This is a genomic window from Pseudomonas sp. BF-RE-25 (genome assembly GCF_019956105.1).
In the GTDB taxonomy this organism is placed as follows: Bacteria; Pseudomonadota; Gammaproteobacteria; order Pseudomonadales; family Pseudomonadaceae; genus Aquipseudomonas; species Aquipseudomonas migulae.
This window is the reverse complement of the sequence record NZ_JAHBDB010000003.1, coordinates 54,879-111,821: the sequence shown is the minus strand read 5'-3', so window position 1 is coordinate 111,821 and position 56,943 is coordinate 54,879. Positions and strand designations below refer to the sequence as shown.

At 59.8% G+C, this 56,943-nt stretch carries 52 protein-coding genes and 1 pseudogene (2 of these 53 running past the window's edge); 24 read left to right on the top strand and 29 right to left on the bottom strand.

What is annotated here, in order from left to right:
• From KGB24_RS01810 to KGB24_RS01770, 9 genes and pseudogenes are all read right to left on the bottom strand, one after another.
• On the bottom strand, positions 1–309 hold the start of the coding sequence (locus KGB24_RS01810; protein ID WP_008024406.1) for an ABC transporter ATP-binding protein. The gene continues 660 nt to the left of window position 1, outside the view; the window shows 309 of its 969 coding nt (coding positions 1–309); it begins with the start codon at positions 307–309; its stop codon lies beyond the left edge, outside the window.
• 10 nt (positions 310–319) lie between these two features.
• Positions 320–1,243, bottom strand: coding sequence for an ABC transporter permease subunit (locus KGB24_RS01805; RefSeq protein WP_008024403.1), 924 nt, complete (start codon positions 1,241–1,243; stop codon positions 320–322).
• A 10-nt stretch (positions 1,244–1,253) separates the two neighbouring features.
• Positions 1,254–2,264 (bottom strand): ABC transporter permease subunit, encoded by a 1,011-nt coding sequence (locus KGB24_RS01800; RefSeq protein WP_008024401.1) that lies wholly within the window; start codon positions 2,262–2,264, stop codon positions 1,254–1,256.
• 74 nt (positions 2,265–2,338) lie between these two features.
• Positions 2,339–3,934: an ABC transporter substrate-binding protein gene (locus tag KGB24_RS01795; RefSeq protein ID WP_223415144.1), complete on the bottom strand. Its 1,596-nt coding sequence runs from the start codon at positions 3,932–3,934 to the stop codon at positions 2,339–2,341.
• Between the two features lie 77 nt (positions 3,935–4,011).
• Complete coding sequence (locus tag KGB24_RS01790; RefSeq protein ID WP_223415143.1) at positions 4,012–5,445, bottom strand: OprD family porin; 1,434 nt, start codon at positions 5,443–5,445, stop codon at positions 4,012–4,014.
• A gap of 173 nt (positions 5,446–5,618) precedes the next feature.
• A complete protein-coding gene (locus tag KGB24_RS01785) occupies positions 5,619–7,220 on the bottom strand; it encodes an ABC transporter substrate-binding protein (RefSeq protein ID WP_008024394.1) in 1,602 nt (533 codons plus the stop codon).
• Positions 7,221–7,528: 308 nt separating this feature from the next.
• Positions 7,529–9,154 carry an ABC transporter substrate-binding protein gene (locus KGB24_RS01780; RefSeq protein ID WP_008024393.1) on the bottom strand — a complete coding sequence of 542 codons (1,626 nt, stop codon included), beginning with the start codon at positions 9,152–9,154 and terminating at the stop codon, positions 7,529–7,531.
• A gap of 258 nt (positions 9,155–9,412) precedes the next feature.
• A pseudogene (locus KGB24_RS01775) lies at positions 9,413–11,014 on the bottom strand (ABC transporter substrate-binding protein).
• Between the two features lie 852 nt (positions 11,015–11,866).
• The gene (locus KGB24_RS01770) at positions 11,867–12,589 is read right to left on the bottom strand and encodes an SIMPL domain-containing protein (RefSeq protein WP_223415142.1); all 723 of its coding nucleotides are present in this window, start codon (positions 12,587–12,589) and stop codon (positions 11,867–11,869) included.
• A 340-nt stretch (positions 12,590–12,929) separates the two neighbouring features.
• On the opposite strand from KGB24_RS01770, the gene KGB24_RS01765 reads away from it, so the two are divergent.
• The 4 genes from KGB24_RS01765 (at position 12,930) to KGB24_RS01750 (ending at position 17,504) form a co-directional block, all read left to right on the top strand.
• Entirely contained in the window at positions 12,930–14,192 is a 1,263-nt protein-coding gene (locus tag KGB24_RS01765) for an ATP-binding protein (RefSeq protein ID WP_008026843.1), read from the top strand.
• Positions 14,185–14,745, top strand: coding sequence for a response regulator transcription factor (locus tag KGB24_RS01760; protein ID WP_008026845.1), 561 nt, complete (start codon positions 14,185–14,187; stop codon positions 14,743–14,745). Before KGB24_RS01765 ends, KGB24_RS01760 begins: the two co-directional genes overlap by 8 nt.
• A 97-nt stretch (positions 14,746–14,842) precedes the next feature.
• Positions 14,843–16,570, top strand: coding sequence for an ABC transporter ATP-binding protein/permease (locus tag KGB24_RS01755; RefSeq protein ID WP_223415141.1), 1,728 nt, complete (start codon positions 14,843–14,845; stop codon positions 16,568–16,570).
• A 187-nt stretch (positions 16,571–16,757) separates the two neighbouring features.
• A complete protein-coding gene (locus tag KGB24_RS01750) occupies positions 16,758–17,504 on the top strand; it encodes a FadR/GntR family transcriptional regulator (protein ID WP_010463396.1) in 747 nt (248 codons plus the stop codon).
• Between the two features lie 4 nt (positions 17,505–17,508).
• Here the strand turns inward: KGB24_RS01750 and KGB24_RS01745 are convergent, their stop codons facing one another.
• From KGB24_RS01745 to KGB24_RS01735, 3 genes are all read right to left on the bottom strand, one after another.
• Positions 17,509–17,832, bottom strand: a complete 324-nt coding sequence (locus tag KGB24_RS01745) for a hypothetical protein (RefSeq protein WP_223415140.1) — start codon at positions 17,830–17,832, stop codon at positions 17,509–17,511.
• A gap of 212 nt (positions 17,833–18,044) precedes the next feature.
• The gene (locus KGB24_RS01740) at positions 18,045–18,236 is read right to left on the bottom strand and encodes a hypothetical protein (protein ID WP_223415139.1); all 192 of its coding nucleotides are present in this window, start codon (positions 18,234–18,236) and stop codon (positions 18,045–18,047) included.
• 14 nt (positions 18,237–18,250) lie between these two features.
• Positions 18,251–19,555: a phospholipase gene (locus KGB24_RS01735; protein WP_223415138.1), complete on the bottom strand. Its 1,305-nt coding sequence runs from the start codon at positions 19,553–19,555 to the stop codon at positions 18,251–18,253.
• A 244-nt stretch (positions 19,556–19,799) separates the two neighbouring features.
• On the opposite strand from KGB24_RS01735, the gene kdgD reads away from it, so the two are divergent.
• The 5 genes from kdgD (at position 19,800) to KGB24_RS01710 (ending at position 26,443) form a co-directional block, all read left to right on the top strand.
• Positions 19,800–20,711 carry a 5-dehydro-4-deoxyglucarate dehydratase gene (gene kdgD, locus KGB24_RS01730; RefSeq protein ID WP_008026855.1) on the top strand — a complete coding sequence of 304 codons (912 nt, stop codon included), beginning with the start codon at positions 19,800–19,802 and terminating at the stop codon, positions 20,709–20,711.
• A gap of 59 nt (positions 20,712–20,770) precedes the next feature.
• Positions 20,771–22,216 carry an aldehyde dehydrogenase family protein gene (locus tag KGB24_RS01725; protein WP_223415137.1) on the top strand — a complete coding sequence of 482 codons (1,446 nt, stop codon included), beginning with the start codon at positions 20,771–20,773 and terminating at the stop codon, positions 22,214–22,216.
• A 193-nt stretch (positions 22,217–22,409) separates the two neighbouring features.
• Entirely contained in the window at positions 22,410–23,777 is a 1,368-nt protein-coding gene (locus KGB24_RS01720) for an MFS transporter (protein ID WP_008026859.1), read from the top strand.
• 11 nt (positions 23,778–23,788) lie between these two features.
• Positions 23,789–25,342, top strand: coding sequence for a galactarate dehydratase (gene garD, locus KGB24_RS01715; protein ID WP_223415136.1), 1,554 nt, complete (start codon positions 23,789–23,791; stop codon positions 25,340–25,342).
• Positions 25,343–25,501: 159 nt separating this feature from the next.
• On the top strand, positions 25,502–26,443 hold the full coding sequence (locus KGB24_RS01710; RefSeq protein ID WP_008026863.1) for an AEC family transporter: 942 nt from the start codon (positions 25,502–25,504) through the stop codon (positions 26,441–26,443).
• 108 nt (positions 26,444–26,551) lie between these two features.
• Here KGB24_RS01710 and KGB24_RS01705 read toward each other — a convergent pair whose 3' ends face one another.
• The 6 genes from KGB24_RS01705 to gatC form a co-directional block, all read right to left on the bottom strand.
• A complete protein-coding gene (locus tag KGB24_RS01705) occupies positions 26,552–26,932 on the bottom strand; it encodes a carboxymuconolactone decarboxylase family protein (protein ID WP_223415135.1) in 381 nt (126 codons plus the stop codon).
• Positions 26,929–27,990 carry a calcium/sodium antiporter gene (locus KGB24_RS01700; protein WP_223415134.1) on the bottom strand — a complete coding sequence of 354 codons (1,062 nt, stop codon included), beginning with the start codon at positions 27,988–27,990 and terminating at the stop codon, positions 26,929–26,931. The genes KGB24_RS01705 and KGB24_RS01700 overlap by 4 nt, the downstream gene beginning before the upstream one ends.
• A gap of 50 nt (positions 27,991–28,040) precedes the next feature.
• Positions 28,041–28,412 carry a septal ring lytic transglycosylase RlpA family protein gene (locus KGB24_RS01695; protein WP_008026869.1) on the bottom strand — a complete coding sequence of 124 codons (372 nt, stop codon included), beginning with the start codon at positions 28,410–28,412 and terminating at the stop codon, positions 28,041–28,043.
• A gap of 142 nt (positions 28,413–28,554) precedes the next feature.
• Positions 28,555–30,000 carry an Asp-tRNA(Asn)/Glu-tRNA(Gln) amidotransferase subunit GatB gene (gene gatB, locus KGB24_RS01690; RefSeq protein ID WP_008026871.1) on the bottom strand — a complete coding sequence of 482 codons (1,446 nt, stop codon included), beginning with the start codon at positions 29,998–30,000 and terminating at the stop codon, positions 28,555–28,557.
• Between the two features lie 10 nt (positions 30,001–30,010).
• Positions 30,011–31,462: an Asp-tRNA(Asn)/Glu-tRNA(Gln) amidotransferase subunit GatA gene (gene gatA / locus KGB24_RS01685; protein WP_008026874.1), complete on the bottom strand. Its 1,452-nt coding sequence runs from the start codon at positions 31,460–31,462 to the stop codon at positions 30,011–30,013.
• A 16-nt stretch (positions 31,463–31,478) separates the two neighbouring features.
• Positions 31,479–31,766: an Asp-tRNA(Asn)/Glu-tRNA(Gln) amidotransferase subunit GatC gene (gene gatC / locus KGB24_RS01680; protein ID WP_008026876.1), complete on the bottom strand. Its 288-nt coding sequence runs from the start codon at positions 31,764–31,766 to the stop codon at positions 31,479–31,481.
• Positions 31,767–31,980: 214 nt separating this feature from the next.
• Between gatC and mreB the strand changes: the two genes are divergently transcribed.
• The 8 genes from mreB (at position 31,981) to tldD (ending at position 43,317) form a co-directional block, all read left to right on the top strand.
• Positions 31,981–33,018, top strand: a complete 1,038-nt coding sequence (mreB, locus tag KGB24_RS01675; RefSeq protein ID WP_002555108.1) for a rod shape-determining protein MreB — start codon at positions 31,981–31,983, stop codon at positions 33,016–33,018.
• 138 nt (positions 33,019–33,156) lie between these two features.
• Positions 33,157–34,308, top strand: coding sequence for a rod shape-determining protein MreC (mreC, locus tag KGB24_RS01670; protein WP_081500181.1), 1,152 nt, complete (start codon positions 33,157–33,159; stop codon positions 34,306–34,308).
• On the top strand, positions 34,308–34,799 hold the full coding sequence (gene mreD, locus KGB24_RS01665; protein ID WP_223415133.1) for a rod shape-determining protein MreD: 492 nt from the start codon (positions 34,308–34,310) through the stop codon (positions 34,797–34,799). Before mreC ends, mreD begins: the two co-directional genes overlap by 1 nt.
• 44 nt (positions 34,800–34,843) lie before the next feature.
• Complete coding sequence (locus KGB24_RS01660) at positions 34,844–35,440, top strand: Maf family protein (RefSeq protein WP_223415132.1); 597 nt, start codon at positions 34,844–34,846, stop codon at positions 35,438–35,440.
• 57 nt (positions 35,441–35,497) lie between these two features.
• On the top strand, positions 35,498–36,955 hold the full coding sequence (gene rng / locus KGB24_RS01655; RefSeq protein ID WP_008026884.1) for a ribonuclease G: 1,458 nt from the start codon (positions 35,498–35,500) through the stop codon (positions 36,953–36,955).
• Between the two features lie 75 nt (positions 36,956–37,030).
• A complete protein-coding gene (locus KGB24_RS01650; protein ID WP_223415131.1) occupies positions 37,031–40,834 on the top strand; it encodes a YhdP family protein in 3,804 nt (1,267 codons plus the stop codon).
• 173 nt (positions 40,835–41,007) lie between these two features.
• On the top strand, positions 41,008–41,856 hold the full coding sequence (locus KGB24_RS01645) for a carbon-nitrogen hydrolase family protein (RefSeq protein ID WP_223415130.1): 849 nt from the start codon (positions 41,008–41,010) through the stop codon (positions 41,854–41,856).
• A gap of 18 nt (positions 41,857–41,874) precedes the next feature.
• Entirely contained in the window at positions 41,875–43,317 is a 1,443-nt protein-coding gene (gene tldD, locus KGB24_RS01640; protein ID WP_223415129.1) for a metalloprotease TldD, read from the top strand.
• 48 nt (positions 43,318–43,365) lie between these two features.
• Here the strand turns inward: tldD and yjgA are convergent, their stop codons facing one another.
• Entirely contained in the window at positions 43,366–43,890 is a 525-nt protein-coding gene (gene yjgA / locus KGB24_RS01635; RefSeq protein WP_008026892.1) for a ribosome biogenesis factor YjgA, read from the bottom strand.
• Positions 43,891–43,998: 108 nt separating this feature from the next.
• On the opposite strand from yjgA, the gene pmbA reads away from it, so the two are divergent.
• From pmbA to KGB24_RS01605, 6 genes are all read left to right on the top strand, one after another.
• Positions 43,999–45,345, top strand: coding sequence for a metalloprotease PmbA (gene pmbA / locus KGB24_RS01630; RefSeq protein ID WP_008026894.1), 1,347 nt, complete (start codon positions 43,999–44,001; stop codon positions 45,343–45,345).
• Between the two features lie 224 nt (positions 45,346–45,569).
• Positions 45,570–45,977: a FagA protein gene (locus KGB24_RS01625; protein ID WP_192417381.1), complete on the top strand. Its 408-nt coding sequence runs from the start codon at positions 45,570–45,572 to the stop codon at positions 45,975–45,977.
• Positions 45,958–47,334 carry a class II fumarate hydratase gene (locus tag KGB24_RS01620; protein ID WP_223415019.1) on the top strand — a complete coding sequence of 459 codons (1,377 nt, stop codon included), beginning with the start codon at positions 45,958–45,960 and terminating at the stop codon, positions 47,332–47,334. Before KGB24_RS01625 ends, KGB24_RS01620 begins: the two co-directional genes overlap by 20 nt.
• A 27-nt stretch (positions 47,335–47,361) precedes the next feature.
• Positions 47,362–47,793 (top strand): hypothetical protein, encoded by a 432-nt coding sequence (locus tag KGB24_RS01615; RefSeq protein WP_008026901.1) that lies wholly within the window; start codon positions 47,362–47,364, stop codon positions 47,791–47,793.
• Between the two features lies 1 nt (position 47,794).
• On the top strand, positions 47,795–48,406 hold the full coding sequence (locus KGB24_RS01610; RefSeq protein ID WP_008026904.1) for a superoxide dismutase: 612 nt from the start codon (positions 47,795–47,797) through the stop codon (positions 48,404–48,406).
• A 30-nt stretch (positions 48,407–48,436) separates the two neighbouring features.
• Positions 48,437–49,330, top strand: a complete 894-nt coding sequence (locus tag KGB24_RS01605) for a ZIP family metal transporter (protein ID WP_223415021.1) — start codon at positions 48,437–48,439, stop codon at positions 49,328–49,330.
• Positions 49,331–49,337: 7 nt separating this feature from the next.
• Here the strand turns inward: KGB24_RS01605 and KGB24_RS01600 are convergent, their stop codons facing one another.
• From KGB24_RS01600 to KGB24_RS01555, 10 genes are all read right to left on the bottom strand, one after another.
• Positions 49,338–49,613 carry an HPr family phosphocarrier protein gene (locus tag KGB24_RS01600; RefSeq protein WP_008026909.1) on the bottom strand — a complete coding sequence of 92 codons (276 nt, stop codon included), beginning with the start codon at positions 49,611–49,613 and terminating at the stop codon, positions 49,338–49,340.
• Positions 49,614–49,628: 15 nt separating this feature from the next.
• Positions 49,629–50,486, bottom strand: coding sequence for an RNase adapter RapZ (rapZ, locus tag KGB24_RS01595; protein ID WP_008026911.1), 858 nt, complete (start codon positions 50,484–50,486; stop codon positions 49,629–49,631).
• A gap of 2 nt (positions 50,487–50,488) precedes the next feature.
• Positions 50,489–50,953: a PTS IIA-like nitrogen regulatory protein PtsN gene (gene ptsN / locus KGB24_RS01590; protein ID WP_008026914.1), complete on the bottom strand. Its 465-nt coding sequence runs from the start codon at positions 50,951–50,953 to the stop codon at positions 50,489–50,491.
• 12 nt (positions 50,954–50,965) lie between these two features.
• On the bottom strand, positions 50,966–51,274 hold the full coding sequence (hpf, locus tag KGB24_RS01585; protein WP_008018717.1) for a ribosome hibernation-promoting factor, HPF/YfiA family: 309 nt from the start codon (positions 51,272–51,274) through the stop codon (positions 50,966–50,968).
• 74 nt (positions 51,275–51,348) lie between these two features.
• Complete coding sequence (locus KGB24_RS01580) at positions 51,349–52,842, bottom strand: RNA polymerase factor sigma-54 (protein ID WP_032828652.1); 1,494 nt, start codon at positions 52,840–52,842, stop codon at positions 51,349–51,351.
• Between the two features lie 184 nt (positions 52,843–53,026).
• Complete coding sequence (gene lptB, locus KGB24_RS01575; protein WP_008026918.1) at positions 53,027–53,752, bottom strand: LPS export ABC transporter ATP-binding protein; 726 nt, start codon at positions 53,750–53,752, stop codon at positions 53,027–53,029.
• A complete protein-coding gene (gene lptA / locus KGB24_RS01570; protein ID WP_008026920.1) occupies positions 53,752–54,300 on the bottom strand; it encodes a lipopolysaccharide transport periplasmic protein LptA in 549 nt (182 codons plus the stop codon). The genes lptB and lptA overlap by 1 nt, the downstream gene beginning before the upstream one ends.
• On the bottom strand, positions 54,287–54,859 hold the full coding sequence (lptC, locus tag KGB24_RS01565; RefSeq protein ID WP_008026921.1) for an LPS export ABC transporter periplasmic protein LptC: 573 nt from the start codon (positions 54,857–54,859) through the stop codon (positions 54,287–54,289). The genes lptA and lptC overlap by 14 nt, the downstream gene beginning before the upstream one ends.
• A gap of 7 nt (positions 54,860–54,866) precedes the next feature.
• Positions 54,867–55,391 (bottom strand): KdsC family phosphatase, encoded by a 525-nt coding sequence (locus KGB24_RS01560; protein ID WP_008026922.1) that lies wholly within the window; start codon positions 55,389–55,391, stop codon positions 54,867–54,869.
• Positions 55,391–56,365: a KpsF/GutQ family sugar-phosphate isomerase gene (locus KGB24_RS01555; protein ID WP_008026924.1), complete on the bottom strand. Its 975-nt coding sequence runs from the start codon at positions 56,363–56,365 to the stop codon at positions 55,391–55,393. Before KGB24_RS01555 ends, KGB24_RS01560 begins: the two co-directional genes overlap by 1 nt.
• A gap of 276 nt (positions 56,366–56,641) precedes the next feature.
• On the opposite strand from KGB24_RS01555, the gene KGB24_RS01550 reads away from it, so the two are divergent.
• Positions 56,642–56,943: the 5' end (the start) of an ATP-binding cassette domain-containing protein gene (locus KGB24_RS01550; protein WP_008026926.1), read on the top strand. Its footprint extends 508 nt past the window's final position; only the first 302 of its 810 coding nucleotides appear in the window; it begins with the start codon at positions 56,642–56,644; the stop codon falls past the right edge of the window.

The window sequence follows — 56,943 nt, the reverse complement described above, 5'->3', positions numbered from 1 at the left end:
CGGGTTCAGCGCGGTCATCGGGTCCTGGAAGACCATGGCCAGGTCTTTGCCGACGATTTGCCGACGCTGACGGTTGCTGAGCTTGAGCATGTTCTTGCCGTCGAAATTCAGGGCGTCGGCGGTGACGATCCCCGGATGCTCGATCAGACCCATCAGCGCCATCATGGTCACGGATTTACCCGAACCCGACTCGCCAACGATGGCCAGCACTTCGCCCTTGTCCACGGAAATGTCGAGCCCGTCGACCACCGGAACGGCGTTCTTGTCGCCGAAGCGAACGTTGAGATTCTTGATTTCTAACAGTGACATTTGAATCTCCTCAGGCGGCGTTCTTGAGTTTCGGGTCCAGCGCATCGCGCAGGCCGTCGCCCATCAAGTTGATTGCCAGCACGCTGAGCAAAATGGTCAAACCAGGCAGACTTACTACCCACCAGGCGCGTTCGATGTAGTCGCGAGCCGAAGCCAGCATGGTGCCCCACTCAGGGGTTGGCGGTTGTACGCCAAGGCCCAGGAAGCCAAGGGCTGCGGCATCGAGAATCGCCGAGGAGAAACTCAGGGTGGCCTGAACGATCAGCGGCGCCATGCAGTTGGGCAGCACGGTGACGAACATCAGGCGTGGCAGACCGGCACCGGCCAGGCGCGCGGCGGTCACGTAGTCGCGGTTCAGCTCGCCCATCACCGCAGCGCGGGTCAGACGAACATAGGACGGCAACGAAACCACGGCGATGGCAATGATGGTGTTGATCAGGCCAGGGCCGAGGATGGCGACAATCGCCACGGCCAGCAGCAGCGAGGGCAGGGCCAGCATGATGTCCATCAGACGCATGATGGTCGGGCCAAGGATGCGCGGGAAGAAGCCGGCGAACAGACCGAGCAGGATGCCCGGGATCAGCGACATCACCACCGACGACAAGCCGATCAGCAGGGACAGGCGCGAACCGTTGATCAGGCGCGACAGCAGGTCGCGGCCCAGTTCATCGGTGCCGAGCAGGAACTGGATTTGCCCGCCTTCCAGCCAGGACGGCGGGGTCAGCAGGAAGTCACGGTATTGCTCACTCGGGTTATGTGGCGAGACCCACGGCGCGAAGATCGCGCAGAAGATCACCAGCAACATGAACATCAGGCCGGCGACGGCGCCTTTGTTCTTGGAGAACGCTTGCCAGAATTCTTTGTACGGGGACGGGTACAGCAGGCTTTGATCGACTGTTACCGCTTGATTTGTAGTTGAAGCTGGAGTGGTCATGGTCATGATCTCAGCGCTGGTGACGGATGCGTGGGTTGGCGAAGCCGTAGAGGATGTCCACGATGAAGTTCACCAGAATCACCAGGCAGGCGATTAACAGGATGCCGTTTTGCACCACGGGATAATCCCGTGCGCCAATGGCTTCGATCAGCCATTTGCCGATGCCGGGCCACGAGAAGATGGTTTCGGTCAGGACCGCACCGGCCAGCAATGTGCCGACTTGCAGGCCGACCACGGTCAGTACCGGAATCAGTGCGTTGCGCAGGCCGTGTACAAACACTACGCGCGACGGCGACAGGCCTTTGGCCTTGGCGGTCCGGATGTAGTCTTCGCGCAGCACTTCGAGCATCGAAGAACGGGTCATCCGCGCAATCACCGCCAGCGGGATGGTGCCGAGCACGATGGCCGGCAGGATCAGGTGATGCAGGGCATCGAGGAACGCACCGACGTCATCGGCCAGCAGCGTGTCGATGAGCATGAAGCCGGTGCGCGGCTCGATGTCATAGAGCAGGTCGATCCGCCCGGACACCGGGGTCCAGCCCAGGGACACCGAGAAGAACATGATCAGGATCAGGCCCCACCAGAAGATCGGCATCGAATATCCCGCCAGGGAGATGCCCATCACCCCATGGTCGAACAGGGATCCTCGCTTGAGTGCCGCGATCACCCCGGCCAGAAGGCCCAGGATGCCGGCGAACAACAGGGCGGCCATGGACAGTTCCAGGGTCGCGGGGAATAGAGAGCTGAACTCGCTCCACACGCTTTCACGGGTACGCAGGGATTCGCCGAGATCGCCGTGAGCCAGTTTGCCGATGTAATCCAGGTATTGGGCATACAGCGGTTTGTTCAGACCTAGGCGTTCCATTGCCTGAGCATGCATTTCGGGGTCGACTCGTCGTTCGCCCATCATTACTTCCACGGGGTCGCCTGGAATCATGCGAATCAACGCGAAAGTCAGCAAGGTGATGCCGAAGAACGTGGGGATCAATAACCCCAATCGGCGGGCAATAAAACTAAACATCTTCTGGTGTACCTCATCAGCCGGTTAGGCGTGCCTGGTGTCCCTGGAGTCAGGGACACCGGGAGTTTTCTTATCTACTTCACCTGGGTGGTGGCGAAGTTATTAGTGGTGAGGGGGCTAATGTGATAACCCTCTACGTTGTTGCGCATTGCGGTGAACATTCTAGTGTGCGCCATGCTGATCCATGGCTGGTCCTGGTTAAAAATAACCTGGGCCTGCTCGTACAGCGCTGCCCGCTCGGCCGGATCGGTTTTTTCGCGAGCCTGGTCGATCAGCGCCTGGAACTTGTCATTGCACCAGCGTGCATAGTTTTCGCCGTTCTTCGCGGCTTCGCAACTGAGCATAGGCGTCAGGAAGTTATCCGGGTCGCCGTTATCACCCGCCCATCCGGCGGAAACCATGTCGTGCTCGCCGTTTTTCGCGCGTTTGAGCATTTCGCCCCATTCCATCACGCGAATGTCGATCTTGATCCCGACCTTGGCCAGGTCAGCCTGCATCATCTGCGCGCCGAGCATCGGGTTCGGGTTGGTCGGGCCGCCACCGTTGCGGGTGAACAGGGTGAAGGTGGTGCCTTCCGGTACGCCGGCTTCCTTGAGCAGGGCGCGGGCCCTGTCCAGATCACGGGCCGGGTTTTTCAGGCTGTGGTTGTAGCCCAGCAGCGTGTCCGGGAACGGGTTGACCGCCACTGTCGCATTGCCTTTACCAAACAGCGCGTTGACATAAGCCTCTTTATCGAAGGCGATGTCGATGGCTTTGCGCACCCGCACGTCGCTCATGTACTTGTGCGTGGTGTTCATGGCGATGTACGAAACGGTCATCGCGTTCAGTTCATCGACGCTCAGTTTGGCGTCTTTCTTGATGCTCGGGATGTCATCCGGCTTCGGATACAGCGCGACCTGGCACTCGTTGGCCTTGAGCTTTTGCAGGCGCACGTTGTTGTCGGTGGCGATGGCCAGAATCAACGAGTCAGCCGGCGGCTTGCCACGGAAGTAGTCCGGGTTGGCCTTGAAGCGAACCTGGGCGTCCTTGGCGTAACGCTGGAAAACGAACGGGCCGGTGCCGACCGGTTTGTTGTTGAGGTCGCCGGTCTTGTTCGTCTTGAGCAGCTGGTCGGCGTACTCGGCAGGGTAAATCGAGGAGAACGCCATGGCGATGTCGGCCAGGAACGGCGCTTCGCGGCGGGTCAGGGTGAATTTGACCGTGTTGTCGTCAACTTTCTCGACGCTTTTCAGCAGTTCCTTGAAGCCCATGCTTTCAAAGTACGGGAAGCCCACGCTCGACAGTTTGTGCCACGGGTGTTTCGGGTCCAGTTGACGCTGGAAGCTCCAGACCACGTCGTCGGCGTTCATGTCGCGGGTCGGCTTGAAGTATTCGGTGGTGTGAAACTTGACGCCTTTGCGCAGGTGGAACGTGTAGGTCAGGCCGTCTTCGCTGATGTCCCAGGACTCGGCCAGTGCCGGAATCACTTCAGTGGTACCGGGCTTGAAGTCCGCCAGGCGGTTGAAGATGGTTTCGGCCACCGCATCGGCTGTGACTGCAGTCGTGTATTGAACCATGTCGAAGCCTTCCGGACTGGCTTCGGTGCAAACCACCAAGGGTTTGGCCGAGACGCCAACGGCAACACTCAGCAACGCGGCAGCGATGGCCGCACGTAGGGGAAGCATTTTCATCAAGAGCCCTCTGCAATCAGTTAAGGACAAAAGCCGAACGGTAGATTCGTCACTGAATCAGCCGTTCGGCGGGTACATTACAGAACGTTGAACGGGATGGTGGTCACGAGACGGAACTCGTTGATGCTGCCGTCAGCCTGGTTTTCGCTGGCGCGATGCGTGGTGTAAGTCGCACGAATTGCGGTGGCTTTGAGCGGGCCGCTTTGTACGGCGTACGACGCACCGATACCGTATTCGTAGTGGTGTTCGCCGTCCTGGGCCTGGATACCGTCGTAGCCTTTGTCTTTGACGCCGCCGTTGCCGTTGTAGTGAGTGCCGTCAATGCCCCAGCCGCGAGCCTGGTAGATGTTGAACTTCAGGCCTGGTACGCCGTATTCAGCCATGTTCAGGCCGTAGGCGATCTGGAAGGATTTCTCGTTCGGGCCGTTGAAGTCCGACAGCAGGGAGTTGGCCAGGTAGATGCCGTTGGTTTCGTGCAGGTAGTCGAAGTACTCGTTACCGTTCACTTCCTGGTAGGAGAAGGTCAGGGAGTGAGCCTGGTGAGTCAGGCCGAACGACAGGGAATAGGTGTCGTTGTCGATGTCGCCGATCAGGGCTTTACCTTCGTCCTGGGTTTTGTAGTAGTTCAGGCCGGTGGTCAGGCTCAGCACCGAGCTGTCGCCCAGTACGTGGGACGCGCCGACGTAGTACTGGTTCCAGATGTCTTCGGCCTGGGTTGCCCAGAGGCTGGTGGTCAGGCTGGCGAACGGCGTGTAGGTGATACCGCCGGTGTAGATGTGATCGGATTCAACGATGCCGTTGGCGTATTCGGTGCGGAATTTACGCTGGCTTTGTTCGGTACGCGGAGAGTTGCGGTCGAAGGTGCCGAGGTCGAAGGTCAGGTTTTCCAACTCTTCGCTGTGCAGCGTCACACCTTCGAAGCTCGAAGGCAGTGGACGGTTACCGATGACGTCCACTTGCGGGCTGCTGAAGTTCTGGCGACCGGCCGTCAGCGTGGTGTTGGAGAAACGGGCCTTGACGTTGGCCAGGCCCAGTTTGCTCCACTGGTCTACGGCATCGCCACCTTCTTCGGTCAGCGTACGGTTATACCCCGCCTTTGGACGATCACCCGGTGCACCACCGAAGCGAGAGGCCAGGTCTTCGCGATCACGATTCAGGGCGATGGCATTGTAGGCCGCGACCTCAGTGCTGAAACCGACAGTACCTTCGGTAAAGCCCGAGTTGTACTTGATGATGGTGCCCTGGACCCAGTTGATCCGACGGTCTGTGTCGGTCAATACGCCACTTTTGTTGTACTGGAACTTGGCGCCGCGCTTCAGCTGCTCATTCGCATACCAGTTGCGCGTGGAACCGGTGACCGATTGCCCTTCAACAAAGCCGGTGGCTTCGCTTTGGGCGCTCTTTTCCTTGACGGTGACCGGTGTGAAAGCCTGGCTCTGGGACTCAGCGTAGGCCGTGGCGGTAACGCTGCTGATGGCCAGGGCCAATAACGCGGTGCTGCTCAGTTTCATGGGTGAAGCTCCTTTCTTTCTTTTTTTATACCGGTCTTTTTTTGTGATCCGGCTATTGGTTTTGGAACTCATACAAGGCTTCGCAAACGTTTGCTGTCGGCCTGATCGGCAAATAACGGCAATACGCTTGCGTGAGGGCGGAATCCGCCCCCAGCGTTTTTTTGGCTAATCGGTTATTTGTCGATACTGACGCCCGAGAACACGTTGCGGCCGAAAGGACTCACCTTGAATCCTTCGACTTTGGCGCTTAACGGCTGGTTGACCGTCGAGTGGGCGACAGGCGTGATCGGCACTTGCTGCTTGAGCAACTGCTGAGCCTGTTTGTAAAGCACGGTGCGCTGGTCACGGTCGGTGACGACCTTGGCCTGCTTGATCAGCTTGTCGTAAGCCGGATCACACCATTGGGAGTAGTTGTTGCCGCCAATGGCGTCGCAGCTGTAAAGCGTGCCGAGCCAGTTGTCCGGGTCCCCATTGTCACCGGTCCAGCCAATCAGGCTGACGTCGTGCTCGCCATTTTTGGTGCGCTTGATGTACTCGCCCCATTCGTAGCTGACGATCTTCACTTTGAGACCGATCTTCGCCCAGTCAGCCTGGAGCATCTCGGCCATCAACTTGGCGTTGGGGTTGTAGGGACGCTGAACCGGCATCGCCCACAGGGTAATTTCGGTGCCTTCTTTCACGCCGGCAGCCTTGAGCAGTTCCTTGGCTTTTTCCGGGTTGTAGGCGGCGTCTTTAATGGTCTCGTCGTAGGACCATTGGGTCGGCGGCATGGCGTTTTGCGCCAGTTGACCGGCGCCTTGGTAAACGGCGTTGAGAATGCTTTGTTTGTTCACCGCCATGTCCAGCGCCTGGCGCACTTCGAGCTGGTCGAATGGCTTGTGGCGCACGTTGTAGGCGATGTAGCCGAGGTTGAAGCCAGGCTTTTCGATGAGCTTGAGATTCGCGTCGTTCTTCAGCGCTTCGACATCGGCAGGTCGTGGGTGCAAGGTGATCTGGCACTCGTTGGCCTTGAGCTTCTGCACACGAACCGACGCATCGGTGTTGATGGCGAAAATCAGGTTGTCGAGCTTGACCCGGCTCGGGTCCCAGTACTGCTTGTTGCCGCTGTAACGGATGTTGGAGTCTTTCTGGTAGCTCTTGAACACGAACGGCCCGGTGCCGATCGGCTTCTGGTTGATGTCGCTCGGCTTGCCTTCGGCCAGCAGCTTGTCGGCGTATTCGGCGGACAGGATGGCAGCGAAGCTCATGGCGATGTTCTGGATGAACGCGGCGTCCACGCTGTTGAGCGTCATGACCACGGTCAGCGGCCCGGTCTTTTCGACCTTGGCGATGTTCTTGTTCAGGCTCATCCCGTTGAAATACGGGAACTCGGTTGGATAAGCCTTACGGAAAGGTTGCTGCGGATCGAGCATGCGATTGAAGGTGAACAGCACGTCATCGGCGTTGAAATCACGGCTCGGCGTGAAGTACTTGGTCGTATGAAATTTCACCCCTTCGCGCAGGTGAAAGGTGTATTTGAGGCCGTCTTCGGAAATATCCCAGCTCTTTGCCAGGCCTGGTACGACGTTGGTGGCGCCTTTTTCGAATTCTGCCAATCGGTTGTACAACGGCTCGGCGGCGTCGTTATCGGTCGCGGTCGTGTACTGCGCGGTGTCGAAGCCAGCCGGGCTGCCTTCGGAGCAGAACACCAGGCTGTTGTTGGCGGCCTGGCTGATGGAAGTGGCGGCCAGCAGGCCGGTGCCCAGCAATGCGGATAAAACCAAGGTATGGCGCATGACGCTCCCTTTTCTCTTTCGCTAAGTGTTTTCAATGCGCCGCTGTCCCGTCCGGGGACGTGGAGGCGTCATTGATATCAAGCCATGACGTGCAGCAATAACCGAGAGCCCACGCGTGCACTGGTCAGAACCCGACGGTAAGAGCCGCGAGTCTGGCAGTAAATGCGTAGAGTCCTAAAGACTCGTAGGAAAGGGCAACGCGTCCGACGCCGCAGCTGTAATGCTCAGCGGAATAGGATGTAGGTTGTTTCCTGCTTTCTCGGTAGAAAAAGCAACGGCGACGTCAAAAACGTCGCCGTTGCCAAATCTTATTTGCTGACGCTAACGCCGTAGAAGGAGTTCAAGCCGAATGGGCTGATCTTGAAATCCTGCACTTCGTTGCGCATGGGTTGGAACACCGTCGAGTGAGCGATAGGTGTCATTGGAACAGCGTCTTTGAGGACGTGTTGCGCCTGCTTGTACAGTTCGGTGCGCTTGCCCTGGTCGGTCGTGCGCTTGGCTTCTTTGACGATGCCGTCGAACTTCTTGTCGCACCACTTGGAGAAGTTGTTGCCTTGCAGCGAGTCGCAGCCGAACAGCACGTTCAGCCAGTTGTCCGGGTCACCGTTGTCGCCGCTCCAGCCAATCAGCATCGCGCCGTTTTCGCCGCCTTTGGAGCGCTTGATGTACTCGCCCCATTCGTAGCTCTGGATTTTGGCCTTGATACCGATCTTCGCCCAGTCTGCCTGGAGCATCTCGGCCATCAGCTTGGCGTTCGGATTGTACGGACGCTGCACCGGCATTGCCCATAGAACGATTTCGGTGCCTTCCTTCACACCGGCTTCCTTGAGCAGCTCCTTGGCTTTCTCAGGGTTGTACGGAGCATCCACGATGGTGGTGTCGTAAGACCACTGGGTCGGTGGCATGGCGTTGACGGCCTTTTGACCTGCACCCTGGTAAACCGAGTCGATGATCTGTTGTTTGTTGACGGCCATGTCCAGTGCCTGACGCACTTTCAGTTGGGCCATCGGGTTCGGCTTGTCGTCACCCTTGATCTTGTCCATCACGTTGTAGGCGATGTAACCCAGGTTGAAACCGGCCTGGTCAGGCACTTTCAGGGTTTTGTCTTCTTTCAGCGCCTTCAGGTCGGCCGGACGCGGGAACAGAGTGATCTGGCACTCGCCCTTTTTCAGCTTCTGGATACGCACCGAAGGGTCGGTGGTGATGGCGAAGATCAGGTTGTCGATCTTGACGTCGTCAGGCTTCCAGTAGTCCTTGTTCCCGGTGTAGCGGATGTTGGAGTCTTTCTGGTAGCTCTTGAACACGAACGGACCAGTGCCGACCGGCTTCTGGTTGATGTCGGCGGCTTTGCCTTCCTTGAGCAGCTGGGCTGCGTACTCGGCGGACTGCACCGAGGCGAAGCTCATGGCCATGTTCTGGATGAACGCGGCATCTACTTCTTTGAGGGTGAACTTGACGGTGTGGTCGTCGACTTTATCGATCTTGGTGATGTTGGTGTCCATCCCCATGTCGGTGAAGTACGGGAATTCGGTCGGGTACGCCTTACGGAACGGATCATCCTTGTTAATCATGCGATTAAAGGTGAACAGCACGTCGTCGGCGTTGAACTCGCGAGTCGGCTTGAAGTACGGGGTAGTGTGGAACTTGACACCTTCACGCAGGTGGAAGGTGTAAGTCAGGCCATCATCGGAGATGTCCCACTTGGTCGCCAGACCAGGAATAACGGCGGTACCGCCGCGCTCGAACTGAGTCAGACGGTTGAACATGGTTTCGGCAGAGGCGTCGAAGTCGGTTCCGGTGGTGTACTGACCAGGATCAAAACCGGCCGGGCTCCCTTCGGAGCAGAACACCAGGTTAGTCGCCGCTTGGGCGAAAGGTGCGGCAGCTAACAAGCTGGCGCCGACTAAAAACGGAATGACCGCGTGTTTAAGCATGGTGGCCTCATGATTTGTTGTCATTTTTGAATTTGAGGACGACCTCGTGAGTCGTGCCTGCGGATACTTATGCAGGGGCCATACCCAATGCAAGATGTTGAATGGCCACAAGCCTTAAACAGTGGCACGAACGTACCTTAATGTCGCATATGTATAAATTGACGCGCATTTGACCGTTTGCGTGTATTTTTTTCGGTGCAAACCACGCACTGACGAAGGGCAACCGGGGCGCTGGGCGCACCCGGTTGGCGCGCGGTGTTACTTATTTATACCCACACCATAGAAGGGTGTGAGGCCGAACGGGCTGATCTTGAAGTCGGTGACTTCCTTGCGCAGCGGCTGGAACACCGTCGAGTTGGCGATTGGCGTGATAGGCACCTGTTGCTTAAGGATTTGTTGGGCCTGTTGATACAGTTTCACCCGCTGCTGTTTGTCCGTGGACACCTTGGCTTGCTGGACGAGTTTGTCGTAGGCCGGGTCGCACCACTTGGCGTAGTTGCTGCCCTTCACGGCCGCGCAGCTGTAGAGCACGCCGAGCCAGTTGTCGGGGTCGCCGTTGTCGCCGGTCCAGCCGTAGATCATCGCGTCGTGTTCGCCGTTCTTGGCGCGCTTGATGTACTCGCCCCATTCATAGCTGACGATGTTGGCCTTGATGCCGACCTTCTCCCAATCCTGCTGGATCATCTGCGCCGACATCCGCGCATTGGGGTTGGAGGCACGCTGCACGGTCATGGCCCACAAATTAATGGTGGTACCGGGTGCAACCCCTGCTTCTTTCAGTAGCGCCCGGGCTTTTGTCGGGTCGTAGGAAGCATCCTTGATGCTCGGGTCGTAAGACCATTGCGCGGGTGGCAAGGCGTTTTGCGCCAGTTGTCCGGCACTCTGGTAGACAGCCTTGATGATCGCCGGTTTGTCGATCGCCATGTCCAGGGCCTGACGCACCTTGAGCTGGTCAAGCGGCGGGTGTGTCACGTTGTAGGCCAGGAAGCCGAGGTTGAATCCGGCCTGCTTGAGCACGCGCAGGTTCGGGTCTTTCTCCATCACCTCGATGTCGGCCGGGCGCGGGTAACCGCTGACCTGGCACTCGCCGGCCTTGAGTTTCTGCAAGCGCACGGCGGCGTCCGGGGTGATCGAGAACACCAGGTTGTCAATTTTCACATCCTCGGGTTTCCAGTACGCCTTGTTGGCGACGTAGCGGATCTGCGAGTCCTTTTGATAGCGCTTGAACACGAACGGGCCGGTGCCGACGGGTTTCTGGTTGATGTCGGCCGCTTTGCCTTCCTTTAGCAATTGCGCGCCGTACTCGGCGGATTGCACCGAAGCGAAACTCATCGCCAGGTTCTAGATGAAGGCGGCGTCGATGTTGTTCAGGCTGAAGCGCACGGTGTGTTCGTCGATTTTGTCGACGCTCTTGATCGTTTTGTTCAGGTCCATGTCGGTGAAGTATGGGGACTCGGCGGGATAGGCCTTGCGGAACGCATTTTCCGGGTCGAGCAGGCGCTGGAAGGTGAACAGTACGTCGTCGGCGTTGAAGTCGCGGGTCGGGGTGAAGTAATCGGTGGTGTGGAATTTCACGCCGTTGCGCAGGTGGAAGGTGTAGGTGAGGCCGTCTTTTGATACGTCCCAGTTTGTCGCCAGGCCGGGTTCGACTTCGGTGCCGCCGCGTTTGAATTGGGTGAGGCGGTTGAAGACGGTTTCGGCGGAGGCGTCGAAGTCGGTGCCGCTGGTGTATTGGCTGGGGTCGAAGCCGGCGGGGCTGGCTTCGGAGCAGTAGACCAGGGTGGTGGCGGCTTGTGCGAATGGGGCGGTTGTTGCGAGGGCTAGGGCGAGCAGGAGTGGTTTGACGGTGGTTCTTTCCATGGAGTCCCCGGGGGTTTGGGTCGCTGTATTTTCCTCAGGGTAGCGTTGTAGACGGGGTGGGCGGAAATATCCGTTTGTGAGGGGGACCCCTCTATCTCGGTATATTCAGGCTGTTTGTCGGATGTGTGCACGTTCAAAATGTAGGAGCCGGCTTGCTGGCGATGGCGGCCTTAAAGCCGACCAATTTCCTTTTGGGTGTACATATCCATTCCTGCGGTAACGGCCGCCTATGGTTTCGCCCTTACGGCGAGTCCCTTTTGGCAAACGCCCCAAAAGGAACCAAAAGGTCTCGCCCCGGCGTCCGGCCCCTCGCTAAGGCTCGGCGTTCCCTCGCTCCGGTCCTGCTCCGTGGGCCCGCCGCCATCGGCCATCCATGGCCGGGGGCGGCTAGCCCGGCATCCATGCCGGGCTGCCCACTGCGCAGAACCTCCACTCGGCCTCCCGAAGGGGCGGGCAGATCAAAATCAAAAGCTGCAGGCGAGCTAACGCTCGGCCTGATGAGTGGTGAAAAGCGGGTGTACGCTGACCTGCTTTTGTAGGAGCCGGCTTGCCGGCGATGGCGGCCTGCCAGACGACCTGATTTCGCGGATGTAATACGCCCTTTGTAGGAGCCGGCTTGCTGGCGATGGCAGCCTGTCAGCCGACCTGATTTCGCGGATGTACCCGAACTTTTGTAGGCGCCGGCTTGCTGCGGGCGGCGTTCCGACGATGGCGTGCGTAGCAGCGCCGCAAAATCCGGAATTTTTCGCCAGCAAGCCGGCTCCTACAGGATCGGGTGGCGTCGATTTTCCGTGGCCATAAAAAAACGGCGATCACTAGGGTGATCGCCGTTTCTGTGTACGGGCTATCGAATCAAGGCATCAATACTTCAATCGACCCATCCGCCGTCATGCTGATCTGGCTGGTGCCGGCTTCAACTTCCGGCGTAACTGGCGCGGCATCCATGCTGGCCGCTTTCATCATCATCGGCCCACGCATGTACGGTTGTGGATAACCGTTGCTGTTCAGGTTGAGGTTGACGATTTTGTAACCCTTGCCGCCCAGCGCGTCGGTGGCCAGTTGTGCTCGGGCCTTGAAGGCGGTCACGGCGTCTTTGAGCAGCGCGTCTTCGCTGGCCTTGCGGGTTGGGGTGGCGATGGCGAAGTCCATGCCGCCCATTTTCAGGTCGGTGAGCAGTTCGCCGGTCAGTTTCGACAGGGCGGCGAAGTCGGAGCTTTCCAGGCGCAGTTCGGCGCGTTCGCGCCAGCCAGTGATTTTCTGGCCCTTGGTGTCGTAGATCGGGTAGCTGTTGCGGCTGCCCTGGCGCAGGGTGATGTCTTTGACTTGCTTGGCCTGGGCCAGCGCTTTGTTCATGGTGGTGCTGACGTCGGCCGCGAGTTTGGCCGGGTCGGTGTTTTGTTCTTCGGTGTAGAGGGTCACGATCATCAGGTCGCGGGCAACTTCCTGACTGACTTCGGCGCGCAGGGAAATCTGGTTGTAATGCAGCTCGTCGGCGGCCAGGGCCAGGGCCGGGAGGCTGGCGAGGGTGCCAACGCTGAGGGCGAGAAGGGCGGCGCTGCGGCGGAAAGTGTGCATGAAAACTCCTTGGACGATGCGCAGGGGTTAGGTCCGAGCCTGCGTGAAACCATCAGACTCTAGCTTTAATGATCCGGTTCGCACAGTTACAACTTCTATACAGATGTGTGGCGGCAAGCGGCATTCTGTAGGAGATGGCTTGCCAGCGATGGGATCAAAAGCGCCACGTCAATGCTGAATGACCGCGTTATCGTTAACGTTCATCGCTGGCAAGCCAGCTCCTACAGGGGATCGTCGCCATCATTCCTGCCATGTGGCCGTTTGCCGCACTTTTGCCTGTCAGCCCCCGTGCTTGGTTATACTCCGTGCGATCTGCCTGGAGCGCTCATCAGGAGAGCTCATGCTCGCCCCCGTTCAAATCACTTCCGCAACTCGTCAGAATCTCTGGCGGCTGACGTTCATCCGCACATTGGTGTTGGCCGCTCAGGCCGGTTCCGTGGGCCTGGCCTACTGGCTCGACTTGCTGCCGCTGCCTTGGTTTCAACTGGCCGCGACCCTCGGTTGCTCTATGTTGCTGTGCGCGTTCACGGCGATTCGGCTGCGTACCTCCTGGCCGGTTACTGAGCTTGAATACGCCGTACAACTGGCCTGCGACCTGTTTATCCACAGCGCCTTGCTGTATTTCTCCGGCGGCTCGACCAACCCCTTCGTCTCTTATTACCTGGTGCCGCTGACCATCGCCGCCGTGACGTTGCCATGGCGTTACTCGGTGATTCTGTCGGGCATCGCCCTGGCGATGTACACCTTGTTGCTGGCGGGTTTCTATCCGCTGCAAACCTTCCCGATTGCCCGGGAAAACCTGCAGGTCTACGGGATGTGGCTGAGCTTCGCCCTCGCCGCGGCGGTCATCACCTTCTTCGCCGCGCGCATGGCCGAAGAGCTGCGGCGGCAGGAAGAGTTACGGGCCATCCGTCGCGAAGAAGGCCTGCGTGATCAGCAATTGCTGGCCGTCGCGACCGAGGCCGCCGGTGCCGCCCATGAACTGGGCACGCCGCTGGCGACCATGAGCGTGTTGCTCAAGGAAATGCGCCGGGACCATCACGATCCGATGTTGCAGGACGACCTCAGCGTGCTGCAGGATCAGGTCAAACTCTGTAAAGAAACCTTGCAGCAACTGGTACGCGCCGCCGAGGCCAATCGCCGCTTGGCGGTGGAGATGCAGGACGTCACTGATTGGCTCGACGAAGCGCTGAACCGCTGGCACTTGATGCGCCCGGAAGCCAGTTACCGCTTCCAGCGCCTGGGCCAAGGCACCGTGCCACGCATGGCGCCGCCGCCGGACCTGACCCAGGCGCTGCTGAATTTGTTGAACAACGCCGCTGACGCATGCCCCGAAGGGCTGCAAGTGACGCTGGACTGGAATGCCGAGAATTTGACCATCAGCATTCGCGACCACGGCGCCGGTGTGCCGCTGGCCATTGCCGAACAGATCGGCAAACCGTTTTTTACCACCAAGGGCAAAGGTTTCGGCCTGGGCCTGTTTTTGAGCAAGGCCAGCGTGACACGCGCCGGCGGCTCAGTGAAACTCTACAGTCATGAGGAAGGCGGTACGCTCACCGAGCTGCGCCTGCCCCGTGTCGCCCGAGGAGACGAACATGAGTGAAGAGATCCAAGTCGAAGGCGAAGAACTGCCGCATTTGCTGCTGGTAGATGACGACGCCACGTTCACCCGCGTGATGGCGCGCGCCATGGCTCGCCGTGGTTTTCGCGTCAGCACCGCCGGCTCCGCCGAAGAAGGCCTGACCATCGCCCAGGCCGATATCCCGGATTACGCCGCGCTGGACCTGAAAATGGACGGCGATTCCGGCCTGGTGTTGCTGCCCAAACTGCTCGAACTCGACCCGGAAATGCGCGTGGTGATCCTCACCGGTTACTCGAGCATTGCCACCGCTGTCGAAGCGATCAAGCGCGGTGCCTGCAACTATCTGTGCAAACCGGCGGATGCCGATGACGTGCTGGCCGCGTTGTTGTCCGAGCACGCTGACCTCGACTCCCTGGTGCCGGAAAACCCGATGTCGGTGGACCGTTTGCAGTGGGAGCACATCCAGCGCGTGTTGACCGAACACGAAGGCAACATCTCCGCCACTGCCCGCGCCCTGGGCATGCACCGCCGTACGCTGCAGCGCAAACTGCAAAAGCGTCCCGTTCGTCGCTGAACCTGCGCTGAACAAATGCCGGCCGCGCCTCGCGACAAACCGAGCCGATCATCTATGATCGGTTCGTGCGTGTTCTTTTCTTTATCGAGCCTTTTCCATGAATCAGAACGCTGAATATTCCGCGGTCAACGATGCCGTGCGCGGGCAGTTTTTTCGCAAAGTCTGGGTGATGATCACGCCTTATTGGCAAAGCGAAGAGAAGGTCAAGGCCTGGACACTACTGATCGCGGTGATCGCGTTGTCGTTGATCAGCGTGGGGCTCTCGGTGTGGTTCAACACCTGGTACAAGGATTTTTACAACGCTCTGCAGAAGAAGGACGAAGCCGCGTTCTGGCAGCTGATTCTGTATTTCTGCGGGATTGCGGCGGTGGCGATCATCGGTGCCGTGTACCGACTCTATCTGACCCAGATGCTGACCATTCGCTGGCGTGCCTGGCTCACGGAAAAGCATTTCGCCCGCTGGCTCGGCAACAAGAATTACTACCAGCTGGAGCAGGGCGGTTACACCGATAACCCGGACCAGCGGATTTCCGAAGACCTCAACAACTTCACCTCCAATACCCTGGAGCTGGGCATCGGTTTGCTGCGCAACATTGTCAGCCTGGTGTCGTTCTCGATCATTCTGTGGGGCGTGTCGGGCAGTATCGAAGTGTTCGGTTTCACCATCCCCGGCTACATGTTCTGGTGTGTGCTGGTGTATGCCGTGATCGGTAGCTGGCTGACGCATCTGATCGGTCGCCGTTTGATCGGCCTGAACAACCAACAACAACGCTTTGAAGCCGACCTGCGTTTCTCCATGGTACGGGTTCGCGAAAATGCCGAGACCATTGCGCTGTACAACGGCGAACCCAATGAGAATCGTCGCTTGAGCCACCGCTTCGGGCTGGTCTGGCACAACTTCTGGGACATCATGAAGGTGTCCAAGCGTCTGACGTTCTTTACCGCAGGTTACCAACAGGCCGCCATCATCTTTCCGTTCATGGTCGCCGCCCCACGTTATTTCGCTGGCAAGATCGAACTCGGTGATCTGATGCAAATCAGTTCGGCGTTCGGCAATGTGCAGGAGAGTTTCAGCTGGTTTATCAGTGCGTACCAGAACCTCGCCTCATGGCGTGCCACTTGTGATCGTCTGCTGAGTTTCCGTCAGGCCATGACCGACAACGAAGAGCGCGCGCCGGCCATCGACGTACAGAATCAGGGTAATGGGCTGAAGATTCACAACCTGGGCCTCGATCTGGCGGACGGTCGGCATCTGCTGACCAATGCCGACATGACCGTGGAGGAGGGCGAGCGCGTGATGCTCAGCGGCCGTTCCGGCAGTGGCAAGTCCACGTTGCTGCGAGCCATGGGGCATTTGTGGCCTGCAGGCCATGGCAGCATTCGTCTGCCGGCGGCGCGCTATTTGTTCCTGCCGCAAAAGCCTTATCTGCCGATTGGCACGCTGCGCGAGGTGTTGAGTTATCCACAGCCTGGCGAAACCTATCCGCAGGAACGCTACGTTCATGTGCTGGAAACCTGTCGTTTGCCGCACCTGGTTTCGCGCCTGGATGAAGCGAATCACTGGCAACGCATGCTTTCGCCGGGTGAACAGCAACGTCTGGCCTTTGCCCGTGCGCTGCTTTATGCGCCGCAATGGCTGTACATGGATGAAGCGACTTCGGCGATGGATGAAGAGGATGAAGCTTCGCTGTATCAGGCGTTGATCGATGAGATTCCGGGGCTCAGCATCGTCAGCGTCGGGCATCGCAGCAGCCTGAAACGCTTCCATCCACGGCATGTGCGCATCGACAACGGCCATCTGGTGGACCAGACCGTAACCGCATAATCACCGCCACCCCTGTAGGAGCGAGCCTGCTCGCGATGGACCTGAGAGCGCCGCGGAGTGCCAGACTTCCAGCGTTATCGTTGGCGACCATCGCGAGCAGGCTCGCTCCTACAAGGGCGGGGTGATCGTACAACCGCGTTGAGCTATGATGCGGTTTCAGCCGAATTTTTCGAGACAGACGTTCACCATGGAAAACCCGATCGACGCACCACGCCTCCCTCGCAAGCGCCGCAGCCTCGCACAGGAATTGGTGACGGTGCTGTCCGAGCAGATCCGCGACGGTCACCTCAAGCGCGGCGACAAATTGCCCACCGAGTCGGCGATCATGGATGCCCATGGCGTCAGCCGCACCGTGGTGCGCGAGGCGATTTCCCGTTTGCAGGCGGCCGGGCAGGTGGAAACCCGCCACGGCATCGGCACCTTCGTGCTCGATACACCGAGCCCGAGCGGTTTCCGTATCGACCCGGCGACGGTGGTGACGCTGCGTGATGTGCTGGCGATTCTGGAGCTGCGTATCAGCCTCGAAGTGGAATCCGCGGGGCTTGCTGCGCAACGCCGCAGCCCTGAACAGTTGGCGTTGATGCGCGCCGCCCTGGACGCCTTGAACGAAAGCGCGGCCCACGCCAGCGATGCCGTGGCCTCGGATTTCCAGTTCCACCTGCAAATCGCGCTGTCGACCGGCAACCGCTACTTCACCGACATCATGACCCACCTGGGCACCAGCATTATTCCGCGTACGCGCCTGAACTCGGCACGCCTGGCCCATGACGACCAGCAGCACTACATGAGTCGCCTGAGCCGTGAGCACGAAGAGATTTACGATGCGATCGCACGCCAGGATTCCGATGCGGCGCGGGCGGCGATGCGCTTGCATCTGACGAACAGCCGCGAGCGGTTGCGTCATGCGCATGAAGAGGCTGAGGCGCAGCGCTGAAGCATCACGCTTCGACGTAGAGCTTCAGGCGCTCCGAATACGGTTCCAGACTGGATTCATCGGAGAATTTGTAGCGCAAATCGACTTCTGTACCCGAGTACTTCTCCAGTACCACTTTCGGGATGAGCAGCTCGATTCCACTGAGTTTGACCATGTCATCGACGGCGTCATCCCAGACGCCGGTCGGCGCTTTGCAACCCTTCCAGTCGGGCACATCCGGATCGGCTCCGAGGATCGGGTAAACGTCCCAGTTCGCCTCGAACTCATCCGAATCGGGTACAAGAATTTTCAGCGTGTCATTCAGGCTCGACAACTTCACGATCGTCATTTCGGCTTCGTGAAGGGCCAACTGCGGAAGAAGGGGCGGGGCAAGTGTCATGATGGGTTCGCTCTCCGTGCGAGGTGGGTCGTGATTCATTCACGACGGGCTTTGCACAGTACGAGCGTTTTGACGGGGGCGCTGAAAATGATGATGACCAGGCGTTTCAGACAGTGAATGTCGATACGCCCATTTGCATGGGCGTATCGAACGTAACGGGTCTAGCCTTTTGTCAGGATCGAGCGGTCCACTCTCACTCGCAGCTCAGTGCTCGCGGTTTTTGCATCGAACCTCGCGTTGCCTCGCTCATCCACGATGGCCCGGGCGATGGGTACACCCTCGGCCAACAACTCCAGCGGCGCACCCTTCAGCGAATCGCCCGAAGCCAATTCCAGTTTCAGTTTGATAGTCATCATCGATCTCCTTATCAGGCCACGTTGCCAGTCGGGTTGTAGTCCTTGAGCAGCAGGTAAGTGCTCCAGCCCCACCAATCATCGACGGTGGCGGTGTCATTCAGGTTATTGACGTCCTTGCGCCGCAACACCTTGTTGCCCTCGACCTTGAACAGCGGCGAGAAATTGCCCGTCGGGTTCAGTACCGCTTGCAGATCAGGCAGTTTTTTCAATGCCGCGAAACTGCCGGGCGACGGGGCGATGCCGCTGAGGTACGTCGCGAAAATTTCATCCGCCGACACCTGGACCGCTAGATTGACCTGGGCGCGATTGGCGCTGTCGATGGCATCGAAGTAGCGCTTGTCGCCATAAGCGTGCCATTGAGCGCCGTCGCCATTGCGCACATTGAGGCCGAACTTGCTGTCTTCGTCGTGCATGAAGCGGGTAATCAACGAGCCCAGATCACTCGGCGTGACCACCGCTGCCAACTGTTTGCGCGGCACCCGCAGGTGGCCGGCGGAAAACAGGTCGGTCAGGTAGTGATCGGCGAAAGCGTTCATCGCGTAAGCCAGTTCCAGCGACGCGTCATCGCCACTGTTGTGGGCGACCACCGCTTGTTGCAATGCCGCCGTATGCCCGGCGATGTAGGCCAGCAGTGCCCACTCGGCGAAGTGGTCAGCGTTGTTGGCGGCCAGTTTCAGGTAGCGGCCCAATGGATACAGGGCCGAGACGAAACTGCCGCCGCCGGTGATCTTGTTCCACTCTTCCGACAACGTATCACCCAGTGCGTCATACGCCTCGTGGGGCTGTTTGCCGTCCTTTATCGCCTGTTTAACCGCGGCGATTTCCTTCTGCATGACGCCGAGGATCAGCTTCGCTTCGGCATTTGACGCCGGCAGCACCGCCAGGGAATTGAAGGCCTCGGTAAAGCGCTGGATCCGGTCGGCGGCGGTTGCGCCTTCGCTGACCGGTTTGTCCGGGATTCCATAGAAATCACCGCCCAGTGCAACAACCTGCCCATACGTCAGGGCCAGGCCGTTAGGCAAATGCAACTCGACCTGCGAGGCCGTTATCGCCGGTGCATCCTTGGCGAAACGCAGCAGCGTGTTGTCGCCGATGGCGGTGTGTTCGCCACCCTCGAACCTCAGCTGTGGCTTGCCTTTCAAGGCGTTGCCGGATGCAGGGGCGGATGGCTGGTGGGTGTCGGTCCGGTGCTCGTCGAGGCGCAGGACCAGATGGTCATTGCCCGTAATGGCGATGCCGTTTTCGGTGAACAGATCATCCAGCCCGGCAATGACCTGTTTTGGTTTTTCCTGAGTTTTTGTGTGTAGACCTGACATTTCTATCTCCTTGATATGTCGTCGGTATGTTTCAAATAACTGTATATATATACAGTTATTCGGAGCATAGAGGAGATATTTCCTACGTCAAGAAAATACTTTTCCGACGCATAAATTTTGGGTGCGGCGATGAAATGCAGTTGACGGTTGTTTTTTAAGTTGTACGATGACCTACAACTTCGGCGCAGGCTGAACGGTTTTCTCACACACACAAACAAACGTTGCTACCCAGGGTGTTCGAATAATGAATCCACAAGAACTGAAGTCCATCCTCTCTTCCGGTCTGTTGTCTTTCCCGGTTACCGATTTCAATGCTCAGGGCGACTTCAATCGCGCGGGCTACATCAAGCGTCTCGAATGGCTGGCCCCATACGGCGCCTCGGCTCTGTTCGCCGCAGGCGGCACCGGTGAGTTCTTCTCCCTGGCGGCCAGCGAATATTCGGAAATCATCAAGACTGCCGTCGACACCTGCGAAACCAGCGTGCCGATTCTGGCCGGCGTTGGCGGTTCGACCCGTCAAGCCATCGAATACGCACAGGAAGCCGAGCGTCTGGGCGCCAAAGGCCTGTTGCTGCTGCCGCACTACCTGACCGAAGCCAGCCAGGACGGCGTTGCCGCCCACGTTGAAGCCGTGTGCAAATCGGTGAAGATCGGCGTGGTGGTTTACAACCGCAACGTCTGCCGCCTGACCGCGCCGCTGCTGGAACGCCTGGCCGAGCGCTGCCCGAACCTGATCGGCTACAAGGATGGCCTGGGCGATATCGAGTTGATGGTGTCGATCCGTCGTCGCCTCGGCGATCGCTTCAGCTACCTGGGTGGTTTGCCGACCGCCGAAGTCTACGCCGCTGCCTACAAGGCCTTGGGCGTACCGGTTTACTCCTCGGCGGTGTTCAACTTCATCCCGAAAACCGCGATGGATTTCTACCACGCCATCGCTCGCGAAGATCACGCCACCGTCGGCAAGATCATCGACGACTTCTTCCTGCCGTACCTGGACATCCGTAACCGCAAATCCGGTTATGCGGTGAGCATCGTCAAGGCGGGTGCGAAAATTGCCGGCTATGACGCAGGTCCTGTGCGTGCGCCGCTGACCGATCTGACCGGCGAAGAGTACGAAATGCTCGCCGCGCTGATCGACAAGCAAGGTGCGCAGTAACACACCCGATTAAACAAGGCCGCTGAGCAATCAGCGGCCTTTTGCGTGAGGAGATTGTTGTGGCTGATACAAAGCGTTTTGATAACTACATCAACGGTGAATGGGTTGCCGGCAGTGAATACTGCGCCAACATCAACCCGTCCGAACTGACCGACACCATCGGTGAATACGCCAAGGCTGATCTGGCCCAGGTCCACGCCGCCATCGACGCCGCTCGCGCTGCGTTCCCGGCCTGGTCGACCTCGGGCATTCAAGCCCGCCACGACTCGCTGGATAAAGTCGGTACTGAAATCCTCGCTCGCCGCGAAGAACTCGGCACCTTGCTGGCTCGGGAAGAGGGCAAGACCCTGCCTGAAGCCATCGGCGAAGTGACCCGCGCCGGTAACATCTTCAAGTTCTTCGCCGGTGAAACCCTGCGTCTGTCCGGCGACTATTTGCCGTCGGTGCGTCCGGGCGTCAATGTCGAAGTCACTCGCGAAGCCTTGGGCGTGGTTGGCCTGATCACTCCGTGGAACTTCCCGATCGCCATCCCGGCGTGGAAAATCGCTCCGGCCCTGGCCTACGGCAACTGCGTCGTGCTGAAACCGGCGGATCTGGTGCCGGGTTGCGCCTGGGCGCTGGCTGAAATCATCTCCCGCGCAGGCTTCCCGGCCGGCGTGTTCAACCTGGTGATGGGCAGCGGTCGCGTGGTTGGCGATGCAATGGTTCAGAGCCCGAAAGTCGATGGCATCAGCTTCACCGGTTCCGTCGGTGTCGGTCGTCAGATCGCCGTCAGCTGCGTGTCGCGCCAGGCCAAGGTTCAGCTGGAAATGGGTGGCAAGAACCCGCAGATCATTCTCGACGACGCCGACCTCAAGCAAGCGGTCGAACTGTCGATACAGAGCGCGTTCTACTCCACCGGCCAGCGTTGCACCGCTTCCAGCCGCTTCATCGTCACTGCCGGCATCCACGACAAGTTCGTTGAAGCGATGGCCGAGCGCATGAAGTCGATCAAGGTTGGCCACGCGCTGAAAACCGGCACCGACATCGGTCCGGTGGTCTCGCAAGCTCAGCTTGAACAGGACATGAAGTACATCGACATCGGCCAGTCCGAAGGTGCACGTCTGGTCAGCGGCGGCGGTCTGGTGACCTGCGACACCGAAGGCTACTACCTCGCGCCTACGCTGTTTGCCGACAGCGAAGCTGCGATGCGCATCAGCCGCGAAGAGATCTTCGGCCCGGTGGCCAACATCGTTCGCGTGGCGGATTACGACGCTGCACTGGCCATGGCCAACGACACCGAATTCGGTCTGTCGGCGGGCATCGCCACCACGTCGCTGAAGTACGCCAACCACTTCAAACGCCACTCCCAGGCCGGGATGGTGATGGTCAACCTGCCGACGGCGGGCGTGGATTACCACGTTCCATTCGGTGGGCGTAAAGGTTCATCCTATGGTTCCCGCGAGCAAGGTCGCTACGCGCAAGAGTTCTACACCGTGGTGAAAACCAGCTACATCGGCTCTTAACAGGAACCACCGCGGTATTGGCAACGATACCGCACCCCCTGTAGGAGCGAGCCTGCTCGCGATGGTCTCGAGGTCGCGAAGTTCAGCCTGATGCCCAGCGTCATCGTTGACGACCATCGCGAGCAGGCTCGCTCCTACAAGGGACACAAAACGATCCACCCCGCATAAAAATAATCAGTGGGAGTACATCTACATGCAAGCGACCAAGCCGACCCACGTCCGCTATTTGATTTTGCTCATGCTTTTTCTGGTGACCACGATCAACTACGCCGACCGGGCAACCATCGCAATCGCGGGCTCCAGCCTGCAAAAAGACCTCGGCATCGACGCGGTCACCCTCGGTTACATCTTCTCCGCATTCGGTTGGGCCTACGTGGCCGGGCAAATTCCCGGTGGCTGGCTGCTGGACCGTTTCGGCTCGAAAAAAATCTATGCGCTGAGCATTTTCACCTGGTCATTGTTCACCGTGCTGCAGGGCTATGTCGGCGAGTTCGGCATGTCCACGGCAGTGGTTGCGCTGTTCATGCTGCGCTTCCTGGTGGGCCTGGCCGAAGCGCCATCCTTCCCCGGTAACGCACGCATCGTGGCCGCCTGGTTCCCGACCGCTGAACGCGGCACCGCCTCGGCGATCTTCAACTCGGCGCAATACTTTGCCACCGTGTTGTTCGCGCCGCTGATGGGCTGGATCGTCTACAGCTTCGGCTGGCAGCACGTGTTCATCGTGATGGGCGTGATCGGCATCATCTTCTCGGGCATCTGGTTGAAGGTGATCTACAGCCCGCGCCAGCACCCGATGATCAACGACGCCGAGTTCAAGCACATCGCCGACAACGGCGGCATGGTCGATATGGACCAGGACAAAGGCAAAGGCAAAAAAAGCGACGGTCCGAAGTGGGACTACATCCGCCAGTTGCTGACCAACCGCATGATGCTCGGCGTGTATCTGGGCCAATACTGCATCAACGGCATCACCTACTTCTTCCTGACCTGGTTCCCGGTGTACCTGGTGCAAGAACGCGGCATGACCATCCTCAAGGCTGGTTTCATCGCCTCGTTGCCGGCGATCTGCGGTTTCATCGGTGGTGTGCTCGGCGGCGTGATTTCCGACTACCTGCTGCGCAAGGGCCATTCCCTGACCTTCGCCCGCAAGGCGCCGATCATCGCGGGCTTGCTGGTTTCCAGCAGCATCGTGGCTTGCAACTATGTCGATGTTGAATGGATGGTCGTGGGCTTCATGGCCTTGGCTTTCTTCGGCAAAGGCGTGGGTGCGCTGGGTTGGGCAGTCGTGTCCGATACCTCGCCAAAACAGATTGCCGGTCTCAGCGGTGGCCTGTTCAACACCTTCGGCAACATCGCGTCGATTACCACGCCGATCGTCATCGGCTACATCATCAGCTCCACTGGCTCGTTCAAATGGGCGCTGGTGTTTGTCGGTTGCAACGCACTGGTTGCAGTGTTCAGCTACCTGGTGATCGTTGGCCCGATCAAACGTGTGGTGCTCAAAGAGCCACCGGTCAGCGGCCCTGAAACAAACAACAAATTGTCACAAGCGCATTCCTGAGGAGCGGCGTCATGCAGTTGATTGAACATTCCGACTCGCCGCGCTACATCCGCCTGCACGAGCGAGACAACGTCGTGATCGTGGTCAACGATCAGGGCGTGCCGGCGGGCACCGAGTTTTCCGATGGCCTGGTCACCGTGGACTTCGTGCCGCAGAGCCACAAGGTCACCCTCGAGGACATTCCCGAGGGCGGCCAGGTGATTCGTTACGGCCAGACCATTGGCTACGCGTTGCAGCCAATTCCGCGCGGCAGTTGGGTCAAGGAAGATCAACTGCGCATGCCCACCGCACCACCGCTGGACAGCTTGCCGCTGTCCACCGAAGTGCCGGCGGCGCAGGCACCGCTGGAAGGCTTTACGTTCGAGGGGTATCGCAACGCCGACGGCACCGTCGGCACGCGCAACATTCTCGGGATTACCACCACGGTGCAGTGTGTCACCGGCGTTCTGGATCATGCGGTCAAGCGCATCAAGGACGAGTTGCTGCCCAAGTATCCGAACGTCGATGACGTGGTCGCGTTGACTCACAGCTATGGCTGCGGCGTGGCAATCACCGCGACGGATGCATACATCCCGATCCGCACCGTGCGTAACCTGGCGCGCAACCCGAACCTGGGCGGCGAAGCGCTGGTGATCAGTCTGGGCTGCGAGAAATTGCAGGCCGGGCAGGTGATGCACGAGAACGACAGCTCGGTGGATCTGAGCGATCCGTGGCTGTATCGCTTGCAGGATTCGAGTCACGGTTTCACCGAAATGATCGAGCAGATCATGGCCCTGGCCGAGACCCGATTGAAGAAGCTCGATCAACGTCGCCGGGAAACCGTGCCGGCGTCCGAGCTGATTCTCGGCATGCAGTGTGGTGGCAGCGATGCGTTCTCCGGCATCACCGCCAACCCGGCGCTGGGTTACGCCTCTGACCTGTTGCTGCGCGCCGGTGCGACGGTGATGTTTTCCGAAGTCACCGAAGTGCGCGACGCGATTTACCTGCTGACGTCCCGCGCCGAAACCGAGGAAGTCGCTCAGGAACTGGTGCGGGAAATGGACTGGTACGACCGTTACCTGGCCAAGGGTGAAGCGGATCGCAGCGCCAACACCACGCCGGGCAACAAGAAGGGCGGGTTGTCGAACATTGTCGAGAAATCCCTTGGGTCGATCGTCAAATCCGGCAGCAGCGCGATCAACGGCGTGCTGGGCCCTGGCGAGCGCTTCAAGCGCAAAGGCCTGATTTTCTGCGCGACCCCGGCCAGCGATTTTGTCTGCGGGACGTTGCAACTGGCGGCCGGGATGAACCTGCACGTGTTCACCACCGGGCGTGGCACGCCGTATGGTCTGGCGATGGCGCCGGTGGTGAAGGTATCGACCCGGACCGAACTGGCGCAGCGCTGGCCGGACCTGATCGACATCGATGCCGGGCGGATTGCGACTGGACGCGCGTCGATCGAGGATCTCGGCTGGGAGTTGTTTCACTACTACCTGGACGTGGCCAGCGGGAAGAAGCAGACGTGGTCGGAGCGGCACAAGCTGCATAACGACATTACCCTGTTCAACCCGGCGCCGATCACGTAAGACCGCGTCATCGTTCTTCGCGGGCAAGCCTCGCTCCTACAGGTCCGGTGATCTTCTGTAGGAGCGAGGCTTGCCCGCGAAGGCTTTCCACCAGACGCCAACGCCTCGGGTGGCTTATCATTAGCCCCCTAACGACGCCCACCCAAGGTGACCCCCGGCATGCTGGCTATCTTCCTCGAAACCCTGAACATCACCGCGCCGGTGTTTGCCATGCTGTTTCTGGGCGTGCTGCTCAAGCGCATCAACTGGATCAACGACAATTTCATCCACACAGCGTCGGCTCTGGTGTTCAACGTCACCATGCCGGCGTTGCTGTTTCTGGGCATCCTGCATGCCGACTTGCACGCCGCGCTGCAACCGTCGCTGCTGATCTATTTTTCGATTGCCACGCTGGTCAGCTTCGCCATCGCCTGGGGCTGGGCGATCTGGAAGTGCCCGCGTGAAGACCGCGGGATTTACACCCAGGGTGCGTTTCGCGGCAACAACGGCGTTATCGGCCTCGCGCTGGCAGCGAGCATGTACGGCGATTACGGAATTTCCCTCGGCGCGATTCTCGCGGCACTGGTGATCCTGTTTTACAACACGCTGTCGACCATTGTGCTGGCGGTGTACAGCCCGGTGATCAAGTCCGACCCGTGGAGTATCTGCAAAAGCGTGATGAACAACCCGCTGATCATTAGCGTGTTTGCGGCGGCGCCGTTTGCGTATTTCAATATTGCCTTGCCGGGCTGGCTGGAGAAGTCCGGGCAGTACCTGGCGCAAACCACGTTGCCCTTGGCGTTGATCTGCATCGGCGGCACGCTGTCGCTGGCGGCGATGCGCAAAAGCGGCAACATGGCGCTCAGCTCCAGCCTGGTGAAGATGATCGGCCTGCCGGTGCTGGCGACGCTGGGCGCATGGCTCTGGGGGTTTCGCGGGGCGGAGTTGGGGATTCTGTTCCTGTACTTCGGCAGCCCGACTGCGGCGGCCAGTTTTGTCATGGCGCGTCAGGCCGATGGCAATCATGAACTGGCGGCGGCGATCATTGTGATCACCACGCTGATGGCGGCGGTGACCACCAACATCGGGATCTTTTTGTTGCAGTGGGGTGGGTGGATCTAGCTTCAGATTCTCTGTGCGCTTTAGATCCATTCGCGGGCAAGCCTCGCTCCTACAGGTTCGGTGATCTTCTGTAGGAGCGAGGCTTGCCCGCGAAAGCGGCGGACCTGCTTACTCCGACTTCTGGTAGGTATCGATCACTTCCTGCGCCGCCCGAAACGCATCGATCGCCGCCGGCACACCGGCATACACCGCGCAATGCAGCAGTGCCTCGCGAATCTCTTCCACGGTGCAGCCATTGTTCAGCGCGCCGCGCACGTGGCCTTTCAATTCCTGCGGGCACTTCAACGCGGTCAGCGCGGCGAGGGTGATCAGGCTGCGGGTTTTCAGCGGCAACCCTTCGCGACTCCACACACTGCCCCAGGCGTGTTCATTGACGAAATCCTGCAACGGCTGGGTGAACTCGGTGGCATTGCCCAATGCGCGATCGACGAAAGCGTCGCCCATCACTTGGCGGCGGACTTCAACGCCGGTTTTTTTATTGTCGGTCATGGCAATTCCTTCTTGTGGTGTTGGCGACGCCAGGCGCGCAGCGACGTGAACAGCAAAAACGCCAACAGCGCCGGCAGGACGAAAAACAACATCAGGTGTTCAAGCTTGCCGGCCAGCGGCATGCCGGTGGTGAACGACACCACGTGCAGACCGTAAGCCAGGTACAAACCCAAAAACAGCAGACCTTCGGCGCGGGTCACCCGGTAGCCGGAATAGAACACCGGCAGGCACAGCGCCGCGACGCCGAGCATCACCGGCAAGTCGAAATCCAGCGCGTTGGGCGAGACCGACAGCGGCGACGGCGCGATCAGTGCGGTAACGCCCAGCACGCCCAACAGGTTGAACAGGTTGCTGCCGATCACGTTGCCTACGGCGATGTCGCGCTGACCACGCAATGCCGCGATCAACGAGGTCGCCAGTTCCGGCAACGAAGTGCTGACGGCGACGATGGTCAGGCCGATGATCCGTTCCGACAGCCCCAGATCCGTGGCGACCGACACCGCGGCGCCCAGCAGCAAATGCCCGGCGTAGATCAGCATCGCCAGGCCCGCGACGATCATCAGCAGGCTGCTGAACCACGGAACTTCAGGGCCTTCATGCGGGCTCGTTTGTGGACGCGCCGAATGCCGCGACTGGCGCAGCAACAGGCCCAGATACACCATCAGCGCCGTCAATAGCAGGACGCCGTCGACCCGGGTCAGTTCTTCATTCCATGCCAGAACGAACACCAGCAGGCTGGCGCCGATCATCAATGGAATATCCAGGCGCACCAGTTGTCGCGAGACCCGCAGCGGGATGATCAGCGCCGAAAGCCCGAGGGTGACGAGGATGTTGAAGATGCTGCTGCCGATCACGCTGCCGACGGCGATGTCGGCGTTCTGCGCCAGCGTGGCTTGCAGGCTGACGGCCATCTGCGGTGCGCTGCTGCCGAGGGCGACGATGGTCAGGCCGATGATCAACGGTCGAACGTGCAGTCGCGCGGCCACGCGCACGGCGGCGCGCACCATCAGTTCGGCACCGGCGATCAGTAGAACCAGGCCGCTGAGCAGTTCAATCACGCTGAGCAGGGGTAAGTCGGCAAGTCCGAAAATGGTCGGGGCTCCGTGAGTCAGTCGAGGGCTTGCACGCGAACCCGTGCGGTGCCGCTTTTGATCATGCCCAGTTGCTCGGCGGCCTCATGGGACAAGTCGATCAGGCGCCCGCGAGTGTGCGGCCCGCGATCATTGATGCGGACCACGCAGGATTTGTCGTTTTTCAGATTGGTGACCTTCACCCGCGTACCAAAGGGTAGTTGGCGGTGGGCAGCGGTCATGGAATTTTTGTCGAAACGTTCACCGCTGGCGGTGCGTTTGCCCTGGTGTTTGGCGCCGTAGTAGGACGCCACGCCTGTCTGGTCGTAACCGTGAGGATCGACGGCATCGGTGCTGGCGCAACCGGCCAGTAAAGACAACAGGGCGCAGGCCCCCAGTAGACGTTTCATTGTAAAGCTCCCACAAACAACTGTAGGAGCGAGCCTGCTCGCGATGGTGTGTCAGCTACATCAATGTCGACTGACACACCATCGCGAGCAAGCTTGCTCCTACAAGGATTTGAGCCAGGCGTAACATCTGGCTCCATGCTCATCAGCCTTCGAGTTTGCTTTTCAGCAGTTCGTTGACCTGTTGCGGGTTGGCCTTGCCTTTGGAGGCTTTCATGGCCTGGCCGACGAAGAAGCCGAACATCTTGCCGCGTTTGGCTTCGTCTGCCGCGCGGTATTGTTCGACCTGCTCGGCGTTGGCCGCGAGCATTTCGTCCAGCACCGCCGAGATCGCGCCGGTGTCGGTCACTTGCTTCAAGCCGCGCTTGTCGATGATCTCGTCCGCGCTGCCTTCGCCATTGGCCATCGCTTCAAACACCACTTTGGCGATCTTGCCGGAGATGGTGTTGTCCTTGATGCGCAGCAGCATGCCGCCCAGTTGCTCGGCCGAAACCGGTGACTGATCAATGTCCAGGCCTTGTTTGTTCAACAGGCTGCCCAGTTCAACCATGACCCAGTTGGCCGCCAGTTTGGCGTCGCCGCCAATGCTCGCGACTTTCTCGAAGTAATCGGCTTGCTCGCGGCTGGTGGCCAGGACGCTGGCGTCGTAGACCGACAGACCGAACTGCTCCTGGAAGCGCTCGCGTTTCTGCGGTGGCAATTCCGGCAGGGTGGCGCGCACGTCGTCGAGGAACGAGTTTTCGATGACCACCGGCAGCAGGTCCGGATCGGGGAAGTAACGGTAGTCGTTGGCTTCCTCTTTGCTGCGCATCGGACGGGTTTCGTCCTTGTTCGGGTCGTACAGGCGAGTCTGCTGGATCACCTTGCCGCCGTCTTCGATCAGTTCGATCTGACGCTGCACTTCGGTGTTGATCGCCTTCTCGATGAAGCGGAACGAGTTGACGTTCTTGATCTCGCAACGCGTGCCGAACTCGGCCTGGCCTTTCGGACGGATCGACACGTTGCAGTCGCAACGCAGCGAACCTTCGGCCATGTTGCCGTCGCAGATGCCCAGGTAGCGTACCAGCGCGTGGACAGCCTTGACGTAAGCCACGGCTTCCTTGGCGCTGCGCATGTCCGGCTCGGAAACGATTTCCAGCAGCGGCGTGCCGGCGCGGTTCAGGTCGATGCCGGTGGCACCGTTGAACTCTTCGTGCAGGCTTTTACCGGCGTCTTCTTCCAGGTGCGCGCGGGTGATGCCAACGCGTTTGACCGTACCGTCTTCAAGGGCGATGTCCAGGTGGCCCTTGCCGACAATCGGCAATTCCATCTGGCTGATCTGGTAGCCCTTGGGCAGGTCCGGATAGAAATAGTTTTTGCGGGCGAACACGTTGTGCTGGCCGATCTCGGCATCGATAGCGAGGCCGAACATCACGGCCATGCGCACCGCTTCCTGGTTCAGCACTGGCAAGACGCCAGGCATGCCGAGGTCAACCAGGCTGGCCTGGGTGTTCGGCTCGGAACCGAAAGTGGTGGAGCTACCGGAAAAGATTTTCGACCGGGTGGTGAGCTGGGTATGAATCTCCAGCCCGATCACGACTTCCCATTGCATGTGTTTCTCCTCAGAAGCCGGTTGGGGTGCGGGTGTGCCAGTCAGTGTTCAACTGATACTGATGGGCAACGTTCAACAGGCGACCTTCCTGGAAATACGGGGCGAGCAGTTGCACGCCGACCGGCAGGCCATCGACGAAACCGGCGGGCATGGACAAGCCCGGCAGGCCGGCGAGGTTGGCGGTGATGGTGTAGACGTCTTCCAGATAGGCAGCGACCGGGTCGCTGCTCTTGGCGCCAAGCTTCCAGGCCGGGTTCGGCGTGGTTGGGCCGAGGATGATGTCGACTTCATTGAAAGCCGCCATGAAGTCGTTCTTCACCAGGCGACGAATCTTCTGCGCCTTCAGGTAGTAGGCGTCGTAGTAACCGGCCGACAGCGCGTAGGCGCCGACCATGATCCGGCGCTGCACTTCTGCACCGAAACCTTCGCCACGGGAACGCTTGTACAGGTCTTCCAGGTTTTTCGGGTCTTCGCAGCGATAGCCGAAACGCACGCCGTCGAAACGCGACAGGTTGGAAGACGCTTCTGCCGGGGCGATCACGTAGTACGCAGGAATCGCGTGCTGCATGTTCGGCAGGCTGATTTCCTTGATCACGGCACCGAGCTTTTCCAGCTCCTTGATGCTGTTCTGGATCAGCTCGGCGATACGCGGGTCGAGACCGGCGCTGAAGTATTCCTTCGGCACACCGATGCGCAGGCCTTTCAGCGAATCGTTGAGGCTGGCGCTGTAATCCGGCACGGGCTCGTCGATGCTGGTGGAGTCATTGCTGTCGAAACCGGCCATGCCTTGCAGCAGGATCGCGCAGTCTTCGGCGGTGCGCGCCAGCGGGCCGCCCTGATCGAGGCTGGATGCGTAAGCGATCATGCCCCAGCGCGAAACGCGACCGTAGGTCGGTTTCAGGCCGGTGAGGTTGGTGAACGCAGCCGGCTGGCGAATCGAGCCGCCGGTGTCGGTGGCGGTCGCGGCTGGCAACAGGCGAGCGGCAACGGCCGCCGCCGAACCACCGGACGAACCGCCCGGCACGTGTTCCAGGTTCCACGGGTTTTTCACCGCGCCGTAGTAGCTCGACTCGTTGGCCGAACCCATGGCGAATTCGTCCATGTTGGTCTTGCCCAGGGTCACCGCGCCGGCGGCTGCCAGTTTGGCGACGACGGTGGCGTCGTACGGTGCCTTGAAGTTGTCGAGCATCTTCGAGCCGCAGCTGGTGCGCACGCCCTGGGTGCAGAACAGGTCTTTATGGGCGATCGGCGCGCCGAGCAGGGCGCCGCTCTCACCATTGGCACGGCGTGCGTCAGCGGCTTTCGCCTGCTGGAGCGCCAGGTCTTCGGTGAGGCTGATGAAACTGTTGAGCTGTGGATCGAGCTGGGCGATGCGCGCCAGCAGGACTTTGGTCAGCTCTTCGGAAGAAAACTTTTTATCGGCGAGTCCGCGGGCGATCTCGGCCAGAGTCAATTGATGCATTGCAGGCTCTTTCCCTTTAGTCGATGACTTTCGGAACCAGGTACAGGCCGTTTTCGACCGCTGGTGCGATGGACTGATAGGCCTCGCGATGATTGGTCTCGGTCACGACGTCTGCACGCAGGCGCTGGCTGGCTTCCAGTGGGTGGGCGAGCGGCTCGATACCGTCGGTATTGACCGCCTGCATTTCGTCGACCAGTCCCAGAATGCTGTTCAGGGCCGAAGTGATGTGTGGAAGATCGGCATCATTGAGGCCCAGACAGGCCAGATGAGCGATTTTTTCCACGTCGGAGCGTTCAAGCGTCATGGGATTCTCCAGTGGAAGGAAAACAGAACGGATGCTATCCGTGTGTTAGATTGTCGGAACACTACCGCATTTCTACGGTCATAAGGCCGCGATTGTGGGGGTTGGTGCACAGAAAAGCGGCCAATTTAACATATTGGCGCCTTGCCCAAAATCCCTGTCGTTGTTAGAGTTTGCCGCACTTTTTTACCCACGCGTTGCCTAGGGTCCCTTTCCCATGTTCAAGAAACTGCGTGGCATGTTTTCCAGCGATCTTTCCATTGACCTGGGCACTGCCAACACCCTTATTTACGTGCGCGAGCGCGGAATCGTCCTGAATGAGCCATCGGTTGTGGCTATTCGGACACACGGTAACCAGAAAAGTGTCGTTGCTGTCGGCACCGAGGCCAAGCGCATGCTCGGCCGTACGCCGGGCAACATTGCCGCCATTCGTCCGATGAAGGATGGCGTCATTGCCGACTTCAGCGTCTGCGAAAAGATGCTGCAATACTTTATCAACAAGGTTCACGAAAACAGCTTCCTGCAGCCTAGCCCTCGTGTGCTGATCTGCGTTCCGTGCAAATCCACTCAGGTTGAGCGTCGTGCCATCCGTGAATCGGCCCTTGGTGCCGGCGCACGTGAAGTGTTCCTGATCGAAGAGCCGATGGCGGCTGCGATCGGTGCCGGCCTGCCGGTTGAAGAAGCACGCGGTTCGATGGTGGTCGATATCGGTGGTGGTACCACTGAAATCGCACTGATCTCCCTGAACGGTGTGGTTTACGCCGAATCCGTACGGGTTGGCGGCGACCGCTTCGACGAAGCGATCATCACCTACGTGCGTCGCAACTACGGCAGCCTGATCGGCGAATCCACCGCCGAGCGCATCAAACAGGAAATCGGTACTGCCTACCCGGGCGGCGAAGTTCGCGAAGTCGACGTTCGCGGCCGTAACCTGGCCGAAGGCGTTCCACGTGCCTTCACCCTGAACTCCAATGAAGTGCTGGAAGCTCTGCAAGAGTCCCTGGCCACTATCGTTCAGGCTGTTAAAAGCGCACTGGAGCAATCGCCTCCGGAGCTGGCTTCCGATATCGCCGAGCGTGGCCTGGTACTGACCGGTGGTGGCGCCTTGCTGCGTGACCTCGACAAGTTGCTGGCCCAGGAAACCGGTCTGCCGGTGATCGTTGCCGAAGACCCGCTGACCTGCGTTGCTCGCGGCGGTGGCCGCGCATTGGAAATGATGGATAAACACACCATGGATCTGCTGTCGAGCGAGTGATCGCCCGATGCAACTATGCTGTTGAGCGCGCAGGCGGCACTTTGCAGTGCTGCCTGTTTGCGTTTACCTTCTGTCAGTCTGTATCCAGGCCGGTCTGCCGTATGAATAAAGAAAACATTTGCCTGGGAGGAGCGGCTTATTAAACCGCTTTTCACCAAAGGGCCTTCACTGGGCGTGCGCTTGTTGGTGCTGGTCGTGCTATCGGTCGCGCTGATGGTGGTCGATGCCCGCTTCACACTGCTCAAGCCAGTGCGTAGCCAGATGTCGCTGGTGCTGATGCAGTCTTACTGGATCACCGACCTGCCGCAGCGGCTATGGCAAGGTGTGGCCAGCCAGTTTGGCAGCCGTACCGAGCTGGTCGCCGAAAACGAAAAACTCAAGACCGAAAACCTGCTGCTGCAGGGTCGCATGCAAAAGCTTGCCGCCCTCACCGAGCAGAACGTTCGGCTGCGCGAGTTGCTCAATTCCTCCGCGCTGGTCAACGAGAAGGTCGAAGTGGCCGAGTTGATCGGCATGGACCCCAACCCCTTCACCCATCGCATCATCATCAATAAAGGTGAGCGCGACGGTGTGGTCCTCGGTCAGCCGGTGCTCGATGCCCGTGGCCTGATGGGCCAGGTGGTCGAGTTGATGCCGTACACCTCCCGTGTGCTGTTGCTCACCGACACCACCCACAGCATCCCGGTGCAAGTGAACCGTAACGGTCTGCGAGCGATTGCCAGCGGCACCGGCAACCCGGAGCGTCTGGAACTGCGTCACGTGGCCGACACGGCGGACATCAAGGAAGGTGACTTGCTGGTCAGCTCCGGTCTCGGCCAGCGATTCCCGGCGGGGTACCCGGTTGCGACGGTCAAGGAAGTGATTCACGATTCCGGCCAGCCATTTGCCATTGTTCGCGCCGTGCCGACCGCTGCCTTGAACCGTAGCCGTTACCTGTTGCTGGTGTTCAGCGATACGCGTACACCGGAAGAGCGTGCAAACGACGCCGCTCAGGCTCAGGAAAACCTCGATGCGCAAGGCGGCGGGCCAATCATTCCCGCCACCGTGCCGAAACCTGCTGCGGTGATTGCACCTGCTGCTGCCGCCGCCGTTCCAGCGACTGCACCTGCTGCGACCCCGGCCAAGCCTGCTGCCACAACCCCGGTCAAACCCGCTGCCGCACACCCTGCCGCCGCCAAGCCGCCCGCGACTGCGCCCGCCGCCAAACCACCGGCGACACAACCCGCTGTCGTGAAGCCCGCTGCCAAACCGCCTGTCTCTGCACCGGCTACCACTGGGGGAAGAGAATAATGGTCGGTGCTACCGCCTCCCGAAATGGCTGGATGATCTGGCTGACGTTCGCCATCGGCATGTTGCTCAGCGTTTCGCCGCTGCCGCAATTCATGGAAATCCTTCGCCCGCTATGGCTCGCCTTGTTGCTGGCGTTCTGGGCATTGGCCTTGCCGCACAAAGTCGGCATGGTCACCGCGTGGTGCCTGGGCCTGGCCGAAGATGTGCTTTACGGCACACTGCTGGGCCAGAACGCACTGATCCTGACGCTCATCACGTTCCTGGTGCTGTCGCTGCAACAGCGGCTGCGGATGTTCCCGATGTGGCAACAGAGCCTGGTGATCCTGGTGATCTTCGGCCTCGCGCAGCTTGTTCAGCTGTGGCTCAGCGCCCTGACCGGCAATCGTCAGCCAACGCTGGCGCTGGTCTTGCCGGCACTGGTCAGCGCGTTGCTCTGGCCGTGGATCAGCTTCGGTTTGCGCGGTCTGCGTCGACGTTACAAAATTAACTGATTCGGTCAGGCATTTGCCCACACCACGACAAGGGAGATGTCTTGATGAAACAGCTATTCCTCGCCTCAGGCTCGCCGCGTCGGCGTGAACTGCTAACGCAGATCGGCGTGCCGTTCTCCGCCATCAGCGCGGACATCGATGAAACCCCTTTGAACCATGAATCGCCGTCGGCCTATGTCGAGCGCCTTGCGCGCGGCAAGGCTGAAGCCGGGCGTGGCGCAGTCGTGTCCGACGCAGCATTCTGCGTGCTGGGCGCTGATACCGCCGTAGTGCTCAACGGCAAAATTCTCGGCAAACCGGTGGACGAAGCCGACGCGTGCGCCATGCTTATGATGTTGGCAGGACAAGAACATGAAGTGCTGACCGCCATTGCCGTGCTTGACGGTGAGCGTTGCGAGTCTCGTGTTGTGCGCAGCCTGGTGCGTTTTCGCCCTATCGATCTCAATGAAGCGGCGGCCTACTGGGCCAGCGGTGAACCGCGGGACAAGGCGGGTGGCTATGGCATTCAAGGACTGGGCGCGGTGTTTGTCGCCGGGCTCAATGGCAGCTACTCGGCGGTGGTCGGACTGCCGCTGTGCGAAACCGCTGAGCTGCTTGGCCATTTCGGCATACCCTGTTGGCAAACCCTTAACGCGCGCTGAGCGTCGTACTGACAAGATGCGGCCATTATCGTGAACATGCCTGAACGAGACCCTGCCATGAGTGAAGAGATCCTGATCAACATCACGCCGATGGAATCGCGCGTGGCGGTGGTTGAAAACGGTGTCCTGCAAGAGGTCCACGTCGAACGCACGCAAAAACGCGGTATCGTCGGCAACATCTATAAAGGCAAGGTCGTGCGGGTGTTGCCGGGCATGCAGGCGGCGTTCGTCGACATCGGTCTGGACCGCGCTGCGTTCATTCATGCCTCGGAAATTTCCCTGCGCGAAGGCCCTGCGGTCGAAAGCATCAGCTCCCTGGTCCATGAAGGCCAAAGCCTGGTCGTGCAAGTCACCAAGGACCCGATCGGTTCCAAAGGCGCACGCCTGACCACGCAACTATCAATACCTTCGCGTTATCTGGTGTACATGCCGCGTACCGCGCATGTCGGTATTTCCCTGAAGATCGAAGACGAAGCCGAGCGCGAGCGCCTCAAGCAAGTGGTCACCGATTGCGTGGCCACGGAAGGCATCAAGGAAGCCGGTGGTTTCATTCTGCGTACCGCCGCCGAAGGCGCCGGGGCCGATGAGATCCTCATGGACATCCGCTACCTGCGCAGGCTCTGGGATCAGATCAACGAGCAGATCAAAACCATCAGCGCGCCGAGTGTGATCTACGAAGACCTTGGCCTGGCACTGCGCACCTTGCGCGACCTGGTCAGCCCGAAGATCGAGAAGATCCGCATCGACTCCCGGGAAACCTTCCAGAAAACCACGCAGTTCGTGGCCGAACTGATGCCGGAAATCGCTGATCGCCTGGAGCATTATCCGGGTGAGCGGCCGATCTTCGACCTGTACGGCGTCGAAGACGAAATCCAGAAGGCCCTCGAACGCAAAGTCCCGCTGAAGTCCGGCGGTTACCTGGTGGTGGACCCGGCGGAAGCCATGAGCACCATCGACGTCAACACCGGGGCGTTCGTCGGTCATCGCAACCTTGAAGAAACCATCTTCAAGACCAACCTCGAAGCTGCGACCGCCATTGCTCGCCAGCTGCGCCTGCGCAACCTGGGCGGGATCATCATCATCGACTTCATCGACATGGAAGACGAAGAGCATCAGCGTCAGGTGCTGCGCACGCTGGAGAAACAACTGGAGCGCGACCACGCCAAGACCAACATTATCGGCATCACTGAGTTGGGCCTGGTGCAGATGACCCGCAAGCGCACCCGCGAAAGTCTCGAACAAGTACTGTGCGAGCCGTGCAACAGTTGCCAGGGGCGCGGCAAGCTCAAGACACCGGAAACGGTCTGCTACGAAATTTTCCGCGAAATCCTCCGTGAGGCTCGCGCCTATCAAGCGGAAGGCTATCGTGTATTGGCGAACCAGAAAGTCGTCGACCGCTTGCTCGATGAAGAGTCGGGCAACGTCGCCGAGCTGGAAGGATTTATCGGACGCACCATTCGGTTCCAGGTGGAAACCATGTATTCCCAGGAACAATACGACGTGGTGCTGCTCTGAATCGCTGTGTTTCAACCCGACTAGAACAGCTGGCCTCAGCTTTTTGCAGTAATTTTGCCATGGGAGCCAACTGACATGGACCGTCTGACACGCATTTTGGCCGCACTGACCCGCTGGGGTCTGGGCCTGTGCGCGTTGGCTTTGGTGATGATGGCGCTTTACGTCAGTCTCGGTCGCGAGCTGGCGCCGCTGGTGGCCGAGTACCGGGCCGAAGTCGAAACCAAAGCCGGTGCAGCCCTGGGCATGCCGCTGCATATCGGTGAGCTGGAAGGCAACTGGAGTGGCTTCGCGCCGATTCTGCTGGCTCACGACGTGATGGTCGGCGAGGGCGCCAATGCCCTGCGTCTGGATCAGGTGCGCGCGGTGCCGGACCTCTGGGCCAGCCTGGCGGCCCGCGAAGTGCGCATCGCTCATCTGGAACTCAACGGTCTGAAGATCAGCCTCAAGGAAGGCGAGGACGGTCATTGGGCGCTGGAAGGCTTGCCGGTGCAGCAGGATCAGCCGCTGGATCCGGAACAACTGCTCAATCGCATGCAGATGGTCCAGCAGTTGTCGGTGCTCGACAGCCAAGTGACCTTGCAGCCCCTGGATCACCCGCCGCTGACCTTGACCTACGTTGGCCTGAATCTGAAAACCGGCGTCTCCCGGCAGCGACTCGACGCACGGTTGACCCTGCCCGACGGCCAGCCGGTCGCCATGAGCGTGCGCACCCGCATTCACGCCAGCCAGTGGCAGGACGGTGCAGCGGATGCGTACCTGAGCCTGCCGCAAAGCGACTGGTCGAAATGGCTGCCCGAGCGCGTGACCCGGCAATGGAACTTCTCCGAAATCAAGGCCGGTGGCGAACTCTGGGTCAACTGGGATAAGGGCGCTCTGCAAAGCGCCGCAATCCGCTTGAACGCGCCGCAACTCAAGGGTGCGTACGCCGAGCGCAAGCCGATCCAGATCAACAACCTGGCGCTCAACAGCTATTTCCAGCGCAGTGCAGCAGGCCTTCTGGTGACTGTGGACTCCCTGTCCATGAACCTGGGCGAAACCCGCTGGGAATCGCACCTGCAACTCAAACAGAGCCTGGCCACCGACACGACCGAAGAGCTCTGGCATCTGCAAGCCGACCGCCTCGACCTCACCCCGCTGACTCCGCTGCTGAATGCCTTGGGGCCATTGCCCGAAGGCCTCGCCACCGCCGTCGAGCGGCTCAAGGTGACGGGTGGTTTGCGTAATGTGCTGGTCGACATCCGGCCCAACGCCACCGACGACAGCAAGGTCAGTTTTGCCGCCAACCTCGACCGGGTCGGCTTTGATGCCTATCACGGCGCCCCGGCAGCGCGGAATGTCAGCGGCAGCATCAGCGGTGATCTGGGTCACGGCGAACTGCGCATGGACAGCAAGGATTTTTCCCTGCACCTGGACCCGATTTTCGCCAAGCCATGGCAATACATTCAGGCCAACGCCCGTTTGACCTGGAAGCTCGACAAAGAAGGTTTCACCCTGATCGCGCCGTACCTGAAGGTGCTGGGCGAAGAGGGCAAGATTGCCGGCGACTTCCTGATCCGCCTGCATTTCGATCACACCCAGGAAGACTACATGGACCTGCGGGTCGGCCTGGTGGAGGGCGATGGCAAGTACACCGCCAAGTACCTGCCCGAAGTGCTCAGCCCGGCGCTGGACGAATGGTTGCGTACGGCGATTCTCAAGGGCGCGGTGGACGAGGGCTTCTTCCAGTATCAAGGCTCGCTGAACCATGACGCCGCCGACACCGCGCGCAGCATCAGCCTGTTCTTCAAAGTGCACGATGCCGAGCTGGCGTTCCAGCCGGGCTGGCCGCATGTCAGCAAGGTCACTGGCGACGTGTTTATCGAAGACAGTGGCGTGCGGATTCTGGCCAGCAAAGGCCAGTTGCTCGACACACAAGTCAGCGATATTTACGTCAATATTCCCCACGCGCCCGCCGGGCAAAACCCTCACCTGTTGCTCGATGGCGCTTTCGCTGGCGGGTTGGGCGATGGCCTGAAAATTCTCCAGGAAGCGCCGATCGGCACCGCCGCCACCTTCGCCGGATGGGAAGGCGAGGGAGAGCTGAAGGGCAAGCTGAATCTGGATATTCCGCTGGCCAAAGGCGAACAGCCGAATATCCTCGTTGACTTCAAGACCGCCAAGGCGCGCTTGAAACTGGCGGAGCCAGTCCTTGAGCTGACTCAGTTGAAGGGTGATTTCCGCTTCGACAGCACCAAAGGCTTGAGTGGGCAGAACATCACCGCTCGTGCCTTTGACAAACCGGTCACCGCACAGATTTTCGCCGATGGCAGTCCAGGCGACATCAAGACGCGCGTCACCGCTTCCGGCCAGGTCGAGGTCAAAAAGCTGACTGACTGGCTGAGTGTCACGCAGCCGTTGCCAGTCTCTGGTTTGATCCCGTATCAGTTGCAACTCAACCTGGATGGCGCAGACAGCCAGTTGATGGTCAATTCCAGCCTCAAAGGCGTGGCCGTCGATTTGCCGGCGCCGTTCGGCATGGCGGCCGACGTGGGGCGTGACACGACGTTCCGCATGACCCTGCAAGGGCCGGAACGGCGTTACTGGGTCAAGTACGGCGAATTGGCCAGCTTCACGTTTGCAGCGCCGGCCGGCAGTTTTGCCGACGGTCGCGGTGAACTGTTCCTCGGTGGTGGCGATGCCGTATTGCCAGGCGGCAAAGGCCTGCGGGTGCGCGGCGTGCTGTCGGAGCTGGATGTCGGCCCGTGGAAGGATCTGGTGGACAAGTATGCCGGCCAGGATCCGGGCGGCAGCGCCAAGCAGTTGCTCAGCGGCGCGGATTTCAAGGTCGGCAAGCTCAGCGGCATCGGTACCACGCTTGATCAGGCCTCGGTGCAGCTGAACCGCAAGCCGAGTGCGTGGGCCCTGCAACTCGACAGCCAACAGGTCAAGGGCACCGCCGGTATCCCCGATGCGAAAGCCGCACCGATTGCGATCAATCTGCAATACGTGCGTTTGCCGGCACCGGACCCAACGGTTTTGGCCGATGAAAATTCGCCGGATCCATTGGCCTCCGTGGATCCGACGAAGATCCCGGCGCTGGATATCACCATCAATCAACTGTTCCAGGGGCAGGACCTGGTCGGGGGTTGGTCGTTGAAAGTGCGTCCGACCGCCAAAGGCATCGCGCTCAATACGCTGGATCTGGGCCTCAAGGGCCTTCTGTTGCAGGGCAGTGGCGGTTGGGAAGGCGCGCCTGGTGCTTCCACCAGTTGGTACAAGGGCCGGGTCAGCGGCAAAAATCTGGCGGATGTGCTGAAAGGCTGGGGCTTTGCGCCCAGTGTCACCAGCGAAGAGTTTCATATGGATGTCGACGGTCGCTGGCCCGGTTCACCGGCCTGGCTGGCCACCAAGCGCTTCTCCGGGACGCTTGATGCGTCGCTGAATAAAGGCCAGTTCGTTGAAGTCGAGGGTGGCGCTCAGGCGTTGCGGGTATTTGGCCTGCTCAACTTCAACTCCATCGGCCGGCGCTTGCGGCTGGACTTCTCCGATCTGTTTGGCAAAGGCTTGAGTTACGACCGGGTCAAAGGCCTGCTGGTCGGAACCAACGGCGTTTACGTGACCCGTGAGCCGATTCTGCTGACCGGTCCGTCGAGCAATGTCGAGCTCAATGGCACGCTGGACCTGGTGGGTGATCAGATCGATGCGAAACTGCTGGTGACCTTGCCGGTTACCAACAACCTGCCGATTGCCGCGCTGATTGTCGGTGCCCCGGCCATCGGTGGGGCGCTGTTCCTGATCGACAAGCTGATCGGTGACCGCGTGGCACGTTTCGCCAGCGTGAAGTACACCGTCAAAGGCCCGTGGAAAGAGCCGAAAATTACCTTCGACAAACCTTTTTGACGCGAGCCGATGGAGTAGCATGGCCGTAGAGAAATTTGACTGTAGGAGCGAGCCTGCTCGCGAAGGACGTCAACGATAACGCGTACATTCTGGATAAACGCGTCGTCATTAAGTCCATCGCGAGCAGGCTCGCTCCTACAGGGAATCTGTCGATTTCGGTATAGGAAAGCACCATGTCTTTTGCGGTGATTCAAATGGTCAGCCAGAGCGACGTGCTGGCCAATCTGGCCCAGGCCCGTCGGCTGCTCGAACAAGCGGCCGTCGGGGGCGCAAAGCTTGCCGTGCTGCCGGAAAACTTTGCCGCCATGGGCCGACGCGACATCGCTGACATCGGCCGCGCCGAAGCGTTGGGCGAAGGTCCGATCCTGCCCTGGTTGAAACAGACCGCCCGCGACCTCAAGTTATGGATTGTGGCCGGCACATTGCCGTTGCCGCCGGCGGATCAGCCAGCGGCGAAAGTGCATGCCTGCTCGCTGCTGGTCAATGATCAGGGCGAGACAGTGGCACGCTACGACAAGCTGCATTTGTTCGACGTGGACGTGGCGGACAACCGTGGTCGGTATCGTGAGTCCGATGACTATGCTTATGGCAGTGACGTGGTGGTCGTGGACACGCCCGTCGGTCGAGTCGGCCTGACGGTCTGTTACGACCTGCGCTTCCCGGAGTTGTACAGCGAATTACGCGCTGCCGGGGCGGAGTTGATTACCGCGCCGTCAGCTTTTACCGCAGTGACCGGCGCGGCGCATTGGGATGTGCTGATTCGTGCGCGGGCCATCGAGACCCAGTGTTACGTGCTCGCGGCTGCCCAGGGTGGAACGCATCCGGGGCCGCGAGAAACCTGGGGGCATGCCGCAATTGTCGACCCGTGGGGTCGAGTGCTGGCGCAACAGGATCAAGGCGAGGCCGTGCTGCTGGCCGAACGCGATAGCAGCGAACAGGCGTCCATCCGGGCGCGGATGCCGGTGTCCAGTCACCGGCGCTTTTTCTCGCAGGGCGCCCGGCGACCTGCCTCAGAACGATGAATTTAAGGCGTAAAGCATATGAGCGAGTTGTTGTCCTCAGTCAGTGAACACCTCTTGGCGCCCGGCGGCGTCACCATCGAAAGCCTGCAAGGTGTGCTCGGCGATCTGGCCGGCCCGGGCATCGATGCCGCCGACCTGTATTTCCAGGGGCAGATTTCCGAGTCCTGGGCGCTGGAAGACGGCATCGTCAAGGAAGGCAGTTTCAACCTTGACCAGGGCGTTGGCGTGCGCGCGCAATCGGGTGAGAAAACCGGTTTTGCCTACAGCAATGCCATTACCCTCGAAGCCCTTGGCGCTGCGGCCCGTGCTGCGCGCTCGATCTCCCGCGCCGGGCAGAACGGCACGGTGCAGGCCTTCACCACTCAGGACGTCGCCCAGTTGTACGGGCCGGACAACCCGCTGGAAGTGATGACCCGCGCCGAGAAAGTCGAACTGCTCAAACGCATCGACGTCGCCACCCGCGCCCTCGATCCGCGTATTCAGCAAGTCACGGTGAGCATGGCCGGCGTTTGGGAGCGCATTCTTGTCGCTTCGACCGACGGCAGCCTGGCGGCGGATGTGCGGCCGCTGGTGCGCTTCAACGTCAGCGTGATCGTCGAGCAGAACGGTCGCCGCGAGCGCGGTGGTCATGGTGGCGGCGGGCGTACCGATTACCGTTATTTCCTCGCCGAAGACCGCGCCATGGGCTACGCCCGTGAAGCGTTGCGTCAGGCACTGGTCAATCTTGAAGCCATTCCGGCACCGGCCGGTACGTTGCCGGTGGTGTTGGGGTCGGGCTGGTCCGGTGTGCTGTTGCACGAAGCAGTCGGCCACGGTCTGGAAGGTGATTTCAACCGCAAGGGCAGCTCCGCTTACAGTGGCCGTATGGGCGAGATGGTTGCGTCCAAGCTCTGCACCATCGTCGATGACGGCACGCTGGCCGGTCGTCGCGGTTCGTTGAGCGTCGACGATGAAGGCACCCCGACCGAATGCACCACGCTGATCGAAAACGGCGTACTCAAAGGCTACATGCAGGACAAGCTCAACGCGCGCCTGATGGGTGTCGCCCGCACCGGCAACGGTCGCCGTGAATCCTACGCGCACCTGCCAATGCCACGCATGACCAATACCTACATGCTGGCGGGCGAAAGCGATCCGGCGGAAATCATCGCCTCGGTGAAGCGCGGCATCTACTGCGCCAACCTTGGCGGCGGTCAGGTGGACATCACCAGCGGCAAGTTCGTGTTCTCCACCAGCGAGGCGTACCTGATCGAAGACGGCAAGATTACGGCGCCGGTCAAAGGCGCGACGTTGATCGGCAACGGGCCTGAAGCGATGAGCAAGGTGTCGATGGTCGGTAATGACCTGTCGCTGGACAGCGGCGTGGGCACGTGCGGCAAGGATGGGCAGTCGGTGCCGGTGGGTGTCGGCCAGCCAACGCTGAAAATCGATGCGATCACTGTGGGTGGTACAGGATCGTAAGGGATGGAGCTTCGGGTGAGCCGCGTGGCGACTCACCCGAGAAGAGATTTAACGCAGACCGCGTTGAGTCTCGTCCAGCTCACGGATGTACTTGAAGATTTTACGGCTCGATGCCGGTGGCTTGTTGGTCGCCAGTTCGTGCTGGGCCTGACGGATCAGGGAGCGCAACTGCTGACGATCAGCCTCCGGGTAGTCGAGCACGAACTTCTCCAGGACTGCATCGTCGCCCGCGATCAAGCGATCGCGCCAGCGTTCCAGGCCATGGAAACGTTCGTTGTACTGCCGGGTGGAGGCATCGAGTTGATCGAGCAAAGTCAGAATGGCGTCAGTGTCCTGATCGCGCATCAGTTTGCCGATGAACATAAGGTGCCGTTTACGCGCGATATTCGCGGTGTGCTTGGGCGCATCGCCCAGAGCCCGGCGCAGAGCGTCGGTCAACGGGAGTTTTGCCAGCAAGTCAGGCTTGAGCGTTGTAAGGCGTTCGCCGAGGTCAACCAGAGCATGCAGCTCGCGTTTAACCTGGGATTTGCTTTTTTCTCCCGTATCGAGGGAGTCGTCGTAAGAATCAACCATGGTGGCCGTCCGCAAAGAAACGCCGCCATGATAACCAGTCGGGGGCCGCTTGTCCGGCCCGGTCGCTCGAAGGCCTTTACCGAAAGCAGAATTTGAGTGGAGAACAGCATGAGTGCAGTTGAAAGCGTCGGCCCACAAGCGTTGCCGGCACTGCAAGAACAAGTCGAGCAGATCATCGCTGAAGCCAAGCGTCAGGGCGCCAGTGCCTGTGAAGTGGCGGTGTCCCTGGAGCAGGGCCTGTCCACATCGGTGCGTCAGCGCGAGGTCGAAACCGTCGAATTCAACCGCGATCAGGGCTTTGGCATCACCTTGTACGTCGGGCAGCGCAAGGGCTCGGCCAGCACGTCGGCCAGCGGTCCTGAAGCGATTCGTGAAACCGTCGCTGCGGCGCTGGCCATCGCTAAACACACCTCCGAAGACGAAGCCGCCGGCCTGGCGGATGCCGCGCTGATGGCCAAGGATCTGCAGGATTTCGACCTGTTCCATCAATGGGACATCACACCGGAACAAGCCATCGAGATGGCCCTGAGCTGTGAAGCTGCGGCATTTGCCACCGACAGCCGGATCAAGAACGCCGACGGCACCACCCTCAGCACGCATCAGGGCTGCCGCGTTTACGGCAACAGCCACGGTTTTATCGGCGGCTATGCATCGACTCGTCATAGCTTGAGCTGCGTCATGATCGCCGAAGCCGACGGCCAGATGCAGCGTGATTACTGGTACGACGTCAATCGCCAGGGCAACTTGCTGGCCGACCCGGCGAGCATCGGCCAGCGTGCCGCGCAGCGGGCGGCAAGCCGACTGGGCGCGCGTCCGGTGCCGACTTGTGAAGTGCCGGTATTGTTTTCCGCTGAACTGGCCGGTGGCTTGTTCGGCAGTTTCCTTTCGGCGATTTCCGGCGGCAGTCTGTATCGCAAATCGTCGTTCCTTGAAGGCACGCTGGGTCAGAAGCTGTTCCCGGAATGGCTGACCATCGATGAGCGTCCGCATTTGATGCGTGCAATGGGCAGTTCGGCGTTCGACGGCGATGGCCTGGCGACCTACGCCAAACCGTTCGTCGAAAAAGGCGAGTTGGTGTCCTACATCCTCGGCACCTATTCCGGTCGCAAGCTCGGCATGCCGAGCACGGCCAACGCCGGCGGCGTGCACAACCTGTTCGTCACCCATGGCGATGAAGATCAGGCTGCGTTGCTGCGCCGCATGGGTCGCGGCTTGCTGGTCACCGAGCTGATGGGCCAGGGCCTGAACATGGTCACGGGCGATTACTCCCGTGGCGCGGCGGGTTATTGGGTCGAGAATGGCGAAATCCAGTTTGCCGTCCAGGAAGTGACCATCGCCGGCAACATGCGCGACATGTTCAAACAGATCGTTGCGGTGGGTAACGACCTGGAATTGCGCAGCAACATTCGCACGGGTTCTGTGCTGATCGAGCGGATGACAGTCGCAGGCAGCTAACCCGCGACCGCTACACAAAAGGCGCGCCACCCAATGGGTGGCGCGCCTTTTTTATTGGGCTGGCATCGTCCCTTGTAGGAGCGAGCCTGCTCGCGATGGTGTGTCAGTCGACATCAATGTTGCTGACACACCATCGCGAGCAGGCTCGCTCCTACATTGCCGGGGTTGTTTTGGTTCTCATTATCATCTAATAATAAATCTCATTACCGAATGAGCCCCGGATCATGAGTTCTGCCTTGCACGAGCAGCCTTACCTCGAAAGCTGGCGCTGGATGAGTCGCCAGATCCGTTGCGGGATGGACCCTGACGAGCCGCGCCTGATCGAACACTACCTGGCCGAAGGCCGGTATCTGGCGTGTTGCACGGCGACTTCACCCTGGACCATCGCTGAAACCTCTTTCCGTTTATTGCTCGACACCGCCGCCGACGTCGCGCTGCCTTGGCACTGGCGAACCTATTGCCTGGACCAGGCATGGCGCCCGTTACGCGAACTCGAACGCCTCTCCCTCTGCAAGTGCCGCCTCAAGCGCTGGCAAAGCTACACCTGGCAACTGGCGACCTGCGAGTTGCAGCCTTCGATTCCTCTCATAGAACTGGTGCAAGGATTTTCTGATGACCAAGACACGTATTGAGCGCGACAGCATGGGCGAGCTCCAAGTCCCGGTGGACGCCCTCTACGGCGCACAGACCCAGCGTGCGGTGAATAACTTCCCGATCAGCGGCAAGCCGATGCCCGTGCAGTTCATTCGCGCGCTGATCCTGGCCAAGGCCGCCGCCGCCCGCGCCAACGTCGAACTCAAGCAGATCAGCGAATCCCAGGGCAATGCCATCGTCGAAGCGGCGTTGGGTTTGCTCAAGGACGACTTCATGCAGCACTTCCCGGTGGATATCTTCCAGACCGGTTCCGGCACCAGTTCCAACATGAACGCCAACGAAGTGATTGCCACGCTGGCGAGCCGACTGCTTGGCGAGCCGGTGAACCCCAACGATCACGTCAACTGCGGGCAGAGCAGCAACGACATCATCCCGACCACCATCCACGTCAGCGCTGCGCTGGCATTGCATGAGCAATTGCTGCCGGCATTGGTGCGCTTGGTGCAGGTGATCGAGCAAAAGGCTGAGGAGGTTCACCACCACGTCAAAACCGGTCGCACTCACTTGATGGATGCGATGCCGGTGCGCATGAGCCAGGTGCTCAACGGTTGGGCGCAACAGCTCAAAGCCAACATCGGCCACCTGCAGGATCTGCTGCCTAGCCTGCAATCCCTGGCTCAGGGTGGCACGGCGGTGGGCACCGGTATCAATGCGCACCCTGAATTTGCCGGGCTTTTCAGCCAGCAGTTGAGCAAGTTGACTCAGGTGCAATTCACGCCGGGCACCGATCTGTTTGCACTGATCGGCTCCCAGGACACTGCCGTTGCGATCTCCGGGCAACTGAAAACCACCGCTGTCTCGCTGATGAAAATCGCCAACGACCTGCGCTGGATGAACTCCGGCCCGCTGGCCGGCCTCGGTGAAATCGAACTCGAAGCCTTGCAGCCGGGCTCGTCGATCATGCCCGGCAAGGTCAACCCGGTGATCCCGGAAGCCACCGCGATGGTCGCCGCCCAGGTGATCGGCAATGACACGGTGATCACCATCGCCGGTCAGTCGGGCAATTTCGAGCTGAACGTGATGCTGCCGATCATCGCCCAGAACCTGCTGAGCAGCATCGAATTGCTGGCCAACTCCAGCCACCTCTTGGGTGAAAAGGCTATCGCCAGTTTCAAGGTCAACGAAGCCAGGCTCAAGGAAGCGCTGTCGCGCAACCCGATTCTGGTCACGGCACTCAACCCGATCATTGGTTACCAAAAAGCTGCGGAGATCGCCAAGAAGGCTTATCAGCAGGGCCGGCCGGTGATCGATGTCGCTCTGGAGCACACCGAACTGTCGCGCAGCCAACTGGAAGAGTTGCTCAATCCGGAAAAGCTCACCGCAGGCGGCGTGTAATCACCGCAACCGCTTTGGAGGCTCACCATGGAGCACTGGAAACGCACGATCGAAAGGGCAAACCGTTGTTTCATGCTGGGCGAATACGTCGATGCCCGCGAGGCTTACTTGCAGGCATTGGCCCTGGCCCAGGTGTTGTTCGAGCGCTGGGCGGATGCCGACGAAGCGGTGGCGGCCTGCGTCATTTCCCATCACAACCTCGCGGACCTGCATTTGCGTCTGAACCAGCCGGAGGAGAGCGCCGAATACCTGTGCGCCATCCACCAGCGCTTGTTGAAGACCATGCAGGACCCGCGACTGGCGCCCGCATTGCGTGAAGCCGCACTGCGTCAGAGCAGCAAAACCTACGTCGAACTGCTGAATTTCATCAGCGAGCATGGCGAATACCCGCGCACTCATCGTTTGCTGCACGTCGATGCCGCGTCGCCCCCTGCGCCTCTACATCACGGAGTCCACTGAAATGGCTTTTAGCTTGCCTGCCTTGCCATACGCCTACGATGCCCTGGAACCGCACATCGATGCGCAGACCATGGAAATCCACTACACCAAGCACCACCAGACTTACATCAACAACCTCAACGCTGCCGTCGAAGGCACCGAGTTCGCCGAGTGGCCGGTGGAAAAACTGGTGGCAGCAGTCCAGCAACTGCCGGAAAAGCTCCGCGCGGCGGTGATCAATCAGGGCGGCGGTCACGCCAACCACTCGCTGTTCTGGGAAGTGATGGTGCCCAACGGCGGCGGTCAGCCGGACGGTGAATTGGCCAAGGCCATCGAAGACCAGTTGGGCGGTCTCGACCGTTTCAAGGAGGCCTTCACCAAAGCCGCGCTGACCCGTTTCGGCAGTGGCTGGGCCTGGCTGAGTGTGACGCCGCAAAAGACGTTGGTCGTTGAAAGCAGCGGCAACCAGGACAGTCCTTTGATGAACGGCAATACGCCGATTCTGGGGCTGGATGTCTGGGAGCATGCCTATTACCTGCAGTATCAAAACCGCCGGCCGGAATACATCAACGCTTTTTACAACGTGATCAATTGGCCCGAAGTCGCTGCGCGCTATCAGGCTGCACTGGTTTAAGTCTTCTATAAAAACAATCCTGGGCGGACTATGGGCACTGAAACACTGGCGATCGGAAGTGGACGAATGTTTCGTTACGCGTTTGGGTCGCTGTTACTACTGGCGGGCATGAGCCTGTTGGTTGCGCATGGGCTCGCGTGGCTGGATCTTGAGCCAAAACTGCTGCGTGCGTTGCAGGGCGGGGCCATTTGCGCCTTGGGCACGGCTTTGGGCGCGGTGCCGGTGCTGGTGATTCGACGCATGCCCCGGGCGGTCAGCGATACGTTGCTCGGCTTCGGTGCCGGGGTGATGCTCGCGGCGACGGCGTTTTCGCTGATCGTTCCGGGCATTGCCGCCGCTGAAAGCCTGGGGCTGACACCTTGGGCGGCCAGCGGTCTGATCAGTTTCGGCATCATGCTTGGCGCATTCGGGCTGTATCTGGTGGATCGAAAGGTCTCAGGTGCTTCGCCGGAAATGCTCGTCGGCACGCTGGAGCGGCCGGTCATTCCGCCACGGATCTGGTTGTTCGTGTTTGCCATCATTGCCCACAACATTCCCGAAGGCATGGCGGTCGGTGTCTCGGCGGGAGGCGGCATGCCCGACGCCGACAGCCTGGCCATGGGCATCGCCTTGCAGGATGTGCCGGAAGGATTGGTCATTGCGTTGGTGTTGGCCGGGGCAGGGATGTCGCGGGTCAAGGCGTTCCTGATCGGGGCGGCATCAGGCTTGGTCGAGCCGGTCTTCGCGCTGTTGTGTGCCTGGCTGGTGAGCCTGGCCGAATTGCTGTTGCCGTTGGGCCTGGCGCTCGCGGCCGGGGCCATGTTGCTGGTGGTCACGCACGAAGTCATCCCCGAGTCGCGACGCCATGGTCACGACAAGCTGGCCAGCCTTGGGCTGCTGATCGGGTTTTGTTTGATGATGGTGATGGATACAGCGCTCGCCTAGGCGAGCGTTATTCGCCTTCGTCGAAGTAGCGGTTGATCAAGTCTGTCAGCGCATCCAGCGCTTTTTGCTCGTTTTCGCCTTCGGTGCTGATATAGATTTTGGTGCCTTTACCCGCAGCGAGCATCATCATTGCCATGATGCTTTTGCCGTCGACCGTTGATTCCGGCGTTCGTCCGACTCTGATCGTGCAGTCTTTGAACTCGCCGGCGACACCAACGAATTTGGCGGAAGCGCGGGCATGCAGGCCCAGCTTGTTGATGATTTCGATTTCCAGAGCAGGCATCGCGATGTGAATCCTTTAGCTGAGGTCGCGGTGGCGGACCTGGACGTTCTTCAGGGTTTTTTGCAGGGCCTGACCCAGACGTTCGGTCAGATAGACGGAGCGGTGATGCCCGCCGGTGCAGCCGATGGCAATGGTGACATAAGCGCGGTTGCTGGCGGCAAAGCGCGGTAGCCATTTGAGCAGGTACGTGGAAATGTCCTGGAACATCTCTTCGACGTCCGGCTGGGCGGCCAGGTACGTGGCAACCGGTTCATCAAGCCCGGACTGATCGCGTAGCTCAGGCTTCCAATAGGGGTTCGGCAGGCAACGCACGTCGAACACCAGGTCGGCGTCCACCGGCATGCCGCGCTTGAATCCGAACGACTCCACCAAAAACGCGGTACCGGGTTCTGGCTGGTTCAGCAGGCGCAACTTGATGGTATCGCGCAGCTGGTACAGGTTCAGGTTGGTGGTGATGACCTTGAGATCGGCGAGATCGGCAATCGGCCCGAGCAGGCTGGTTTCGTCGTTGATCGCCTCGGCCAGCGAGCGATTGGCGCTGCTCAGCGGGTGACGACGGCGAGTTTCCGAAAAACGCTTCAGCAAGGTTTCTTCGTCGGCGTCCAGGTACAGGACGTCGCACTGGATATGTCGGCTGCGAACTTCTTCGAGCAGTTCCGGAAACCGGCTCAGGTGGCTCGGCAGGTTGCGCGCGTCAATGGACACGGCAACCAGCGGTTGCGCCAGTTCGGTGTGGATCAGCGCGCGTTCAGCCAGTTCCGGCAACAACCCGGCGGGCAGGTTGTCGATGCAGTAATACCCGTTGTCCTCGAGAACATCGAGCGCGGTGCTTTTACCTGAGCCGGAACGGCCACTGACGATGATCAAGCGCATGATTAGTGCCCGTTTTGCTCGTCCAGGACAACCTGATACAAGGCTTCATTGCTCGGGGCGCTACGCAGGCGATCGCGGACTTCCTTGCGATCGAGCATGCTGGCGATCTGGCGGAGCAATTCAAGGTGCGCATCGGTAGCGGCTTCGGGGACCAGCAGGACAAACAGCAGGTCAACCGGAGCACCGTCGATGGCGTCGAAATCGATGGGGGCGTCCAGGTGCATCAAGGCGCTGATGGGCGAGGTGCAACCTTTCAGCCGGCAGTGAGGGATAGCGATGCCGTTACCAAAACCGGTCGAGCCGAGTTTTTCACGGGCAATCAACGCCTCGAAGACATCTTGCATCTCCAGATCCGGCACTTCCCGGGCGATCAGGTTGGCAATTTGCTCGAGGGCTTTCTTTTTGCTGCCGCCCGGCACGTTCACGAGGGAACGGCCGGGGGTCAGGATGCTTTCAAGTCGGATCATGGGTTGGGAGTGTTAACGACCGGTCGCGCCCTGGAGGAGGCTCTGGGTCTTTTCCTTATGCTTTTTGAGTTGTTTATCCAGCTTGTCGGTCAATGCGTCGATCGCCGCGTACATATCGGTATGTTCCGCGTTGGCGACCACTTCATTGCCGGGAATATGCAGCGTGGCTTCGATTTTCTGCTTCAGCTTTTCGACCGTCATCGTGACCTGCACGTTGGTGATCTTGTCGAAATGCCTCTCTAACCGTTCGAGTTTTTCGCCGATGTAGCTGCGAAGAGGTTCGGTCACTTCCAGTTGGTGTCCACTGATGTTGACTTGCATACAGCTTCTCCTTCGTTGCCAGTGCATAAAGCGGTAGACCAGATGATCTACCACTGGAACGCTGTGGCGTGGCTCTACATCAACCGCTTGCGTTCGCTCGAAGGCGCGATCCCGAGGGATTCGCGGTACTTGGCGACGGTGCGGCGAGCCACCTGAATGCCTTGTGCCTCCAGTAAACCAGCGATCTTGCTGTCACTCAACGGCTTTTTCTGATTTTCCGCGGCAACCAGTTTTTTGATGATCGCGCGGATCGCCGTGGACGAGCATTCACCGCCTTCGGAGGTGCTGACGTGGCTGGAGAAAAAGTATTTCAGCTCATATATGCCCCGGGGGGTATGCATGAATTTTTGTGTGGTCACCCGGGAAATCGTCGACTCGTGCATGCCCACCGCTTCGGCGATGTCATGCAGCACCAGCGGTTTCATCGCTTCGTCGCCGTATTCCAGAAAACCGCGCTGATGCTCGACGATCTGGGTGGCAACTTTCATCAGGGTTTCGTTGCGGCTTTGCAGGCTCTTGATGAACCAGCGGGCCTCTTGCAACTGATTGCGCATGAAGGTGTTGTCGGCACTGGTGTCGGCGCGGCGCACAAAACCGGCGTATTGGGCGTTGACCCGCAGCCGTGGCACCGATTCCTGGTTCAACTCGACCAGCCAGCGCTCGTTGTCCTTGCGCACGATCACGTCGGGGACGACGTACTCGGCTTCGCTGGATTCGATCTGCGAGCCGGGGCGCGGGTTGAGGCTCTGAACCAGTTCGATCACCTGGCGCAGTTCATCTTCCTTGAGCTTCATGCGGCGCATCAGCTGGCTGTAGTCGCGGCTGCCGAGCAGGTCGATGTAATCGGTGACCAGGCGCTTGGCCTCGGCCAGCCAAGGTGTCTTGGCCGGAAGCTGGCGCAATTGCAGCAGCAGGCATTCACCCAGGTTGCGGGCACCGATGCCGGCGGGTTCGAATTGCTGGATGCGATGCAGGACGGCTTCGATTTCGTCCAGTTCGATGTCGAGTTCCGGATCGAAGGCTTCGAGGATTTCCTCAAGGGTTTCGTCCAGGTAGCCCTGATTGTTGATGCAATCGATCAGGGTCACGGCGATCAGGCGATCGGTGTCGGACATCGGCGCCAGGTTCAGTTGCCACAACAGGTGGCTTTGCAGGCTCTCACCGGCGGATGTACGGGTAGTGAAATCCCACTCGTCGTCATCGTTGCTCGGCAGGCTGCTGGCGCTGGTCTGGTAGACGTCTTCCCAGGCGGTGTCGACGGGCAGTTCGTTGGGAATGCGCTCGTTCCAGTCACCTTCCTCGAGGTTGTCCACCGTCGGGGCGGTTTCCTGATAGGAGGGTTCTGAAACGTCGGCGTTGGGTTGCTGTTCGGCTTTGTCGGCCAAGGGGTCGGCGTTATCGAAGTCGTCGCCTTCTTCCTGGCGTTCGAGCATCGGATTGGACTCCAGGGCCTCCTGGATTTCCTGTTGCAGGTCCAGGGTCGACAATTGGAGCAGGCGGATGGCCTGTTGCAGCTGCGGTGTCATCGTCAGCTGCTGGCCCATTCTCAAGACTAGCGATGGTTTCATGGCAGGGGCTAAACACCTTATTCGCCGGCGCACATGCGCCATCCACTACAGGGCGCCGAAGCGCCAAACATAAGCAAATTATATGCCCGAAACCGTAGCGTTTGCCTAGAGCGCTGTAACAATAAAAAAGTATTGATTTTTTATCGAGACAAGCGCTCGGGCAGCCAGCCAGACACCTCTGTGCTTACAGGCGGAACTCATGGCCCAGATAGACTTCTTTCACGAGGTCGTTGGCCAGGATGGTGGCCGAATCACCTTCGGCGATCAGTTGGCCGTCGTTGACGATGTAGGCGGTTTCGCAGATATCCAGCGTCTCACGGACGTTGTGGTCGGTGATCAGCACGCCAATGCCCTTGGCCTTGAGGTGGTAGATGATCTGTTTGATGTCGCCCACCGAAATCGGGTCCACGCCGGCGAACGGTTCGTCGAGGAGGATGAATTTCGGGTTGGTGGCCAGTGCCCGGGCGATTTCCACGCGGCGGCGCTCGCCACCGGACAGGCTCATGCCGAGGCTGTCGCGGATGTGGCTGATGTGGAATTCCTGCAGCAGGCTTTCCAGTTCCTTGCGGCGATCGGCCTTGTCGAGTTCCTTGCGGGTCTCGAGGATCGCCATGATGTTGTCGGCGACCGAGAGTTTGCGGAAGATCGACGCTTCTTGCGGAAGATAGCCGATACCTGCCTTCGCACGACCGTGCATCGGCTGGTGGCTGACGTCCAGATCATCGATCAGTACACGACCCTGATCGGCCTGAACCAGGCCGACAATCATGTAGAAGCAGGTGGTTTTACCGGCGCCGTTAGGGCCAAGCAGGCCGACGATCTGACCGCTGTCGATAGACAGGCTGACGTCGCGCACGACCTGGCGGCTCTTGTAGCTCTTGGCCAAATGCTGAGCTTTCAGAGTTGCCATTACGGGGCCTTTTGCTCGTCGGTTTTCTTTTTCGGCTGGATAACCATGTCGATACGCGGACGCGACTCGGTCACATTGGTGCCCGTGGCTCGGCCTGCGCTGGCAAGCTTTTTGTTGGTGTCGTAGACGATTTTCTCGCCTTGGGTGACGTTACCGTCCTTATCGACAACTTTGGCGCGATCGATCAGCACGACGCGGTCTTGCGAGGCGTGGTACTGGATGGTGACGCCCCAGCCCTGAACCGGCTTGGTGTCGCCCGCCGTTTGCAGTTGTTCGAAATAGGCAAGGTTGCCCACCGAAGTCACCACGTCGATGTCGCCCGCAGGGGTGCGGGTCATGGTCACAGTATTGCCTTTAACGATCATCGAACCTTGGGTGATGATCACGTCACCTTTATAGGTGGCAATACCGTTCTTGTCGTCCAGTTGGGCGTCGTCGGCCTGGATGCGGATCGGCTGCTGTTGATCGTTCGGCAGAGCCCAGGCGCTCACGCTTCCCAGTGCTGCGCTCAGACCGAGCAAAATAGGGAGAGTTTTAACGAGCCTCATACTGTCCTCTTACGTTCGATAGCAGGTGTATCCTGCTTTCTTTCAAATACGCTTTCATTCCCTTGCCAGTCGATACACCGCCAGCGCCGTCGATTCTAACGGGTTGCTCGGTCTGCGCATATTGCTGTTGCGGGAACACGGTCATACGGGTGGTGGTAATCAGGGTCTTACGGTTTTTCTCGTCGAAACGCGTGATGCGCACCGAGTCGATCAGTTCGACCTGGGTGCCGTCCGGGTTGACCTCGCCGTGTTCGCTCTGGACATGCCAAGGGAACTGGGTGCCGCGGAACAGGTTCAGGTCGGGATTGGTCAGCAGCGTCACTTCGGTCGCCTTCAGGTGTTCAACCTTGTCGGACGTCATTTCGTATTGCAGTTTGCCATCCGGCAGGAACTGGACGCTGTGCGCGTTGATCGCGTAGTAGTCGATTTCGCTTTCATCGACCTTTGCCACAGGCTTGTCGAGGAAGCGTTCCGGGCTGATGTTCCAGTAGCCGACCGCAGCAAATATCGCTGCGATGCAACCGAACATCAGGATGTTGCGAAATTTCTTGCTCAGCATAGTTGGCTCACAGGTACGCGGCGTTGGCCGCATCGAGGCGGCCCTGGGCGCGCAGGATCAATTCGCAGAATTCGCGAGCGGCACCCTCGCCACCACGGGCCTGGGTGATGCCGTGGGCGTGTTCACGCACGAAGCTGGCGGCATTGGCCACCGCCATGCCCAGGCCAACGCGGCGGATCACCGGCAGGTCTGGCAGGTCGTCGCCGAGGTAGGCGACTTGTTCATAGCTTAGATTGAGCTGTGCGAGAAGCTCGTCAAGCACCACCAGTTTATCTTCACGGCCCTGATAAAGGTGGGGAATACCGAGGTTCTTCGCCCGTCGCTCGACCACCGGGGTCTTGCGGCCGCTGATGATAGCCGTCTGTACGCCCGCTGCCATCAACATCTTGATGCCCTGGCCGTCGAGCGTATTGAATGTCTTGAATTCGCTGCCGTCTTCAAGGAAGTACAGGCGTCCGTCGGTCAGGACGCCGTCGACGTCGAATACCGCCAGTTTGATCTCTTTGCCGCGTTGCAGCAGGTCCGTGCTCATTACATTACTCCCGCACGCAGCAAATCGTGCATGTTCAAGGCGCCGACCGGGCGGTCTTCGCTATCGACCACGACCAGCGCGTTGATTTTATGGTCTTCCATGATTTTCAGAGCCTCGGCCGCGAGCATCTCGGCGCGGGCGGTCTTGCCGTGGGCGGTCATGACCTGGTCGATCGTCGCGCTGTGGATGTCGATGCTGCGATCCAGGGTGCGGCGCAAATCGCCGTCGGTGAAGATCCCGGCGAGTTTGCCGTCGGCTTCCAGGATCACGGTCATGCCCAGACCCTTGCGGGTCATTTCCATCAGCGCGTCTTTGAGCAAGGTGCCGCGCTGGACTTGCGGCAGCTCCTGCCCGGCGTGCATGACGTTTTCCACTTTCAACAGCAGGCGTCGGCCCAGCGCGCCACCAGGGTGGGAAAAGGCGAAGTCTTCAGCAGTAAAGCCGCGGGCTTCCAGCAGCGCAACGGCCAGGGCGTCGCCCATGACCAGCGCCGCGGTGGTCGACGATGTCGGCGCCAGGTTCAGCGGGCAGGCTTCATGCTCGACGTGCACGTTGAGGTTGACCTCGGCGGCCTTGGCCAGCGGTGAGTCGGGGTTGCCGGTCACGCTGATCAGTTTGATGCCCAGGCGCTTGATCAGCGGCAGCAGGGTCACGATTTCGTTGGTGGAACCGGAGTTCGACAGGGCCAGGATGATGTCATCGCGGGTAATCATGCCCATGTCGCCGTGACTGGCTTCGGCCGGGTGCACGAAGAATGCGGTGGTGCCGGTGCTGGCCAGGGTGGCCGCGATCTTGTTGCCGATGTGCCCTGATTTGCCCATGCCGACCACGACTACGCGGCCTTTGCTGGCCAGAATCATCTCGCAAGCGCGTACGAAATCTGCGTCGATGTGGGGTAGTAAGCCTTCTACGGCTTCCAGTTCGAGGCGGATGGTGCGTTGTGCTGATTGAATCAGGTCGCTGGATTGGCTCATGTCAGAAATCGTATAGCCTGATGAAAAGGCGGCGATTATAGCGGTAATGATCGAAACCCTCACGCAAGTTCGTCGCGCTTTGTCATTCCCTGTTACCGAAACCCTCCGAGTGAAAGCTTTTTGCCTGTCATGTTGCTGAACATGGCCCGGCTTGGCGCTTGGGCGCTTGGCCTTTGCAGTGATATAGTTCGCCGCCAGTTCGGCCTGCCCGGGAGGTATGTGCTTTCGTCAGAAAGTCAGGCGTCCGAGTGAGAGGCTGCATCGCAAGGAGTTTAGATGAGTGCCGATAACGCCTACGCGGTCGAGCTGAAGGGACTGACCTTCAAGCGCGGTTCGCGCAGCATTTTCAATAACGTCGATATCCGTATTCCACGCGGCAAGGTCACCGGCATCATGGGACCTTCCGGGTGTGGCAAGACCACATTGCTGCGTTTGATGGGCGCACAGCTGCGTCCCACCAAGGGCGAAGTCTGGGTCAACGGTCAAAACCTGCCGAAGCTGTCGCGCAGCGATTTGTTCGACGCGCGCAAGCACATGGGCGTGCTGTTTCAGAGCGGCGCACTGTTTACCGATCTCGA

Excerpts from the sequence above, each read along its gene's own strand:
- rng (WP_008026884.1), top strand. The coding sequence starts at position 35,498 with ATGAGTGAAGAGATCCTGATCAACATCACGCCGATGGAATCGCGCGTG.
- KGB24_RS01795 (WP_223415144.1), bottom strand. The coding sequence starts at position 3,934 with ATGAAAATGCTTCCCCTACGTGCGGCCATCGCTGCCGCGTTGCTGAGT.
- rapZ (WP_008026911.1), bottom strand. The coding sequence starts at position 50,486 with ATGCGCTTGATCATCGTCAGTGGCCGTTCCGGCTCAGGTAAAAGCACC.
- KGB24_RS01705 (WP_223415135.1), bottom strand. The coding sequence starts at position 26,932 with ATGACCGACAATAAAAAAACCGGCGTTGAAGTCCGCCGCCAAGTGATG.
- KGB24_RS01765 (WP_008026843.1), top strand. The coding sequence starts at position 12,930 with ATGCTCGCCCCCGTTCAAATCACTTCCGCAACTCGTCAGAATCTCTGG.
- lptA (WP_008026920.1), bottom strand. The coding sequence starts at position 54,300 with ATGAGGCTCGTTAAAACTCTCCCTATTTTGCTCGGTCTGAGCGCAGCA.
- gatA (WP_008026874.1), bottom strand. The coding sequence starts at position 31,462 with ATGCATCAATTGACTCTGGCCGAGATCGCCCGCGGACTCGCCGATAAA.
- KGB24_RS01695 (WP_008026869.1), bottom strand. The coding sequence starts at position 28,412 with ATGAAACGTCTACTGGGGGCCTGCGCCCTGTTGTCTTTACTGGCCGGT.
- kdgD (WP_008026855.1), top strand. The coding sequence starts at position 19,800 with ATGAATCCACAAGAACTGAAGTCCATCCTCTCTTCCGGTCTGTTGTCT.
- KGB24_RS01770 (WP_223415142.1), bottom strand. The coding sequence starts at position 12,589 with ATGCACACTTTCCGCCGCAGCGCCGCCCTTCTCGCCCTCAGCGTTGGC.
- ptsN (WP_008026914.1), bottom strand. The coding sequence starts at position 50,953 with ATGATCCGACTTGAAAGCATCCTGACCCCCGGCCGTTCCCTCGTGAAC.
- KGB24_RS01760 (WP_008026845.1), top strand. The coding sequence starts at position 14,185 with ATGAGTGAAGAGATCCAAGTCGAAGGCGAAGAACTGCCGCATTTGCTG.
- mreB (WP_002555108.1), top strand. The coding sequence starts at position 31,981 with ATGTTCAAGAAACTGCGTGGCATGTTTTCCAGCGATCTTTCCATTGAC.
- KGB24_RS01720 (WP_008026859.1), top strand. The coding sequence starts at position 22,410 with ATGCAAGCGACCAAGCCGACCCACGTCCGCTATTTGATTTTGCTCATG.
- pmbA (WP_008026894.1), top strand. The coding sequence starts at position 43,999 with ATGAGTGCAGTTGAAAGCGTCGGCCCACAAGCGTTGCCGGCACTGCAA.
- gatC (WP_008026876.1), bottom strand. The coding sequence starts at position 31,766 with ATGACGCTTGAACGCTCCGACGTGGAAAAAATCGCTCATCTGGCCTGT.
- KGB24_RS01625 (WP_192417381.1), top strand. The coding sequence starts at position 45,570 with ATGAGTTCTGCCTTGCACGAGCAGCCTTACCTCGAAAGCTGGCGCTGG.
- KGB24_RS01740 (WP_223415139.1), bottom strand. The coding sequence starts at position 18,236 with ATGACTATCAAACTGAAACTGGAATTGGCTTCGGGCGATTCGCTGAAG.
- KGB24_RS01780 (WP_008024393.1), bottom strand. The coding sequence starts at position 9,154 with ATGCTTAAACACGCGGTCATTCCGTTTTTAGTCGGCGCCAGCTTGTTA.
- KGB24_RS01755 (WP_223415141.1), top strand. The coding sequence starts at position 14,843 with ATGAATCAGAACGCTGAATATTCCGCGGTCAACGATGCCGTGCGCGGG.
- yjgA (WP_008026892.1), bottom strand. The coding sequence starts at position 43,890 with ATGGTTGATTCTTACGACGACTCCCTCGATACGGGAGAAAAAAGCAAA.
- KGB24_RS01710 (WP_008026863.1), top strand. The coding sequence starts at position 25,502 with ATGCTGGCTATCTTCCTCGAAACCCTGAACATCACCGCGCCGGTGTTT.
- KGB24_RS01805 (WP_008024403.1), bottom strand. The coding sequence starts at position 1,243 with ATGACCACTCCAGCTTCAACTACAAATCAAGCGGTAACAGTCGATCAA.
- KGB24_RS01645 (WP_223415130.1), top strand. The coding sequence starts at position 41,008 with ATGTCTTTTGCGGTGATTCAAATGGTCAGCCAGAGCGACGTGCTGGCC.
- KGB24_RS01600 (WP_008026909.1), bottom strand. The coding sequence starts at position 49,613 with ATGCCTGCTCTGGAAATCGAAATCATCAACAAGCTGGGCCTGCATGCC.
- KGB24_RS01660 (WP_223415132.1), top strand. The coding sequence starts at position 34,844 with ATGAAACAGCTATTCCTCGCCTCAGGCTCGCCGCGTCGGCGTGAACTG.
- KGB24_RS01735 (WP_223415138.1), bottom strand. The coding sequence starts at position 19,555 with ATGTCAGGTCTACACACAAAAACTCAGGAAAAACCAAAACAGGTCATT.
- KGB24_RS01790 (WP_223415143.1), bottom strand. The coding sequence starts at position 5,445 with ATGAAACTGAGCAGCACCGCGTTATTGGCCCTGGCCATCAGCAGCGTT.
- KGB24_RS01650 (WP_223415131.1), top strand. The coding sequence starts at position 37,031 with ATGGACCGTCTGACACGCATTTTGGCCGCACTGACCCGCTGGGGTCTG.
- KGB24_RS01560 (WP_008026922.1), bottom strand. The coding sequence starts at position 55,391 with ATGAGCACGGACCTGCTGCAACGCGGCAAAGAGATCAAACTGGCGGTA.
- gatB (WP_008026871.1), bottom strand. The coding sequence starts at position 30,000 with ATGCAATGGGAAGTCGTGATCGGGCTGGAGATTCATACCCAGCTCACC.
- lptB (WP_008026918.1), bottom strand. The coding sequence starts at position 53,752 with ATGGCAACTCTGAAAGCTCAGCATTTGGCCAAGAGCTACAAGAGCCGC.
- KGB24_RS01745 (WP_223415140.1), bottom strand. The coding sequence starts at position 17,832 with ATGACGATCGTGAAGTTGTCGAGCCTGAATGACACGCTGAAAATTCTT.
- KGB24_RS01800 (WP_008024401.1), bottom strand. The coding sequence starts at position 2,264 with ATGTTTAGTTTTATTGCCCGCCGATTGGGGTTATTGATCCCCACGTTC.
- KGB24_RS01785 (WP_008024394.1), bottom strand. The coding sequence starts at position 7,220 with ATGCGCCATACCTTGGTTTTATCCGCATTGCTGGGCACCGGCCTGCTG.
- KGB24_RS01555 (WP_008026924.1), bottom strand. The coding sequence starts at position 56,365 with ATGAGCCAATCCAGCGACCTGATTCAATCAGCACAACGCACCATCCGC.
- KGB24_RS01620 (WP_223415019.1), top strand. The coding sequence starts at position 45,958 with ATGACCAAGACACGTATTGAGCGCGACAGCATGGGCGAGCTCCAAGTC.
- hpf (WP_008018717.1), bottom strand. The coding sequence starts at position 51,274 with ATGCAAGTCAACATCAGTGGACACCAACTGGAAGTGACCGAACCTCTT.
- mreD (WP_223415133.1), top strand. The coding sequence starts at position 34,308 with ATGGTCGGTGCTACCGCCTCCCGAAATGGCTGGATGATCTGGCTGACG.
- KGB24_RS01580 (WP_032828652.1), bottom strand. The coding sequence starts at position 52,842 with ATGAAACCATCGCTAGTCTTGAGAATGGGCCAGCAGCTGACGATGACA.
- KGB24_RS01610 (WP_008026904.1), top strand. The coding sequence starts at position 47,795 with ATGGCTTTTAGCTTGCCTGCCTTGCCATACGCCTACGATGCCCTGGAA.
- tldD (WP_223415129.1), top strand. The coding sequence starts at position 41,875 with ATGAGCGAGTTGTTGTCCTCAGTCAGTGAACACCTCTTGGCGCCCGGC.
- KGB24_RS01605 (WP_223415021.1), top strand. The coding sequence starts at position 48,437 with ATGGGCACTGAAACACTGGCGATCGGAAGTGGACGAATGTTTCGTTAC.
- garD (WP_223415136.1), top strand. The coding sequence starts at position 23,789 with ATGCAGTTGATTGAACATTCCGACTCGCCGCGCTACATCCGCCTGCAC.
- KGB24_RS01750 (WP_010463396.1), top strand. The coding sequence starts at position 16,758 with ATGGAAAACCCGATCGACGCACCACGCCTCCCTCGCAAGCGCCGCAGC.
- lptC (WP_008026921.1), bottom strand. The coding sequence starts at position 54,859 with ATGCTGAGCAAGAAATTTCGCAACATCCTGATGTTCGGTTGCATCGCA.
- KGB24_RS01615 (WP_008026901.1), top strand. The coding sequence starts at position 47,362 with ATGGAGCACTGGAAACGCACGATCGAAAGGGCAAACCGTTGTTTCATG.